Genomic DNA, 44,071 nt, shown 5'->3' on the forward strand with positions numbered 1-44,071 from the left:
TGGTATTCTTATTCTCTGCAGTAGATGGAGTAGAGCCTCAGTCTGAAACAAACTGGAGACTTGCTGACAACTACAAAGTGGCAAGAATGGGATTTGTAAACAAAATGGACCGTCAAGGTGCTGACTTCCTTAACGTGGTAAACCAGGTTAAGTCTATGTTAGGATCAAATGCAGTTCCAATCGTTTTACCAATCGGTGCTGAAGAAGATTTCAAAGGTGTTGTTGACTTAATTAAAAACAGAGCGATCATCTGGGATGAAGCTGGACAAGGTGCTACTTTCGAGGTAGTTCCAATTCCTGAAGACATGAAAGATGAAGTTCTTGAATACAGAGAGAAATTAGTAGAAGCTGTTGCTGACTACGATGAGACTTTGATGGAGAAATTCTTCGAAGATCCGGATTCTATCTCTGAAGACGAAATCAACGAAGCTCTAAGAAAAGCTACTATTGATCTTTCTATTATCCCAATGACTTGTGGTTCTTCATTCAAGAATAAAGGAGTACAGTTTATGTTGGATGCAGTATGTAAATACCTGCCTTCTCCATTGGATAAAGATGATATCAAAGGTACTGACCCAAGAACTGACGCTGAAATTACAAGAAAACCAGACGTAAACGAGCCTTTTGCGGCTTTAGCATTTAAGATTGCTACTGACCCATTCGTGGGAAGATTGGCATTCTTCAGAGCATACTCTGGAAGACTGGATGCAGGTTCTTATATCTTAAACACCCGTTCAGGTGATAAAGAAAGAATCTCTAGAATCTATCAGATGCACGCTAACAAGCAAAATCCTGTAGAATATATTGAAGCAGGAGATATTGGTGCAGCGGTAGGTTTCAAATCTATCAAAACAGGTGATACAATGTGTGACGAGAAAAACCCAATCGTTCTAGAATCGATGGTTTTCCCTGATCCGGTAATTGGTATCGCTGTTGAGCCTAAAACTAAAGCTGACCAGGATAAAATGGGTAACGCTTTAGCTAAATTAGCTGAAGAAGATCCTACTTTCACAGTAAGAACTGACGAAGCTTCTGGACAAACGATTATCTCTGGTATGGGTGAGCTTCACCTAGATATCATTGTTGACCGTATGAGAAGAGAATTCAAAGTTGAAGTAAACCAAGGTCAACCTCAGGTAGAATACAAAGAAAATCTTACAAGAGTTGCTCCACACAGAGAAGTTTACAAAAAACAATCTGGTGGTAAAGGTAAATTTGCTGATATCGTATTTGAATTAGGACCTGCAGACGAAGGTAAAGTTGGTTTAGAATTCATCAATGAGATCAAAGGTGGTAACGTTCCTAGAGAATTTGTTCCTGCTATTGAAAAAGGCTTTAAAGCTGCAATGAAAAACGGTCCTTTGGCTGGTTTCGAAGTTGAAGGTATTAAAGTTACTCTTAAAGACGGATCTTTCCACGCAGTGGATTCTGATGCACTTTCTTTTGAAATGGCAGCTAAATTAGGATTTAAAGAAGCGGGACGTGCTGCTAAGCCGGTAATTATGGAGCCTATTATGAAACTGGAGGTTGTAACTCCGGAAGAATATATGGGTAATATCATTGGTGACCTTAACAAGAGAAGAGGTACGATCAGTGGTCAGGAAGAGAAAAACGGAGCCGTAGTTATCAAAGGTTCAGTTCCACTTTCTGAAATGTTTGGATATGTAACAACTCTAAGAACACTTTCATCAGGAAGAGCTACTTCTTCTATGGAATTAGAGAAATACCAGGCGACTCCACAAAACGTTGCTGAAGAAATCATTGCTAAAGCAAAAGGTTAATTTTTTAAATCAAAGAAATGTCACAAAGAATCAGAATAAAACTAAAATCTTACGATTACAACTTGGTAGACAAGTCTGCTGAGAAAATCGTAAAAACGGTAAAGGCTACTGGTGCTGTTGTAAACGGACCCATTCCATTACCTACAAATAAGAGAATCTTCACCGTGTTGAGATCTCCGCACGTAAACAAGAAAGCTAGAGAGCAGTTCCAATTATCAGCTCATAAGAGATTGATGGATATCTACTCTTCTTCTTCTAAAACTGTGGATGCTCTAATGAAATTAGAGTTACCTTCAGGTGTTGACGTAGAAATTAAAGTGTGATAAATTAGCCTTTGGCTTATCATCTTATATAAAATCCCTTTTCGAAAGAAGAGGGATTTTTTTAATTGATAGCCAACTATACCCTCATCTTGCAGGCTACATTATTCGGTATGCTATTCTGAATGTATGAATAAACTCAATCCTTTGGGTTAACATTCCATCTTTTAGGTGACGAACCTCTCTTTTTCGGTTATTAAGTCCTTTTTTACGCCAGACACCTTATTTTTTACGTCCACGACCTTATCTTTAGCGTTTAGAGCCTTATTTTTTAGGTCTATAGACCCAATCTTTTAAGTTACAAACCTAATTTTTTACGTCAGGAACCCTATTTTTTAGGTTCAGAACCTAAACGTTGCACTTTACCAACCTAAACGGAGGGTGTAGCAGATTAATTTTTTTATTTTTAAAACGAATTTCTGCATTTTCGGATTGATAAAATATTAATTTCAGAAAGACACTTGAATTTCCTTACACATTTATCATTACATTTGCATAAAGCATAACAAATAATGATGAAAATACACACATACAGGAAAAAGATTTTCCTTCTCTCTTTTCTGATGTTTTCTTTTTGGTGTTCCGCCCAAGTCACAGAAAACCAATTATTAAAAAAATATGAACAAGCTGATGCTTTAAGTGAAACTGACACTGAAAAATCTACGCGCGAAACTATTAAACTTTATCAGCAATCTTTGAAGTATCAATACAAAACTCTAGAGTTGAAATGTCTTTTGACGTTGGGTTATAATTATGATTTTATCAATAAAATAGAAAAATCATTAGAATATGCAAAACTTCTTGAAAGAAGAGCAGAAGAAGAAAATAATACCAAATTACAAGTTGACGCTTATCGACTTCAAGGAAGAGAATTTAATAAGCTGGAAATGAGAAAAGAAGCTTTAGCTTCGTTGGAAAAAGCTCTTATTATTGCTAATGAAAGAAAAGATTTAGAAGCTATAGGAAATATTTATACAGAATATGCAACGATTTATAGTAGAGATGATGATGGGTCCAAATATTTTGAGTCTATCAGAAATGCTATTGAAAATCATCAGAAAATAAAGGATGCTAAGCTTAAAAATTATCGTCTGTCTTTTGATTATAATATAATAGGAACTTATTATGATAATAAAAATATTTACGATAAAGCAATAGAAAACTATAAAAAAAGTCTTTCTTTTTCTACAGAAAATCCGATTGCTCAAGGTATCCTGAATTACAACATCGGCAATATGTATACCAAGCAAGAGCAATGGCAAAAAGCATTGGAGTGCTTCTTGGTAGCTGAGAAATTTGCAAAAGACAAACCAGATCTTTTAGCCTATATTTATGATGGATTATCTAATTCCTACCTGAAATTGAATGAAAATGATAAATCTATGTCATATAGAATCAAATACAAAGAACTACAAGGAAAACAAGATTCTGAAAAATACACTACTGCTCAGTCTGTTCACAAACAGATTATTGATGAAAAAGATAAAGGATTTTCTATACAAAAGAAGCTATTATCAGGTATTATATTTTTAATCCTTTTCGTTTTTACGGCACTATTTATCATCAATAGAAATAAATCAAAAAAAGAATACGCCAATTACCAAAAAATCATCGAAAAATTACAAAACCAAGAATCGCTGATTTCTGCACCTGTCGTTTCTAATTCTGTCACTGAAAAAACAACATTTTCTGTTCCATCAGATAAAGAAGTCGAGATTTTGAAAAAGCTTGATAAATTTGAAAAATCGGAAGGTTTCAAAAATAAAAACCTCTCTCTTTCTTCTATGTCAGAATCGCTCAGTACCAATACTGCCTACCTTTCTACGGTCATCAATGCCAACAAAAATAAAAACTTCAACCAGTACATCAATGAGCTAAGGATTGATTATATCATTTACAAACTCAGAAACGACCCACAGTACCGGAAATATAAAATCAGTCATCTGGCAGAAGAATGCGGTTTTTCCTCCCACAACACTTTCACGGCTGCTTTCGCTAATTTTGCAGGAGTTTCGCCTTCCAACTTTGTAAAATTTCTCTCTCAGGAAAAGCTGACTTCTCCGAATTGATCTTTAATTAAAACAATAGAAGCAACATCCTTTTTTTTAAACTGTTTAAGAAGCATCTTTGTCATTGGCTACGTTTGCAAGCTGTGTTGAGATTCCTTCGGAATGACAAACTTTGGATATTGTGATTAATTAATTTAAGGTATTCTTAAAACAATAAAAGCAACATCCTTTTTTTAAATCAGTTTAAGAAGCATCTTTGACATTGGCTACGTTTACAAGCTGTGTTGAGATTCCTCCGGAATGACAAACGTTGGATATTGTGATTAACTAATTTAAGGTATTCTTAAAACAATAAAAGCAACATCCTTTTTTTAAATCTGTTTAAGAAGCATGTTTGTCATTGACTACGTTTACAAGCTATGTTGAGATTCCTCCGGAATGACAACGTTGGATATTGTGATTAACTAATTTAAGGTATTCTTAGAACAATAAAAAGCAACATCCTTTTTATTAAAATCCGTTTTTAGAAGCATCTTTGTCATTCCGGAGGAATCTAAACAATTTTATAGACCGTTTTTGTTGAGATTCCTGCGGAATGACAAACGTTGGATATTGTGATTAATTAAATTTAAGACATTATTCCTTACTCAATACATTCTCCGTCAAAATTATCAACTTACAATTTAAGACATATGATTATCAGTAATATAAGTATGTTTGTGATTCGTCGGAATTATTAATTTCGGGAGTGTGTTCCTTTTTATCCTGCATTTCACAATCTATTTTTGTGCATTATAAACGCAACGATAATTTAAAAAATACAACTCAATGAAAAATGTAAACATTACGATGAAAAAAAGTTTTTTTGTGACGGCGATCATTGCCGGCAATTTTATTTTCGGGCAGGTCGGGATTAATAATGAATCTCCAAAAGCTACTTTAGATGTTTCTGTGCATCCAACAGACAACACAAAACCTGAAGGTATCATAGCCCCAAGATTGACCGGAAACCAAATACAGAATAAAGATACACAATATGATCTGCCCCAAAAAGGAACTATTGTCTATGCAACTGCGGCAACAGCAGCACCGGCGGGGAAAACCATCAACATTACCTCAGAAGGATATTATTATTTTGATGGCAGCATTTGGCAAAAATTCAATAGCGGAACTGCCGTTGCTGCCGGAACAGAACCTTGGTATGATGTAGCTACTAACACCGGAGCAACTGCCAATACTCAGGATATTTATCAAATGGGAAAAGTTGGAGTAGGTACCAATACTCCCGGCGCAACCTTAGATATTGTTTCGGCAGGAAGTGATAATACGACCAAAGCATTGAAAATCAACAACTCGGCGGCAACGCCACAAGAAATGGTAACGGTTCTGAATAACGGAAATGTAGGATTGGGACGCGTAAACCCTACCGACCATCTGCATCTCGGCTACGGAAATGCTAGGATAGAATATGACCCTGCTTTGGTAGACAACGGCATCAAACTGAGCGGAACCGGCGGGCTGTATCACCGCTTACCTTCACATCTTGGTATCACGGGTACCACCAATAGATACGTGAGTGTGAATAGCAATTCTCTTGGCGTTGCCTTGGAAACAGACAATTCTGACCCTACCAAAAACGGACTTTTGATCTTACGTACCGGTACAGGGAATGTCGGGATTAATGAGCCAAACCCTACAACCACGCTCCACGTGAAAGCCAAAGATGGCGTTGGAACAGGTTTCCGTTTGGTAGATGGTTCGGAAGGTGTTGGGAAAGTTTTGACATCGGATGCTGACGGAAATGCAAGCTGGGAACTGCCAGCATCTGTACCTCCTCTTACTATAAACTCTACTGGGGGAGTTCAAACGAGTCTTATGAGTGCCAATGATGTTATGACATATACGGGGGCTTCTGCTGTAGTAACTGTTCCTGGGCAATACCTGATTACCACACGGTATATAGCAGATAAATCACCTGTGAATTGCACTGATGTTTTAGCATTCAATCTAAATAAAAACAGTTCTACCGTTTTTAACGGTACTACCGCCGCTTTTGCTAATCAAGATGCACATATGCCTGCTGGCGCTGGTCATTATGACTTTATTTACACAACACAAACTGCGTACTTAACGGCAGCAACTTACTATATGTTTGTTCGGGCTAACACCCTTAACGGCGCTAATAATTGCACATCATATACTATCCGTCCAGGTTTTGCAGAAAATAGCTTTACCCTTACATTGCTAAAATAATATTCTCTCAGCTTTCCCGTACAGTTGATAAACGATCAAGGTTTTAGAAACCTTGATCGTTTGAAATGACTGATGGAACTTTGCTGATGAATCTTAAGCAGCTTATAATAATTAGTGTTAAATCAACTCTAAGCATCAATAGGAATGGGCTTTAGCCCGCCGTTTTCAAAAAGAATGATGAAGAGTCGGCTTTAGCCAAAACTTATTGTCGATTTTGGCTAAAGCCTTTTTGATTCTGCAAAACCTTTCATCGGGCTAAAGCCCGACGCAATTGATTTTTGAACCTACAAAATAATCAATAAATCCTCATTTTTGACGTTCCGAAGTGCAACAATGAGGTTGTACAACCCCAAACTTGGGGTTCAGGATGTCAAAAATGAGGTCTAAGACCTAAAAAATGAGGTTCGAGACCCCAAAAATGAGGTTAGGTAACCTCAAACTTGAGGTTCAGAACGTGAAAAATGAGGTCTAAGACCTAAAAAATGGACTTCGGAACGTAAAAGTAATGCCTTAATTTTTCATTGGGTTGTAAACCGTACAATCATAAAACAATAATCATAAGTTTAAAATCTCTACTTAATACAGATGAGAAAAAAAGACGCACAAAGCTATCACGTTATGGGTATGACCAAAAAAGAAGTGCAGGAAGAGTTGGGAGACGGCTTTAATTTCTATCCGGCAGATGTCTGGCATTATGAACTAAGCAAAACCTGGTGGGGCATCAGAACTGTTCTGTTTCTAGAATTTGAAAACGACAGGGTAAATGCAAAATATACCCAAAAAGTATTTGGAAAAATCAAAATAAAAGAACACACAAATAATGATGGAGCCTGATCATTTGTAAAAATTGGTGTGCAATGAAAATACAAAACAGATACAACAAAACTTATATTTTATAATGATCCGTCAAGTTTTGTCAAAACATAGAAATTGAACTGGCAAGATAATAAATGGTCAACCTTGCAGGATGAGACCAGGCTCTTTTAAATAACCCAAAAGCTCCACCAAATCGGCGGAGTTTTTGTTTATATTTAAGATTAAAATTAATCCTAATGTCAAAGTCAGATAAAAGTATTTTTGAAAAATTTTCAAACTGGGCAACGAAATTTACAGGAAGTTCTTATGCTTTTCTCATTGCCGTAGCCATTGTTGTCATTTGGGCAGTTTCAGGCCCTGTTTTCAATTATTCCGAAACGTGGCAGCTTGTGATCAATACAGGAACTACGATCATAACTTTCCTGATGGTTTTCCTTATCCAAAAATCTCAGAATAAAGATTCAAAAGCCATTCAGATTAAATTAAATGAACTGATTGCTGCCAATGAAAAAGCCAGCAACCGGATGGTTGATATAGAAGACCTTACCGAAAAGGAACTGGATCAAATTCATTGTTATTACGAAAAGCTGGCAGATTTTGCCGAAGAAGATGAAGATATTCATGCTTCACACTCCATCGATGCAGCAAAAAGAAACCAAAACAGAAAGCACGAAACCTTCCGGCAGAAACACGACCAATGGCTACAAGAGCAGAAACAAAAAAAGGAATCAATTTGATTCCTTTTTTTATTTCGTAATAATATGAAACCTATCTCTTCATAAAATAATCAAAATAACTACAGCTTCCCAAAAGCGTTCTCGCAGTTTCTGTATCTGAATATTGAGATTTCAGTTGGGCAAAGTAAGTTCGGTATTTCTGGTTTTTCAGGTCATTCATCTGCTTTTGATAAGCGTCATTTTTCTCAGACCATTTCGGATCAGAATAATCGATGTTTGCCTGGTTTTTGGCTTCATACTGATAATATTTTCCCTGTTCGGCACTTGCCATCTGGAAAAGCAATCTTGCTTTCTGTTCTTTGTTGCCAGAAATAGATAAAGCTTTTTTATAATAATTTAAAGCTAAATCAAAATTGTCTGGCTCGATATAGGTAGTCGAAGTGAAATTTTTGTAATAATACTGATAAGGTGTTTTCTTATCGGTACTCCAGAAATCATATTTTCCGCCGTTGCTGTTGTCGACATCCATGACAAATACTTCACGGTAATATCCTAAAACAGAAGTGTTGTACAATAAATTTCCGATCAGCTGATTGGCTTCGGCAGCTTTCTGATCTTTACCGTTTCCTGTTTTTTTAAGCTGAACCAACGCTTCGGACAATTCCAGTTTATTCATTGTTGGTTTAATGAACGGAAATGCAGAATAGTCTTCAGCTCTCATACTTTCGGCATCAGAACTTTGGAAGCTTTCCCAGACATTGTGACCAAATATAAGGTTCGGAATATTTTTAAAACCATCGTAATTGGTTCCGTCATAAACCAGTTTTTCATATTTATCGGTTTTCGGATTATATGTTTCATAGTCTCCTCTAGGAATTCCGGAGAAATTCTGTGCTTTCTGATAATAAGATTTAGCTTTATCAAAATCAGCCAGCCTCATCGCTCTGTCACCATAGATGACATTGAAAAACGCATCAATATTCCCAACATCATCCATGTTTTTGGCAATGATCTGCTGCTCAAACTGAGTTTTGTCTGTCTTTCTGTAAAAATCTTCCACACTTTTCACCAAGGTTGAATTGGGATTATATTGAAGGTCAGACAATTTATTGTTCATCAGGAAAGATTTCCCGTCTTCACCCTGCAGAAAATAGCGATTCGCCAAAACGTCTTTCAGAAAAGAATCAGTAGAAGGAACAGAGCCATAGTAATCATAGCCGACATCATTTGTGCTGTCTTTTTCAATTTTCTTTTCGGCGAAATACTCTGCATAATCTTTCATCAGATGATCTTCATATTCTGCCGTGATTTTTGGCTGCGAAACAATATCGTTCAAAACTTTCATTCTCTTGATTTCTTCAAGATATTCAGGATTGCTGGTTTTTATTTCGTCTAAAATTTCGGTGCTTGCTTGGTAATCTTTCTTTAAAAACTTAAGATAAGCATCAGCAATTTGCCAATATTCGTCATTTGATTTTTCTTTGGTTTTCGCAGTGAATGTTTCAAGCTGATCAAGGAAGTCTTTTTGATTTTCGTCGTAATAATAACTTTGATTCTTGGTGTAAAACGGAATTCTGTTTGGGTTTTCCAGCAAATCATCATCACTTTGATCGTTTTTACTTCCGTCTTTTGTCTTATCAGATTTTGAGCTGAAAAGATTTTTAAAAAATAACACGATTTTCTGCCAGAAGTTTAATTCTTTCGGTTTTGCTTCTTTAGTTTCAGCAACTTTTGCAGAAGTTTTCACATCTCCTGTTTTTGCGGAATTTTGAGATTCATAATAGTAAGTCGGAAGGTAACTTCTCTCAAGCTCGTTAATGCTTCTCGCCGCCATTACTTTCAGGATTTCCGAATTGGGATCAATGTCGTACATTTTTTCCATCATCGGAATCGGGTTGGTGAAATCTTCATAGCCTAAAAGAAAATAAGCCATGTTTTTTTCATCATTGGTTCCGGCTCTTTTCAGGATATTGTTAAATGATGCGGTATCTGAAAGTTTCATCGAAACAAAAGCACCTTCTTTTCTGCTTTTACTGTTTTTGAAAACCTGGAAAAAATTCCAGTTGGCGTCGCTTCCCATTTGCAAGCCCCGTTGTGCACCGGCAAGCTGATCGAGTGCCATATAATAAGCAGCACCTTTCAATGGAATCGGCTGAACGTAATTTTTGAAAGCCTGAAGTGCCGCATCATAATTTCTTGTATAGTGATTGAAACGCACGAGCTGAAAACCATATCGCTGCTTAATTTCCGGAATTTTCGCAGCATTATATAAAGAAGTCAACGCAGAAATTGTTTTTGCATAATCTAAACTGGTCGCATTTTTATCGCTTTCGTTTTCCCGGTAATAAAAAGAATCTGCAGTTTCTACATAGTTGATCTTCATGTAAGGCTCAAGATATTTTGCCTCGATCAGATAATCAATTCCTTCACGGTATTTCTGGTAAGAATTTGCCCCTAATTTTTTAAGTAAAGTATTGCTTGAATTTCCTTTTTTTAAATCATTCAGATCGTTCATTGGGAGTTTATTCACCAAAAAATCTGTCTCGGAATAGCTCAACTGATTGTTGAAAAATTTCCTCCACGATTCTATATTTTCGTCAGGAATCTGAGATCTTTTAAAGTCAGTATAAAATCTTGATGAGTAGTTGTGAAGAAATGGCAGATAAGATTTGTCTTTAATAATGCTTTGAGTAAACAGATTAAAGTAATCATAGTCTGGATCTGCCCATGCGCAGGCTTCAGATTTTGTGTAAAAAAGTGACACTACTGCTAATGAAAGAATATACTTTTTCATATTTATTTGGTGTTTTATTTTAAAATGATGTTTTCTGAAAATTTCGATCACCTACAAATTTACTATCTAATTGATAATATATGATGTTGTAGTCGCTTATTTTTTTATCTAAAAACTGTACCACTTCTTTGATCTGGTCATCAGATATTTCTTCAAATTTTATTTTAAAGCCTTTATTCAGGAAATTTCCAAAATAGAAACCGTCTTTCAGAATTTCAATTTCGTTGTCTGAAATTCTTTTAAAATTTTGATTTTCCAAATCTTTCTTAGACAAAGCATTCATCAGTTTGTGTTTTCCTAAGTGGTTAGTTACAATTCCCCAGGAATAGATAGGAAGTGCCACTTCGATATTTTTTAAAGGATAATCTTCCAATTTAGAAAGGTAGCTTTTGAAAATATTAATGTCCAAAATCGAATTTTTATCTGAATTTTCTAAAGGCGAAGAAGTAGAGTAGCACATCAGATAAACTTTATTTACAGGCGGAATTCCCATTAGGTTTTTATCTTTCACTTGATGAAGTCGCAGCGTGCAGGTAATTTCTTTTCCGGAGATTTTCTTTAATTCATGTAGAAATTTGAAATAATCATCTTTAGTTCCGGCAGTCCAGTCGCAATCGATCTGAATTTCCTTGCTTGAGGTGAGTTGATAATCTTTACCTTTCTTCTGAATTAAATCATAGATGTTTTGTGCAAGAAATTTTATTTCTTCATTTTTAATTCTAAAAAAAGTTCGATTTGTGATAAATACTGTCGGAATAATTTCCTTCTCTGTTTGGAAGCTTTCACTTTTTATAATTACAGCAACCGGTTCAAATTTTCCATTAACTTTATCAACGTCAAAAAATCTCGTGCATAAAAAATGGGTGGTAGATTCTGCCAATGCTTTTCTCTCGATCTGATCTAAGGCAAGATTCGTTTTCCAATAATAAAACGTGTAAGGATGATTTTGCTTTTGGCTACATGCAATAACCAGAAAGAAAGCAAAAAAGATTTGTGAAATTTTCATTATTTATAAAGAATGCTTTCGCAATTACAGTTCAGTTCTGCCATTTCAGAAATTGGGCAGCAGTCGTCAGATTTTTTAATGTTTCCTTCTTCATCAGTGAGATAGATTTTCTGCTGATCAAATTTCACATAAAAAGTTTCATTGTACGTTTTGAAATGTACTTTCATGACTTTTGGATTGTATTTTCCGGCGTTGATCTCTTCTTTGGTTTCTTTTTGGTCTGCCTGATTGATCTGTACGAAGCCAAAATGCACATTTCCATTTTTCTTAATATCCAAGTAATAAGCAGGCGTTCCCGATCCGCTGGCGCCCTGTTCGATATTAAAATCTCTTTTTCCGGTAAAAGGTATAGACTGTGCAAAGGAAATCATGCAGGTGAAAAGCATTACTATGCTGAGAATATTTTTCATATTACTTTTTTCTCAAAATTAAAGAATTATTTAAAAGAATTTCGTTTCAAAATTCATGCAAATCTCTAAATCATTAAAAATCAAAATATTTTGCAATATATATTTGTCAAATTAAATTTTATTCATACATTTGCACACTCATTTTAGGGGAGGAATATGCCCAATTCAAACTTGGTAATTATTTGAGAACCCGAAAAATGAAAGTGAATCCAAGGAAATTTTATAACATATTATATAAATAATGTCAGGTATTATTGGAAAAAAAATCGGGATGACTTCTCTGTTTGACGAAAACGGCAAAAATATGCCGTGTACCGTTATTCAGGCTGGTCCTTGCTCGGTTTTACAGGTCAGAACCATTGAAAAGGACGGGTATAAATCTGTTCAGTTAGGTTTCGATGACAAGAGTGAAAAGAACGTTGGTAAAGCGTTAGCTGGCCATTTTAAAAAGGCTGGTTCTGCTCCTAAAGCTAAGTTGGTAGAATTCTACAGAGAATTCGTTGATACTGTAAGCGTAGGAGATGAAGTAAAAGTAAACTTATTCGCTGAAGGTGAATATGTTGACGTAACAGGAACTTCAAAAGGTAAAGGTTTCCAGGGTGTTGTTAAAAGACACGGCTTTGGAGGTGTAATGCAAGCTACTCACGGTCAGCACAACAGATTAAGAGCTCCAGGTTCAATCGGTGCGGGATCAGATCCTTCGAGAGTATTCAAAGGAATGAGAATGGCAGGTAGAATGGGAGGTAAGCAGGTAACTGTACAAAACCTTCAAGTATTAAAAGTGGATCAAGAACAAAATCTTTTAGTAGTAAAAGGTGCTGTTCCGGGAGCTAAAAATTCTTATGTAATTATCAGAAAATGGAACTAGTAGTATTAAATACATCAGGAAAAGAAACCGGAAAAAAAGTAACTCTAGACGAAACAGTATTCGGAATTGAGCCAAATAAGCACGCGGTTTACTTAGAAGTAAAACAATATCTTGCTGCTCAGCGTCAAGGTACTCATAAATCAAAAGAAAGAAGCGAAATTACTGCTTCTACTAAAAAACTTAAGAAGCAAAAAGGATCTGGTTCTGCTAGATACGGTGATATTAAATCTCCAACATTTAGAGGTGGAGGTAGAGTATTCGGTCCTAAGCCAAGAGACTACAGATTCAAATTGAACAAAGCTCTTAAGAGATTAGCTAAAAAATCTGTTCTTTCTCAGAAAATGAAAGACAACAGTATTAGAATCGTGGAAGGTTTGAGCATTGCTGCTCCTAAAACTAAAGATTTCGTCACTATCTTGAATGCATTGGCATTGAATGATAAGAAGTCTTTATTCATTCTTCCTGATACTAACAAGAATGTGTATTTATCTTCAAGAAACTTACCTAAGACTAAAGTAATGAAATTCAACGAAATTTCTTCTTATGACTTAATCAATGCAGGTGAGATCGTTTTCTTAGAAGGTGCAGTTGAAAAATTCCAGGAAAATTTAAAGAAATAAATCATGTCACTAATTATTAAACCAGTTATTTCAGAAAAAGCAAACTATCTTACAGATTTAAGAGGTGCTTATTCTTTCTTAGTACAACCTAAGGCGAATAAAATCCAGATTAAAAATGCAATAGAGCAAGCTTATGGTGTAAAAGTAGCAGACGTTAGAACCATGATTTATGCTCCTAAAGTTTCTTCGAAATACACGAAAAAGGGTCTTCAAGTAGGGAAGACAAACAAATTGAAAAAGGCGATTATCACTCTTGCTGAAGGAGAAGTAATCGACATTTTTGCTGTAAATTAATTATTAATTATAAATAATAGTAATGTCTGTTAGAAAATTAAAACCTATCACCCCAGGACAGAGATTCAGAATTGTAAACAATTTTGAGGAAATTACTACCAACAAACCAGAGAAATCTCTAACCGTTGGTATTAGTAAGTCAGGTGGACGTAACCAAACTGGTAAAATGACCATGCGTTACACCGGAGGTGGACACAAAAAGAAATACAGAATTATCGACTTCAAAAGAAACAAGCATGATGTTGAAGCAACGGTAAAAACTGTAGAGTATGATCCAAACAGAACTGCTTTCATCGCTTTAGTTGAATATGCAGACGGAGAAAAGAGATATATCATCGCTCCAAACGGGATCAAAGTTGACCAAAAAATCATTTCTGGTGAAAGCGTAGAGCCTAATGTAGGTAATGCGATGAAATTGAAAAACATTCCTTTGGGAACTGTAATTTCTTGTATCGAAATGAAGCCTGGTCAAGGTGCAATCTTAGCAAGAAGTGCTGGTTCATCAGCTCAATTGACTTCAAGAGACGGGAAATATGCAATCATCAAATTGCCTTCAGGAGAATCTAGAATGATCCTTACTGAGTGTTATGCAATGATTGGATCTGTTTCCAACTCTGATCATCAGTTAACTGTATCAGGTAAGGCTGGTAGAAGCAGATGGTTAGGTAGAAGACCTAGAACTAGACCGGTAGTAATGAACCCTGTAGATCACCCAATGGGAGGTGGTGAAGGTCGTTCATCTGGAGGTCACCCAAGATCTAGAAACGGAATGCCGGCTAAAGGTTACAAAACCAGAAAGAAAAATAAAGCGTCTAACCGTCATATCATATCTAAACGTAAATAATTATGGCAAGATCACTTAAAAAAGGACCATTCATTCATCATACTTTAGATAAGAAGGTTCAGACAAACATCGAGTCTGGTAAGAAGACAGTTATTAAAACTTGGTCTAGAGCATCAATGATCTCTCCGGACTTCGTAGGACAAACTATTGCAGTACACAACGGGAAATCTTTTATCCCTGTTTATGTTACAGAAAACATGGTTGGTCACAAGCTAGGCGAATTTTCTCCAACAAGATCTTTCAGAGGTCATGGTGGTAACAAAAACAAAGGAAGTAGATAATCATGGGATCAAGAAAAAGAGAAAGTGCATTAGCACGTAAATTAACAAATCAAGATGTAGTAAAAGCATTACATAACGATTGCCCTTCATCTCCAAGAAAGATGAGATTAGTTGCTGATATCATCAGAGGGGTAGAAGTTGACAAAGCTTTAAGCATCCTAAAATATTCAAAGAAAGACGCTTCAAACAAATTAGAGAAAGTACTACTTTCTGCGATGGCCAACTGGCAATCAAAGAACGAAGGTGCTGATATCGAAGAAGCTAATCTTATCGTTAAAGAAATTTTTGTAGACAGTGCAAGACAATTGAAGAGACTGAGACCAGCTCCACAAGGTAGAGGGTACAGAATCAGAAAAAGATCAAACCACATTACACTAATCTTAGGTACAAAAGAAAATTAATTCAAGGTATGGGACAGAAGACAAATCCAATTGGTAACAGATTAGGTATCATCAGAGGATGGGATTCTAACTGGTTTGGCGGAAACGATTATGGAGACAGAATCGCGGAAGACTACAAAATCAGAAGATACCTTGAAGCAAGATTATCTAAAGGTGGAATTTCAAAAATTTATATTGAAAGAACCCTAAAATTAGTAACAGTAACAATCACTACTGCTAGACCGGGATTAATCATCGGTAAAGGAGGTCAGGAAGTTGACAAGTTAAAAGAAGAATTGAAGAAACTTACAAAAAAGGATATTCAAATCAATATTTTCGAAATCAAAAGACCTGAGCTTGATGCAGTATTAGTTGCAGACAGTATTGCTAAGCAGATCGAAAACAGAATCTCTTACAGAAGAGCTGTAAAGATGGCTATCGCTTCTACAATGAGAATGGGTGCTGAAGGGATCAAAGTTCAAATCTCTGGTAGATTGAACGGTGCTGAAATGGCAAGATCTGAGTCTTTCAAAGACGGAAGAATTCCATTGTCAACTTTCAGAGCAGATATCGATTATCATATCGGTGAGGCATTAACTCAGTACGGTAAGTTAGGAGTTAAAGTTTGGATCATGAAAGGTGAAGTTTACGGAAGAAGAGATCTTTCTCCATTAGTAGGACAACAGAAGAAAGGTGGTCCTTCAAATGGCGGAAACAGAGGAGGCGGAGACAGAGATAACAGAAGACCTTCTAGAGATAAAAAAAATAATTAATAAAATTTTAGAGGATAGTTTTTAAATGACCGTTACTTTTTTAAAATCTAAATTCTAAAATCTAAAATTTAAGAAATTATGTTACAACCAAAAAGAACCAAATTCCGTAGAGTTCATAAGATGAAAATGAAGGGGATTGCTCAAAGAGGTAATCAACTTGCTTACGGAACTTTCGGAATCAAAGCTACAGAAGGTGCTTGGATCACTGCTAGACAGATCGAAGCTGCTCGTATCGCTGCGACAAGATATATGAAAAGAGAAGGTCAACTATGGATCAAAATATTCCCGGATAAGCCTATTACCAAAAAACCAGCTGAAGTAAGGATGGGTAAAGGTAAGGGTGCTGTAGAATATTGGGTAGCTGTAGTAAAACCAGGTAAAATTATGTTCGAAGTTGGAGGTGTACCTTACGAAATCGCTAAGGAAGCTTTAAGACTTGCTGCACAAAAATTACCGGTAGTGACCAAATTTGTAGTTGCAAACGATTTTGTTAAACCTCTTTAATCTCTGAATACAATGAAACAAGCTGAAATTAAAAATCTAAGCACTGAAGATATTCAAGCAAAATTGGCTGAGGCTAAAGCTGAATTCACAAAAATGAAATTGGCTCACAAAATCAGTCCACTTGAAAATCCAATTCAAATCAGAGATTTGAGAAAGACAATCGCAAGACTAAATACTGAGTTAACTAACAAACAATAATCCTTTTTACAATGGATAGAAATTTAAGAAAAGAAAGAATCGGAGTGGTTTCCAGCAATAAAATGGAAAAAACTATTGTTGTTAGTGAAACTACAAGAGTAAAGCACCCGATGTACGGTAAATTCGTTTTGAAGACGAAAAAATATACCGCACACGACGAGAACAACGAATGCACAGAAGGAGATACAGTTCTTATTCAAGAAACTAGACCTATGAGCAAGAGTAAAAGATGGAGATTAGTAAGAATCATTGAAAAAGCTAAGTAATGTTACAAACAGAATCAAGATTAAAAGTTGCTGATAACACAGGTGCTAAAGAAGTACTAGTGATCAGAGTTCTGGGAGGTACCAGAAGAAGATATGCTTCAGTTGGTGATAAAATCGTAGTTACAATTAAAGATTCTACACCATCAGGAAACGCTAAGAAAGGTCAAGTATCAAAAGCGGTAGTAGTAAGAACAAAAAAAGCAGTTAGAAGAAAAGATGGATCTTACATCAAATTCGAAGACAATGCTTGTGTTTTACTAAACGCTGGAGGAGAGATGAGAGGAACACGTGTTTTCGGACCCGTTGCTCGTGAGTTGAGAGACAAAGAATATATGAAAATCATTTCATTAGCTCCTGAAGTACTTTAATATTTAAAATTTTAAAAAAATGTCAAAGTTAAAAATAAAAAGAGGAGATAACGTAATCATTACCACTGGTAAAAAAGATATCAAAGGTAAAACTGGTGAAGTTATTGAAGTGATCAAAAAAGAAGGAAAAGACCCTAGAGTAATCGTTGCAGGACTTAACATCGTTAAAAAACACGTTAAGCCTTCAGCTTCAAATCCTCAAGGAGGAATTACAGAAAAGGAAGCTTCTATTCATATCTCAAACGTAGCTTTAGTTAATAAAGACGGAAAAGCTATCAAAATCGGTTACAAAATCGACGGAGATAAGAAAGTAAGAATCGACAAAAAAACGGGTGAAACTTTATAATTTTAAATAACAAATGGAATATATAGCAAGACCCAAAAAAGCATATCATGAAACAATTGTTCCTGCAATGATGGAAGAATTCGGATATAAATCAGTGATGCAGGTACCAAGACTTGAGAAAATTATTTTATCTCAAGGTTTAGGTGACGCTACTGCTGATAAAAAAATCATTGATTATGCTGTTGAAGAACTTACAAATATTACCGGGCAAAAAGCCGTAGGTACTATTTCAAAAAAGGATGAAGCTGCATTTAAATTAAGAAAAGGTATGCCTGTGGGTGCTAAGGTAACTCTTAGAGCTAGCAAAATGTACGAATTCTTAGACAGATTGACTTCTTCTGCTTTACCACGTATTAGAGATTTTTCTGGTATCAAAGCTGATGGTTTCGATGGTAGAGGTAACTATAACTTAGGTATTACTGAGCAAATTATCTTCCCTGAAATCGTAATCGACAAAGTAAAGAAAATCCAGGGGATGGATATTACTTTCGTTACAACTGCGAAAACAGATAAAGAAGCTAAAGCATTATTAACTCACTTCGGTTTACCTTTCAAAAAGAACTAAGAAATGGCTAAAGAATCAATGAAAGCGCGTGAGCGCAAAAGAGAAGCTACTGTAGCTAAATACGCTGAAAAAAGAAAAGCTCTTAAAGAAGCTGGTGATTACGAAGGACTTCAAAAATTACCAAAAAACGCTTCACCTGTAAGATTACACAACAGATGTAAATTGACAGGCAGACCAAGAGGTTACATGAGAACCTTCGGTCTTTCAAGAGTAACTTTCAGAGAAATGGCCAACAATGGTCTTATCCCTGGAGTGAAAAAAGCTAGTTGGTAATAATTACTAATTAATCGAGGCAATTAAGTTGTTGAGATACTAAAGAAATAAATATCAGACCGAAGTTTTCTGAAGTCTGATATTTTAATCTTCAAGTCTTTTCAATACTGGTTGTCTTTAACCAATAATTTAAAATAGAAAAATGGTAACAGATCCAATTTCAGATTTCCTAACAAGAGTAAGGAACGCACAAAGCGCAGGCCACAAAGTGGTGGAAATTCCTGCATCGAAAATCAAAAAGGAGCTTACGAAAATCTTATTTGATCAAGGGTATATCTTAAACTATAAGTTTGAAGATAGCGCTGTTCAAGGGACGATCAAAATCGCTCTTAAGTACGACAAGCAAACAAACAAGCCTGCAATCAAATCTATCCAGAGAGCTTCAAGACCAGGTCTAAGACAGTACAAAGGTTCTGCGGAACTTCCAAGAGTACTGAACGGTTTGGGTGTAGCAATTATCTCAACTTCTAGAGGAGTAATGACAGATAAGAAAGCTAGAGAAGAAAAAGTAGGCGGTGAAGTAATCTGCTATGTTTATTAATTTTTAATCAAAGGAAAATGTCAAGAATTGGTAAAGCAATTATAACAATTCCAGCTGGAGTTACTGTCACTGAAAAAGATGGCGTTGTAACTGTAAAAGGTCCTAAAGGAGAACTTACTCAGGAGCTTACAGAAGGAATTACTTTAGAACAAGAAGATGGAGTGCTTACATTCAGCAGACCATCTGATTCTAAACAACACAGAGCGCTTCACGGTTTGTACCGAGCGTTGATCAACAACATGATTATTGGAACCGCTGAAGGTTTCACTAAGAAGTTGGAATTAGTGGGAGTAGGATACAGAGCTTCTCACTCAGGTCAAAAACTTGAGTTAGCTTTAGGATTCTCTCACGGTATCGTATTAGAACTTCCAAAAGAAGTAGTAATCGATACATTGACTGAGAAAGGTAAAAACCCAATTATTACTTTAACGTCTTTTGACAAGCAACTTCTTGGAATGGTAGCGGCAAAAATCCGTTCATTCAGAAAGCCTGAGCCATACAAAGGAAAAGGTGTAAGATTCGTAGGAGAAAATGTTAGACGTAAAGCTGGTAAATCTGCTTAATAAATTTTAAGAAAATGGCACTAAGTAAATTAGAAAAAAGAATAAGAATAAAAAGAAGAGTAAGAGGGAAAATCTCTGGATCTTCTGAATTGCCAAGATTATCTGTATACAAGAGTAATAAGGAAATTTACGCTCAGTTAATAGACGATAAAGATGGTAAAACTTTGGCTTCAGCTTCTTCGAGAGAAAAAGGTGTAGATGCTAAAGGTACTAAAAGTGAAATTTCTGCTGCTGTAGGTAAAGCTATTGCTGCTAAAGCTATTGCTGCTGGAATTGAAGCTATTGTATTTGATAGAAACGGTTTCGTATATCACGGTAGAGTTAAGGCTCTGGCTGATGGTGCGAGAGAAGGAGGACTTAAATTCTAATCATTAAATTTCGGAAAATATGTTAGGACTAGATAATATAGAAAGAGTAAAACCGGGAGGATTAGAATTAAAAGATCGTCTCGTATCCGTAAACAGGGTAACAAAAGTAACTAAAGGGGGTAGAGCTTTCGGATTTTCTGCAATTGTTGTTGTAGGAGACGAGAATGGTACTATCGGTTTTGGCTTAGGAAAATCTAAAGAGGTAGCTTCTGCTATTGCTAAAGCAGTAGAAGATGCTAAGAAAAATCTTGTAAAAGTTCCTGTAATGAACCATACAATTCCTCACCAGACTACTGCAAGATACGGTGGTGCAGATATCTTCTTGAGACCTGCTTCTCACGGTACAGGTCTTATCGCCGGTGGTGCGGTAAGAGCGGTATTAGAGTCTGCTGGTATTCATGACATCCTTTCAAAATCTAAAGGATCTTCAAACCCTCACAATGTGGTAAAGGCAACTTTCAAAGCATTGTTAGACATCAGAAGACCAGAAGAAATTGCAAGAATGAGAGGAGTTTCTCTAAGTAAAGTGTTTAACGGTTAATAAATATACAATGGCAACAATTAAAGTAAAACAAGTAAGAAGCGCTATTGGTAGAACAAAAACCCAAAAGAGAACGCTTGAAGCATTAGGATTTAAGAAACTTCACCAAGTTGTAGAGCACGAAGCTACTCCTTCTATTTTAGGAATGATAGCTGCAGTTAGTCACTTACTTGAAGTTCAAAAATAATTTTTAAAATAATTTTAAAATGAATTTAAACAACATAAGACCTGCTGCAGGATCTACTTTTAGTTCAAAAAGAATTGGTAGAGGACAAGGTAGTGGAAGAGGTGGTACATCTACCAAAGGTCACAAAGGTCAGAAAGCAAGAGCTGGTTATTCTCAGAAAATAGGTTTCGAAGGTGGACAGATGCCTTTACAAAGAAGATTACCTAAATTCGGTTTCAAAAACGTAAACAGAAAAGAGTATAGAGCAATCAACCTGGATGATATTCAAAACTTAATTGATACTAAATCTTTAACAGGAGATATTACAAAAGAAGTTTTGGTACAAAACGGTTTGGCTACTAAGAACGAAATAGTGAAAATTATGGGTAGAGGAGAATTGAAATCTGCGGTTTCAATTTCTGCTGACAAGTTCACTAAATCTGCTGAAGAGCTTATCTCTAAAGTAGGTGGAAAAGCAATTACCTTATAATATTACTAATGAAAGAATTTATACAAACCCTTAAGAATATTTGGAGCCTTAAAGAATTAAGAGATAAAATTCTCTTCACTTTAGGTATTATCCTTGTGTATAGATTCGCATCTTTCATCTCTTTACCTGCGATTAATCTTGCAGAAGTAGGAGATCTCTTAGAGCATTATAAAAATCAAGGCGGTAACAAGCAAGGAGCAGGTCTCCTTGGCTTGCTTTCGTCGTTTACGGGTGGGGCTTTCAGCCACGCTTCCGTGATGGCGTTAGGTATCATGCCTTACATTTCTGCTTCTATTATTGTTCAGTTGATGGGGATGGCTATTCCTTATCTTCAGAAACTTCAAAAAGACGGAGAATCGGGTAGAAATACATTGAATCAGATTACTAGATGGTTAACGATTGGGGTTTGTCTTGTACAGGCACCTTCTTATTTAACTTCTATTACTCAGTTATTCTTACCGTATGCTCAGTTCCAGTCTGCATATTTTGTAGATCCGAACTCTATCATGTTCTGGTTGCCAAGTATTGTAATCTTGGTTGCAGGTTCTGTATTTGCAATGTGGTTAGGTGAAAAAATTACCGATAAAGGTATTGGAAATGGTATTTCTATCCTTATTATGGTAGGTATTTTATCTAGATTACCGGAAGCATTTGTACAGGAAATCGCAGTACAGAACGGAAAAGGAGGATTAGGATCAATCATGATATTGATTGAAGTAATATTCTGGATGCTGGTTGTTCTTTTAGCAGTAGTATTATCTGTTGCGGTAAGAAAAATCCCTATTCAGTATGTAAGCAGAGCTCAGGCAAGAGGAGGTGTAAACAAAAATCTTATGCAGGGAGCAAGACAGTGGATTCCATTAAAAGTAAATGCGGCTGGGGTTATGCCGATCATTTTTGCTCAGGCATTAATGTTCGTACCTGGTTTATTGACAAAATTTGATGAGTCTAATACTTTTCTTGCAGGTTTCAAGAATGTTTTTAGCTGGCAGTACAATGTATTGTTCGCACTATTAATTATTATCTTTTCATTTTTCTATACCGCAATTACAATTCCGGTGAACCAAATGGCTGATGATTTAAAGAGAAACGGAGGTTTGGTACCGAAGGTAAGACCAGGTAAAGAGACAGCTGATTATTTAGATGACATTTTATCAAAAATTACCTTGCCGGGTGCAATATTTTTATCTATCTTTGCAGTCCTTCCGGCAATAGTGCATGGAAGTCTTGTTCAGACAGATGCGTTTGCCTTATTTTTTGGGGGAACTTCGTTGCTAATTATGGTTGGGGTGGTATTAGATACTGTTCAACAGATTAACACTTATCTGCTGAATCATCATTATGATGGCTTAATGCAGTCTAAACTATCAAGATCGACTGGATATTAATTTATGGCAAAACAAAAACATATTGAACAGGATGGCGTTATTACGGAAGCACTTTCGAACGCCCAGTTCCGTGTAGAGCTAGAAAATGGGCATATACTTATCGCTCATATTTCTGGTAAAATGAGAATGCATTATATTAAACTTTTACCTGGTGATAAGGTAAAACTAGAAATGTCTCCTTACGATTTAACAAAAGGGAGAATTACATTTAGATATTAAACAACCGCCAAATGGAATCTTCTGATCTCCATTTGGCTATTGTTAAAAAATAAATATATTTTAAATGTAATCGGAAGATTATGTTTGATTATAGAAAAAAAATAAATATTTCAAATGAAAGTTAGAGCATCAATTAAAAAAAGAAGTGCTGATTGCAAAATCGTTCGCAGAAAAGGCGTTCTGTTTGTAATCAACAAGAAGAACCCAAAATTTAAACAAAGACAAGGCTAAATTATGGCGAGAATTTCAGGTATTGATTTACCAAAAAACAAAAGAGGTGTTATCGGTTTAACTTACATCTACGGAATTGGAAGAAGCACATCTTCAGAAATCCTTAAGAACGCCGGTATCAGCGAAGACAAGAAAGTCAACGAATGGAATGACGATGAATTGGCTGCAATCAGAAATTACATCACTGAAAACATTAAAGTAGAAGGTGAGCTTAGATCTGAAGTGCAATTGAACATTAAGCGATTAATGGACATAGGATGCCAACGAGGAATACGTCACAGACTAGGACTACCTTTAAGAGGCCAGAGAACGAAAAACAACTCGAGAACCCGTAAAGGAAAGAGAAAAACAGTTGCTAACAAGAAAAAAGCAAGTAAATAATCGTTAGGAATTATGGCAAAACAAAGTAAAGTAGTTAAAAAAAGAAAAGTAAAAGTTGAAGCTATTGGTGAAGCGCATATTCAGGCTTCTTTCAATAATATCATCATTTCTTTAACAAATAAAAACGGAGAAGTTATCTCTTGGGCATCTGCCGGTAAAATGGGGTTCAGAGGTTCTAAAAAGAACACTCCTTTTGCTGCTCAAATGGCAGCTGAGAATTGCTCTAACGTAGCTCACGAAGCTGGTTTAAGAAGAGTAAAGGTGTATGTGAAAGGTCCGGGTGCAGGTAGAGAATCTGCTATCAGAACTATTCACAATTCAGGTATCGAGGTGAGCGAAATTATTGACGTTACTCCTATGCCGCACAATGGATGTAGACCACCAAAAAGAAGAAGAGTTTAATTTTTAGAATTTACCCATTATGGCAAGATATATTGGACCTAAAACTAAGATTGCTAGAAAGTTTGGCGCTGCAATCTACGGAGATGATAAAAACTTCGAGAAAAGAAAAAACCAACCGCCAGGACAACACGGTCCTAACAAAAGAAGAGGTGCTAAAAAATCAGAATACGCAGTTCAGCTAGCTGAAAAACAAAAAGCTAAATATACTTACGGTATTTTAGAAAGACAGTTTGCTAACTTATTTGAAAAAGCACACAGAAGTAAAGGTGTAACAGGTGAAGTTTTATTACAGCTTTGCGAATCAAGATTGGATAACGTTGTATACAGATTAGGTTTTGCTAAAACCAGAGCTGGTGCAAGACAGTTGACTTCTCACAGACACATCACAGTGAATGGTGAGATCCTTAACATCCCTTCTTATTTGGTAAAAGCAGGTGATGTAATCGCTGTAAGAGAGAAATCAAAATCTCTTGAAGTAATTACTGATTCTTTAGCTTCTAAAGCAAACTACGAGTGGTTACAATTCAACGATGAGAAAAAGCAAGGTACTTTCGTATCTGCTCCTGAGAGAATCCAAATCCCGGAAGACATCAAGGAACAGCTTATCGTCGAACTTTACTCTAAATAATTTTTTAATCAAATTTTTGCTCAACCCAATAATATGGCAATTTTACAATTCATAAAACCCGATAAAGTAATTCTACTTAACTCTGATGAATTTAAAGGTCAATTCGAATTCAGACCTCTAGAACCAGGTTTCGGGCTTACAATCGGTAATGCTTTGAGAAGAGTGTTGCTTTCTTCTCTGGAAGGATACGCTATTTCATCTATCAAAATAGAAGGTGTAGAGCACGAATTTTCAACGATTCCAGGAGTAATAGAAGACGTTACCGAAATTATTCTTAACCTTAAGCAGGTAAGATTAAAAGCTACAGCAGAAAACCAGACTAACGAACAGGTTGTTGCTAAAGTTTCCGGTCAAACTGTAATTACTGCTGGTGATTTAGGTAAATCAATCAACGGTTTTGAGATTCTTAATCCAGAATTGTTGATCTGTAACTTAAACTCAGATGTAACTTTCGAAATCACGTTTAATATAGAAAAAGGAAGAGGGTATGTACCTTCTGATCTTAACAAGTCAAACAATGCACCTGTAGGTACTATTGCTATCGACTCTATTTTTACGCCAATCAAGAAAGTGCAGTACAGCATTGAAAATTATCGTGTAGAGCAAAAAACAGACTACGAAAAATTAGTATTAGATATTGAAACTGACGGTTCTATAAGCCCTCAGAATGCTTTAACAGAAGCTTCTAAGATATTGATTTATCACTTCATGTTGTTCTCTGATGAGAGAATCACTCTAGAAACTGAAGCTGTAAAGGCATCTATCCAATACGATGAGGAAACTCTTCACACAAGACAACTTCTTAAGTCTAAATTAGCAGATATGGATCTTTCTGTAAGAGCCCTGAACTGTCTGAAAGCGGCTGAAGTTGAAACATTGGGAGAATTGGTTTCTTACAGTAAGTCTGATTTGATGAAATTCAGAAATTTTGGTAAAAAATCTTTGACAGAACTAGAAGAATTAGTGCATTCAAAAGGTCTTAACTTCGGTTTCGACGTTGCAAAATATAAATTAGACGCTGATAATTAAATAATAATGAGACACGGTAAAAAATTCAATCACTTAGGAAGAACAGCTTCTCACAGAAGCGCGTTACTTTCTAATATGGCTTGTTCTCTGATTGAGCATAAAAGAATCAACACTACTGTAGCTAAAGCTAAAGCTTTAAGAGTATATGTTGAGCCTCTATTAACAAAAGCAAAAGAAGATACTACACACAACAGAAGAATTGTTTTTTCATATCTTCAAAGTAAAGAAGCGGTTACTGAATTATTCAGAACTGTAGCTCCTAAAATCGCTGAAAGAAACGGTGGTTACACGAGAATCATCAAGACTGGTTTCAGACCTGGTGATGCTGCAGATACTGCTCTTATTGAGTTAGTTGACTTCAATGAGCTTTATAATCCTAATGCTGAGGAGAAAAAGACGACAAGAAGAAGTAGAAGATCTGCTTCTACTGCAAAAGTAGCTGTTGAAGCTCCTGCAGTAGTAGAAGAAAAAGTTGAAGAGCCTAAGGCAGAAGCAACTGATTCTACTGAAGAAAAAGCTGGTGAATAATATTCATTCAGATATATAAAAAAACCGCTCAGATTTCTGAGCGGTTTTTTTGTGTTTTATATTTTGGTTTTTACCAATTCTATAATGTTGTCACCTTGATGAAGAATCAGGCTGTCTCCTTTTACTGTTGCTTTCATCTCTGCTTTTTCATAAGTAGTTTCAGTTCCGGTTGATTTTACTTTATCCAGAATAAATGTTTTTTTATTACTGGTAATAGAAACATTACTCTCTTTCGGATCGTAATTGTAAACAACTTTTACTAATGCTCCGTCAGTAGCTTTATAAACATAATCTGTTTTGATGGTCTTTTTACCGTTTACATCTACATTGTATCCGATCGTAGAATCTACTTTTCCGTTGTCGGCAAGAATGATCTGCTCCGAAGAATCACCTTTTAGAATGCCTTTATTTCCGCTCTCATTTTTGCAGCTTATTAAAGATAAAGCGACAAAAGACGCAGCGATGAGAATTTCTTTTTTCATTAAGTTTATTTTTGAAATTATTAATTTGAAATTAATCTTCTATATATAGAATTTTCATTAAATTTAAGAAAAACAAAAAACAAACCAATAACTGTTAAACTCAAAATTTAAAATTACACAAAAGTGTAATTGTTTCTGCTTTGTTTTCTGTTGAAATTTGTCTTAAAGAAATCAATAAACATGAGCATTTCCATAGCCATAGTAGAAGACGAAAAAAACTACAACAATGCGTTGAAGAAAGTGATCGATTACCAAACAGATATGAAGGTGATCGCTCAGTTTTTTGACGGAAATGCTGCTCTCAAAAATTTATCTGATCTTTCTCCCGATGTAGTCATGATGGATATCCAACTTCAGGATATGCTAGGAATTGACATTATCGGAAAGTTGAAAAAAGATATGCCCACAACTCAATTCATCATGTGTACAAGCTTTGAGAATGACGAAATGATTTTCAATTCTCTAAAAGCCGGAGCAATGGGTTATCTCATCAAAGGAGAAAGCATGGATAAGATTCTTTCTTCAATAAGAGATGTATACAACGGTGGTGCCCCGATGAGTTTTTCAATTGCCAGAAGAGTTTTAACTCATTTTGAAAGGAAATCAATTGAAGTGAAAGACTTTGAAGAGCTTACAAAACGCGAAACTGAAATCGTAGAACTTTTGTCTCAGGGACTTTTATACAAAGAGATTGCAGATAAAATATTTGTAAGCATTGATACCGTAAAAAAACATGTCGGAAATATATACAGAAAGCTTCACGTAAACAATAAAGTGGAGGCTATTAATAAATTTAACCATTTTAAAAACTAGAAATCATGGACAAAAATCAAGATGTATTAAACCCAATCGTTGATATAAACGAATGGAATGAGAATAACCGAATCACCAATAAAAATGATATTGATTGGGGGAAAATGAAAGTTTATGAACAGTTAAAAGACAGAGGAGTGGATTTTGATATATACGAGATCAGAGGGGGGGAAAAAGGAAATTGGGATGATCCGGTAACGAGCAGAATGCCTCCTGAAAATGCTTTTCAAATGATTCAGGAATTTTATTCAACAGTTTCGGATAAATATGAGAAACATATATCAATAACAAAAACGATAGCCGATGAGCTTTTCGTAGATAATGAAGATGTAAAAATATTCTTTGGTGAGAATAATGAGGGCTTACTTTTTATGGCTCAGAATACCATCGGTGAGAATTACTATATTATCAGTAACTGTGAGTCAAAAATAGAAATTACAGAAGAAGATTTTTTGAACTATAAATCTGTTTATGATGAAGGATTAAAGTCAGTATTGGATGAATATATTAAGGAAAAGCGAAATGATGAGTCAGCAAGTAATACAAAACGTTTTGTTTTAGGAAATATCGTTTATAATGAATTATTAAAACAACAGGCACAAAAGCCATCAGCTAATATTGTTATTTCCTTTTATCCTGCTATACATATGAGAGATATTTTAGATCAAACTTTATCATATAAAAATAGATTCACATGTATCATGATATTAGAAGAACGAAATGGTAGAGATTTTACGCCAATTAGTGAAACTGGAGTTTTTGACAGAAATGGTCTTTGCCCACCACCAGATAATTCAACTTGTTAGATGAGTTTTTTAGATATTTTATATTACATAATAATATTTATAAATTTAATTGTTTCCATAGCCTATAAAGTGTTGTGGAAACAATTTTTTTGGTTGTATTTCGGTATAACAGTTATAATTGAGATGCTAGTTAGTTTTAAAGTTAGTTTTATCACTTCAAGAATCTACAATTACCTAGATCTGTTTTGCATTGGTTATTTCGGATATATTTATTTTAAAGAGATTTATAACAACAGTGCTATTAGAATAACTTCTATTATTTCAATTATAGTTGGAGGATTGTTTATGTTTTTTTCTAAAACGCACTATTCAATTGCTACAGGGTTTTTATACAGCGCTTTTTTAATTTTTATTTCATTGTTTTGGTTTTATAAAAAAATTTCTGAAGAAAGTAGAGAGGATAATATTTTATATTTATGTTTTTTCTGGATAAGCAGTGCATTACTACTTTGGTCAGTTTTCTATATTTTTAGAATGCTTCCAATGTATTTTTTTGTTAAGACTGATTTAGAATTTTCATATATGTTAAAAATAACTTTTCAGATTATTACGATAATTTCTTATGTAGTTTTTTTTAAAGGTTTATTGTGTAAGAGATGAGAGAACTTCCATTTCAAATAAAAATTGTATATATCATAGCAATAATTGTTATGATGCTGTTTGTAGCATTCATTATTTTTGTGGTGATTACCTATAACCGCAAACAGCTGCTGTACCTAAAAGAAAAGCAACTCAAAGAATCCGAATACCAAAACCAACTCCTTCAAAAAGAACTCGAAAAACAAAAATCAATAGAAAAAGAGCGCGAACGAATTTCCCATGATATGCATGACGATCTCGGAGCGGGAATTTCTGCATTAAAACTTCAGGCTGAATTTTTAAAACAAAAAGCAGAAGATGGTGAACTGAAAAATGATATTGATGACCTACTGAAAACTTCCGAGGAGATGAATTTTTCTATGAGGGAAATGATTTGGAGCCTGAATTCAGGAAATGATACTTTGGGAAGTTTTATAGATTACTCCAAAATATACGCTCAGAATTTTCTGAAAAAGACATCAATTCAGCTTACTATTGAAGTCGGAAATTTTAATGCTGGAACATCAATTTCTACAGACCAAAGACGAAATCTTTTTTTATGTTTAAAAGAATCACTGAATAATGCTTATAAACATAGTCAATCCAATCAACTAAAACTTTCGTTTATTCAGGAAAATAAAAATTTTATAATGAAAATCTCTGATAACGGAATAGGTATTATTCAGGGGAAAAAGGAAGGGAATGGGCTTCGAAATATGAAACATAGAATGCAGGAACAAAATGGGAGATGTGAGATATTAGTAGAAAATGGAACCCATTTATTCTTTAGAATAGATTTATAATTAATCTCAAATTTTTTTAAATAAAGCAGCATCATTTTTAATGGTGCTGCTTTGTTATTAGAATCACCCGTTTGTGTAATTGACTGGAAGCTTTTTTAGAGTGAACTTTGAACTACAAAACTGATAACTATGAAAACTACAATTGACAATACGTTTGATGATTTCAAAACGGCATTAAATAACAACCCGACACTTCAACAGGAATTTAAAGAAGATCCTGTACGCGCAGCTGAAAATTTTGTAATTACAAATCCTAAAGAAACAGATCCATGGATTTACAGAATTATTGTACTGGCACTTGGTTTGGCAATCCTTTCGATTATAATCGGACTGGTGATTATAACAATGAGTAAGGTTACCTTCGATCAGCAACTCATTACTATTTTCACTGCCATTTCATCCGGAGCAATTGGTGCTTTAGCAGGACTTTTAGCTCCATCACCAAATAATGTAAATAAATAAACAATATAAATATAATAATCATGAAAAAAGAAATTAACATCAATCCAGTAAATGGAAATGTGAGTGTAAATGTAAAAACTACAGGTTTAGTAGGAGCGGGATATCATTTGGATGTTTTCGAGAAAAACAGCAATAATGTAATTTTCAGATATTCGGGAACAAACGTCTACGATCATGACGATTGGCGTGTTCTTCCCAATTCCGCAGACATGAATGTTAACAGAGTTATCATGTTGAATACCACAGTGGTTCCTGCTGAAAATGATCCTGTTGAAGAAAAGAAATTTACAATTCGTTTACAGATATTTCAGAACGGGAATATGATAGACGAAGCAGTGATTGCTGATAAAATTACAAAACAGCATAAAAAATTTATGACATTGGTAAAACTGATTTAAAATGAAAACAATTATCATCGTATTATTAATGTTTCCTTTGCTAACATTTGCGCAGAATCCTTCCGATAGTCTTGTCAAAAATTACAAACTGAATTTTGCACTTCCGGATAATCCTGCCTTTAAAGCTTTAGGGACAGAACCAAGCAATATTTTAAGACCATCATTAACTCAAGACTTCTCTTTCGTTGCATCCGAATTTTTTGATGGCAAAAATTTAATTATTCCAACATCTTTCGGTGTTGAAGTCAGCCCGATATTGCTTATGAACACTGAAACCATGACTTTAAGCCAATTCAGGAAACATAACGCATGGAAAACATCACGCTTTTCATTAGGAACTCTTAAAGATTCATTGAAAACAAGAAATATATCATTAGGATATAGAATTACGGTAATCAACAAAGGGGATTTGCGTACAGATACTGAAGGTCTTGAAGAGTTTCTGCAAAAAGTTGCAGTTGCAAAATCAAAACAGCGAGCCGATCTCGTAATAGAATTCTTAAACGTAAATAATCTTCAGATCTTTAGTATGACTCATGAAGATAGTTTGAGGATGGAAAAATATGTTCAGGATAATTTCAACGAAACAGATGATGAGTTTGAAGAAAGAATTAAAAAGTTAAGAGAAGAATACAAAAATAATCATTGGAATGCAGAAAAGCTTGATTTTGCTGCTGCTTTCGTAGGTCAATCCTCGGATTCTTTAGTATCAAATGTTTCGTTCCGTAATTTCTCCGTTTGGAGTACATATGCTTTACGGATCAAGAAATTTGCTCAGGTTTTAGTGGGTGTCAATTATCAACTTAATAACTTGCTAGATAAAGATTATCATTCAGTAAGTATTTCAAACAGGAATTATTTTGGCAGCAACAGAATTAAATTCTTTTTTGAAGAGCAGTTGAAATACGATCAGTTTCTAGGAGATAAAACAAATCTTCTTCTAAATCTTGGAGCTGAAGCAAATCTTAACAAAGGATTTTGGATTGATCTCAATGCAGGTTTCATAAAAGATTATAATAATAATTCGTCTGATTTTGTCTCACAGCTCAGGTTCAGATATACATTACCGGAATAAAAATTACCGCCTCTTATGATAGAGGCGGTTTTTAGTTGTGAATAGATAAGTTACATATAATCTATTTTAAATAAAGACTATATTTTGAATTTATTAAAATTAACTAAAATTTAACTCAAAAAACATCAATTACCATATTTCGAATAACGAAAAAACTTATTTTTTAATTAAATTTGTCTAAACTATAAATAAACAAAAAATGAGTTACATTTCTTACATAGAAGCAAGACAAATTTTGGATTCAAGAGGGAATCCTACAGTGGAAGTTGATGTATTTACAGAAAGTGGCGCGATGGGTCGTGCTGCAGTACCTTCTGGAGCATCTACCGGGGAACATGAAGCAGTAGAATTGCGTGATGGTGGTTCTGAATGGATGGGGAAAGGTGTTTCTAAAGCTGTAGAAAATGTAAGAGAAGTGATTGCTCCTGAATTAGTGGGTCTTCCGGTTTATGATCAGAATCTTTTAGATCAGATCATGATCGATTTAGACGGAACTAAAAATAAAGGGAATATTGGTGCTAATGCGATTCTTGGAGTTTCTTTAGCTGCTGCAAAAGCTGCTGCTGCTGAACTAAAAATGCCGTTATACAAATATATCGGTGGTGTAAATGCTAATACACTTCCTGTTCCGATGATGAATGTAATCAATGGTGGATCTCACTCAGATGCCCCGATTGCTTTCCAGGAATTTATGGTAATGCCGGTAAAAGCAGATTCTTTCTCTCATGCATTGAGAAAAGGAACTGAGATTTTCCATAACCTTAAAGCGATTCTTCATTCAAGAGGTTTGTCTACTGCGGTAGGTGACGAAGGTGGTTTTGCACCAACTTTCAAAGGAACTGAAGATGCTTTGGATACTTTACTTCAAGCTATCGAAAAAGCAGGTTACAAACCTGGTGACGATGTAATGATTGCATTAGATTGCGCAGCTTCAGAATTCTACAAAGAAGGAGTTTATGATTACAGAAAATTCCAGACCCCGGATGCAGCTCAGTTTACAAGCAGTGAGCAGGTGTCTTATTTGGCTGAATTGGCAAACAAATACCCAATCATCTCTATCGAAGACGGTATGCAGGAAAATGACTGGGAAGGTTGGAAAATGCTTACCGACAAAATCGGTGACAGAGTACAATTGGTTGGGGATGATTTATTTGTAACCAATGTTGAGAGATTAAAAAGAGGAGTTGACGAAGGAATTGCAAATTCAATTCTTGTTAAAGTAAACCAGATCGGTTCTCTTTCTGAAACAATGGCAGCAGTACAAATGGCTCAGCACAACAAGTTTACTTCAGTAATGTCTCACAGATCAGGTGAAACTGAAGATTCTACAATCGCTGATTTAGCAGTTGCGATGAATTGCGGTCAGATCAAAACAGGTTCAGCTTCAAGATCAGACAGAATGGCGAAGTACAACCAATTGTTGAGAATCGAAGAAGCTTTGGGTGATACGGCTTATTTCCCTGGGTTAGATGCTTTTAAAATCAAAAGATAATTCATTGAATTTATAAATGACGGCAAACGAAATTTTTTGTTTGCCGTATTTTATAATAAATAGTATATTTAAAAAAAATAAATTATAATAATGTCAGACAACAAAGTTATATTGAATTACGATGGTAATTCGTATGAATATCCTATCGTAGATAGTACAATCGGGGACAGAGGAATAGATATTTCAAAATTAAGAGATCAAACGGGTCTTATTACCTTAGATTTAGGGTACAAAAATACGGGTGCTACATTAAGTGAAATCACTTATCTTGATGGTGACAAAGGAGAATTGTTCTACAGAGGTTATCCTATCGAGCAAATTGCTGAGAAGTCAAACTTTACAGAAGTAATGTATCTTTTGTTACACGGTGATTTACCTACAACAGATCAATTTAATACCTTCAACAGTAATATCAAAAAATATAATTTCGTGGCAGAGGAGATGAAAAAAATCATCGATGCATTCCCTCGTTCTGCTCACCCAATGGGAGTCTTATCTTCTCTTACTTCTGCTTTGACTGCTTTTAATCCTAAAGCTGTTAATGTAAATTCAAAAGAAGAGATGGACCTTGCTGCAGAATTGTTGATTGCTAAATTTGCTCACCTTGCGGCATGGACTTACAGAAAAACTTTAGGTTTACCGCTTAACCACGGAGATAATAACCTGAATTATGTAGAGAATTTCTACAAAATGTCTTTCAGACAGCCAAATGCAGATTTCGAAATCAATCCTGTAGTTGTTGATGCTTTAGATAAACTATTAATTCTTCACGCTGATCACGAGCAAAACTGTTCTACATCAACTGTAAGAATGGTAGGCTCTGCTCATACAGGTCTTTTTGCTTCAGTTTCTGCGGGTATTTCTGCGCTTTGGGGTCCACTTCACGGTGGTGCAAACCAGGCAGTTATCGAAATGCTTGAATTGATCGAAAAAGACGGTGGTGATGTTAATAAATGGGTAGCAAAAGCAAAAGATAAAAACGACAGCTTCCGTTTGATGGGATTCGGACATAGAGTTTACAAAAACTTTGATCCAAGAGCAAAAATCATTAAGAAAGCTGCTGACGATTTATTACTTGCATTAGGAATTGAAGACAAAGCGCTTGAAATTGCAATGCAATTAGAAAAAGTAGCTCTTGAAGATGAATACTTCATCGAAAGAAAATTATATCCAAACGTAGATTTCTATTCAGGAATCATCTACAGAGCATTAGGAATTCCTACAGAAATGTTTACCGTAATGTTCGCATTGGGAAGACTTCCGGGGTGGATTGCTCAGTGGAAAGAAATGAGATTAAAAGGAGATCCGATCGGAAGACCAAGACAGGTTTACCAAGGAGCTCAAAAAAGAGATTATATCGATATTGCAAACAGATAATACTGTTTTCTTATAATTTAAATCCCAAAGTTTTGCTTTGGGATTTTTTTGTGAATTAATTATTCTGTAATTATTATTAATTAAAATTTACTATTGATTATAGTGCTCTGTAGGAGCGTCATGTCTGTAGAAAAAATATCACTATCAGTCGAGCTCCGTAGGAGCGGAATATTTGTAAGAAAATGTTTTTGTCAATTACAGCAATCTGTACATAAATTTAACCAAAAAATTGTCTGAATAATTCAAATGATAAGCTCTCTATACGTTTTTGGGGTATTCAAAAATGGTGAATAATGGAAATATTTTGCATACTATAATTAATTATGGAACAAACGACGTATTAATATTTTCAGTTTAAAGATTATATGATTTAATTTCGTTCCTCATCCATTATTTATATCTGAAAAATATGGATTCGATAGATAAAATTTGATGATATTCAGGATTTTTAAAACTAAAATCTAACTAGCGAATTCCACAAATTTTATTCAATATTAAATTTTTGACTTCGATGTTCTTTAATTATATTTGTGGCTCATGCTATGTAATCCATGCTTTAATTAAAGCAAAGACATTAGACGTATTTTTTTATGAAACTAAATATCAAAAACGAAACCGGAAGACTAAAGTCAGTGGTTTTGGGACAGCCCAATTCAATGGGACCAAATCCCACTTTAGAAGAAAGTTATGATGCCAAATCATATCATTCCATTCAGCACAATATTTATCCTAAAGAGAAAGATATCATCGAAGAAATGGAAGCTTTTGAAAAAGTCTTGAAAAAATATGATGTTGAAGTTCTTCGTCCGAGTATCATTAAAGATTACAATCAGGTTTTCGCAAGAGATGTGTCGTTTGTCATCGAAGATAAAATGATTATTTCCAATGTCATTGCAGACCGGGCGGACGAGCAGGAGGCTTACCGCTCGATTTTTGAAAAAGTGAAATGGCGTGATATTATCAATCTTCCCGACACTGCCCATATCGAAGGCGGAGATGTCATCGTATGGAATGACTTTATTTTCATAGGAACGTGTTTTTCACAAGATTACAGGAATTATAAAACAGCAAGAACTAACGAATACGCTATAGAAATCCTGAAAGAATATTTTCCAAAGAAAAGAATTCTCGATTTTGAACTGAAGAAAAACGACAGAGAACCTTATCAGGGAATTTTACATTTAGACTGTACATTCAACCCGATCGGAAATGATAAATGCATCATTTATAAAAACGGTTTTGTAGATGAAAGTGACTACAACTTAATCATCGATATTTTCGGGGAGGAAAACTGTTTCCATGTTACAGACGAAGAAATGTTTGAAATGTTCCCGAATATTTTTTCGATTTCTCCGGAAGTTGTTGTTTCAGATAAATCATTTACAAGAATGAACGAACATCTTAGAAATGAATGGGGAATGACTGTTGAAGAAATTCCGTACAGAGAGATTTCTAAAATGGGAGGACTTTTACGTTGCTCTACAATGCCTTTAGTAAGAGAGTAATAAATATTAAGGTTTGGAAGTTTTTTAATCTTTCAATTTCTTATTTTAAATCAGAGAAAAATGCAAACAACAGATACAGTCTTAATGATAGAGCCGATAGCATTCGGTTACAATGCAGAAACAGCGGAAAACAATTACTTTCAGGTGGAACAGAAAGGAACAGATATTCAGTCAAAAGCTTTGGCGGAATTCAATATTTTTGTTGAAAAACTGAGAAGCAAAGGAATCAATGTCATCACGATAAAAGATACTATAGATCCTCACACTCCGGATTCTATTTTCCCAAATAACTGGGTAAGTTTCCATAATGACGGAAAAGTAGTTTTATACCCTATGTTTGCTTCAAACAGAAGAGTAGAACGACGAGAAGATATTATCGAAAGCATAAAAAATCAGGGGTTTGAAGTAGCCGAAATCGATGATTGGTCTTTACCGGAAATTCAGGGACATTTTTTGGAAGGAACGGGGAGTATGATTTTCGATCACGACAATAAAATCGCTTACGGTTCAGTTTCTTTAAGATTGGATGAAAATTTATTCAGAGAATTTTGTGGAAAATATGGTTTTGAGCCAGTTGTTTTCCATTCTTTTCAGACGGTAGGCTCAGAAAGACTTCCGATTTATCATACCAATGTGATGATGTGTGTTGCAGACAAATTTGTTGTGATTTGTTTAGATTGTATTGATGATGAGTTGGAAAGAAACAAAGTCATTGAAACCATCAAAAATTCAGGAAAAGAAATTATAGAAATTTCTGAAGAGCAAATGCAGCAATTTGCCGGAAATATGCTTCAGGTTCAGAATAAAGAGGGTGAAAAGTTTTTGGTAATGAGCCAGACTGCATATCAGTCTTTAAATCCTGAGCAAGTTTCAAATATTGAAAAATACTGTGAAATCATTTATTCAGATTTAAATACAATTGAAGTCAACGGTGGCGGAAGTGCACGTTGTATGCTTGCTGAAGTTTTCCTGCCGAAAAAATAATATATTTGTAAAAAATATTTAATTGAAACCATTATCAAATAAAGGTTTGCATATTCTTCTAACTTTGGAAACAGAGTTAGAAGATTTGTTATTAGACAGTGTGCACTTCTTGCAATACATTCATAATATATTGGAAGAAAAAGATGTTGAAGTTGTAGGTGTAACCAATCATGTTTTTGAAAACCAAAGCTTTACTTCTGCAGTCTGTCTTAAAGAATCTCATCTTACGATTCACACCTGGCCGGAATATAAGCAACTGACTTTCGATGTTTTTCTCTGCAATTATACACAGGATAATACTGCAAAAGTAGAGCAGATCGCAGATGAGGTTGTGCAGTATTTTAATGCCACAATTATTCAGAAACACAATATTTACAGATAAAAAATGCATTACACTTGTCCCGTTTGTAATACAGAAAATAACATTGACCTTACCTTTCGTGTTGAAGAGTACGTTTGCAGATCGTGCTCAAATCATATTGACATCGACCAGAATATTTCTAAAAGAATTGTCAAAAAACCGATAGAAAATGTCGTTCTCGAAGTTGGTCAGAAAGGAATATTACAAGCTGTAGAATTTACAGTAATATCAATCGTTATCCGCAAGTACGGAACTCACATTTTTTGGAGAGAGTATGCTTTGAAAGATAAATCAGGGAATGATCTCTTTCTGAGTGAAAGCGATGGTCACTGGGTTTTACTGGAAACGATTCCCAAAGAAAAATTTATTTTAGGAAGTAGTAAAACTTTGGGTGAATATAATGGTAAAACCTATCGTTGGTATGAAACTACAGATTGCAACATTCATTCTGCCGCCGGTTTTTTCGAAGATACTTTAAAGTTTTCATTGGCCACTTACAAAGAATATGTAAACGGAACAGACATGATTTCCCGTGAACAGTCGGGAAGCAAAATAGAATATTTTAAAGGTGAGCATATTTCAAAAAACGAAATTAAAAAAGCTTTTAATATACCCAATTTGCCTCCGTATTCAGGAATCGGAATCGTTCAACCTTTTTACATCAATATCAAACAGGTAATCAATATTTTATGTATTGCCGCTCTTCTGATTTGTCTGATGCAGACTTACGTTTATACTTCAAGAGCGAATGATACTGTTTTTCAGGAAAATATTTATTTTAAAAATATTGAAAACAAAGAGCTTGTCAGCAAAAGTTTTACACTTTTGGGAGGTTCTGCACCGTTAGAAGTGAGAGCGCATACTGCAGTCGACAATTCTTGGGCAAACATACAGCTAAGTCTTGTCAACGAAAAAACGAACGAAACTACTTACGTATCAAAAGACATTGAAAAATATTCAGGAGTTGAAGGCGGAGAAAGTTGGACAGAAGGAAGTGAGACGGAGGAATTTAATATCTGCGGCGTTGCTCCCGGAACCTATCACTTCGTAATCTCTGCAGAGAAACAGAAAATAATAGAAACTACAATACCCGGTTCTGCAACAGATGGAGTAACCTTGTCTAAAGATCCTTCAGGAATAATTAATGTTCTGAACAACGCAACTCAGGAAACTACATCTTTCGGTGATGTAAAAACATTGGAATCAGATTCCAGCGAGATTGGAAACTTGGTCAAACAAGCTTTTCCTAATAAAAATTTAGATTCATTGCTCAATGTTTCTCCGGTGGCTCAGACCCCAAATTTAAGTAGAGTATCTGATGAAAGTTCTATAGACATCAAAGCAACATGGCTTCCCGTTTCATTCTGGAATTTTGGAATAATCATAGCTTTAATGGTAATCTTTTTCGTTATTTGTTATGTAGGAAAGTACTATTTCAATGTTTCAAAATGGAAAAACAGTTCAAACTCACCTTATCCTCAATCATAAAGTATGAAGATTTTTAAATATTTAAAAGAAAATTGGTTTCTTCTTACGATAGGAGGCGTGTTTTTGGGATGGTTTGTCTATCTTACTTATGATGGAAACCAGCTATGCGATTGCGAAAAAACAGAAACCTACAGAGACGGAACAACAGGAAGACATCAGTCTTCAGGTGTCGGATTTTACAGATATTATCACAAATAAAAATATAAACTTATGGAAAATATAAATTTTTTACCGTTCATCAATTCGATCATTTATTCCGTTTTGGGAGTTGCCATTTTATTGGTTTTTTACCTGATTATCGAAAAATTGACACCAGAAAAAACATGGCACGAGATTGCACACAACAAAAATGTGGCTTTGGCAATTATCTTCGGTTCTTTTATCATAGGAATCTCTATCATCATCGGTTCGGCAGTTCATGGATAAAAAACGACTGTCTTTAGAGCTACTTTTACTGTCTTCTGTATTTGTCATTGCGACTTGCGGACTGATCTACGAATTGGTTGCAGGAGCTTTGGCAAGTTATCTTTTGGGAGATTCCGTGAAGCAATTTTCTTTCATCATCGGGGTTTACCTTTTTTCGATGGGAGTAGGTTCTTATCTGGCGAAATTCATCAAAGGAAGCTTGATCGATAAATTTATCGAAATTGAAATTCTTGTCGGAATCGTTGGCGGAATCAGTTCGGTAGTTCTGTTTTTATTATTCAATACGGTTGGTCATTTTGAGTGGGCTTTGTATCTGTTTGTGTTTTCCACAGGATGTTTAGTCGGACTTGAAATTCCGCTTTTGATGAATATCCTGAAAGATAAAGTTCAGTTTAAAGATTTGGTTTCCAATGTTTTTGCGTTCGATTACGTGGGAGCTTTACTCGCATCCATTCTTTTTCCTCTAGTCTTAATTCCTAATCTCGGAATTATTAAAACACCATTATTTTTTGGTTTAATTAATATTTCCATTGCTATTTTTCTGTGTTTTTACTTGAAAAATGATTTGCTTAAACCTTTTTCATTAAAAATAAAATCCATCGGAGCATTTATTTTGCTGCTTGTCCTTTTTATTTTTTCAGATCGAATTTTATCTTTTTCGGAAGAAAAATTGTACGGAGAAAATGTTGTCTATTCCCACAACTCGCCTTATCAACGGATTGTTTTAACGAGAAACAGTAAAGAATTCAGATTATATTTAAATAACAATCTTCAGTTTTCATCCACTGACGAATACCGTTATCATGAAGCTTTGGTTCATCCTGTGATGTCAATGGCAAAAAACATTGATCATGTTTTAATTCTTGGCGGCGGAGACGGTTTTGCAGTGCGTGAAGTTTTAAAATATAAAGACGTTAAGAACATTACTTTAGTCGATTTAGACGGAGAAATGACAGGTTTCTTTAAAAATAATGAAACAATGCGGCAGCTTAATCAAAGTTCGTTGTCCAATAAAAAAGTGACGGTCATCAACAAAGATGCTTACATTTGGGTAAAAGAAAACAAGCGGAAATTTGGAGTTGTAATCATCGATTTTCCGGATCCTTCCAATTACAGCTTAGGGAAATTATATTCTCTGCAGTTTTATCATGAACTGGAAAAAATTACCACAACAGATACCAAAATTGTGGTTCAGACCACTTCACCTTATTTTGCTCCAAAATCATTCTGGTGTATTGAGAAAACGATGAATGAGGTATTTCCATTTACCAATGCTTATCATACGTATGTTCCGTCTTTCGGAGAGTGGGGTTTTTCGATGACTTCTTTTGAACCGATCAATAATAAGATTTACAGAAAGATTCCCAATCTTAAATTTTACGATTACAATTTTTCTCAGATGTCCTATTTTAATAAAGATATGAAAGCCAATTCGGTTGAAGTCAACCGATTGGATAATCAAATATTAGTACGTTATTTTGATGAAGAGTGGGGGAAAGTACAGTAGAAAAGATTTCCTTAAAACAATCTTTTTAGGAAGTTTAGTGCTTCCCTTTCTGCAGTATTGCGGAAAGAAAGGAAAGTCGTTGCTACTGAAGATCACAGGAACCAATCACGTCCTCGGACACAAACTCTGGGCTAAAGATTTTCCTACTTTTTCAGAAGAAATTCACACAAAATATCTGATTGTCGGTGGTGGAATTTCAGGACTTTCGGCGTGCCGGTTTTTAAACCAGAACCATCAGAGAGATTATCTTCTTCTCGAAATGGAAAATCATCTCGGAGGGAACTCATCAAACGGCGAAAATAAATTCTCAAAATTTCCTTTGGGAGCTCATTATTTACCTTTACCTAACAAAGAAAATACAGAAATTATTGATTTTCTGAAAGAGTGTAATATTTGTTTGGGTGAAGATGAAAACGGCGAACCTGTTTTAGATGAATATCAAATGACGTTTCCGCAGCAGGAAAGGTTGTTTTATAAAAATTCATGGCAAAATGATGTTGTTCCGCAAAAAGGAATTTCTTCGGAAGTTCAGCAAGAAATGCAACGTTTTTTTACCATTATTGATCAGTTTCGTCTGAAAAAAGATTCTCATGAAAAATATTGGTTTGCAATTCCGGTACATGATTCAAGCAGGGAAGATGAGGTTTTGAATCTGGAAAAAATACTTTTCAAAGATTGGCTTCATGAGCAAAATTTTAAATCTGAAGAATTGCTTTGGTTACTTGATTATTCATGTCGCGACGATTACGGGTTGGGAATAGACTATGTTTCTGCATGGGCAGGAATTCATTATTTTGCAGGAAGAAAAAACAATTGGAGTAAAAAATATAAAGATCAGGTTTTCACTTGGCCGGAAGGAAACGCAAGATTGACAAAACATCTTTCAAAATATACAGAAGGCAAAAACCTGACTCAACATTTGGTGTTTGATATTAAAATTAATGAGAATAAAGTTGAGGTTTTGAGTTTCGATAATATTCAGAAAAGGACAAAAAAGATTGTTGCTGAAAAAGTTCTTTTTGCAGCACCTCAATTTGTCAATGAAAGAATTTTTAAAAACAGAAATACAAAATCTTTCAATTATGTTCCGTGGCTTCTGACCACGATTACTCTCAAAAATGAATTTGGCGGTGATGAAGAATTGGCTTGGGATAATGTCATTTATGGTTCGGAAGGTTTGGGATATATTTACGATCAGCATCAGAATGTCAATCAGATTTTGGGTGAAAAAGTAATTACGTACTACAAAAGTTTTTCAACCCGTGATTGCAGAAAAGCAAGAAAGAAATTGTATTCGATGAAAGAAGATCAACTCAAAAGTTTAGTTTTGGATGATTTAAAAAAAGCACATGCTTTAATTGAAGAATTTATTATTGAAATACAGTTTCATAAAATTGGTCATGCAATGATTGCTCCCGTTCCCAATCAGATTTTTGGAGAAGAAACTCAAAAAGCACAAGAATCAATTGAAGGAAAAATATTTTTTGCGCACACTGATTTATCGGGAATTTCGATTTTTGAAGAAGCTTTTTATCAGGGAATCAAAGCTGCCAAACAGATGATATGAAACAATCATGGATACATAATGCAAAAACTGACGGTTGGTTGATCCTTTCACCGCCTTTTTTGATCCTGCTGATTATTTTTGTTTTTCAACAACAGATTCAGAGTCTTGAACGTGGATATTCTTTCTACACATGGCTTTTTCTCATTGTTTTTGTAGATGTTGCGCATGTGTATTCTACTTTATTTAAAACATATTTTATAAAAACTGAAATCCGGAAAAGACCACTTTTGTATTATGGAATCCCCGCATTGAGCTGGATTTTAGGCTTAGTTCTGTACCAGTTTGGAAGTCTCAGCTTTTGGTCGGTTTTGGCATTGATTGCAGTCTTTCATTTTGTCAGACAACAATATGGTTTTATGAGAATCTATGCACGTTTTGAACCTAATGGCTTGAGTAAAAGAATAGATGAAATTGCTATTTACGCTGCAACCATTTATCCAATGTTGTATTGGTTTAAGACTCCAAGAGCATTCACATGGTTTGTTGAAAATGAATTTAATTGGTTTAAAAATATACCGGATTATACACAGGTTATCACTATTATTTATTTCATCATACTATCAGCCTGGATTTTTAAAACTGCTTTCGAAATCTTCAGAACCAAGCAAATCAATATTCCTAAAATTGCTATCATTACCGGAACTTTTCTTTCATGGTATTTCGGAATTGTGTATTTCAATAACGACTTTGTTTTCACTTTCCTGAATGTTATTTCGCACGGAATTCCGTATGTCGCTTTGATTTACATTAGAGAAATTAAGCAGAAAGAGAATCAACAGCTCAACAGATTATCGGTTTTCAAATCTACTTTTGGAATATTTCTTTTTATAGCAGTTATCTTAGGGTTTGCTTTTTTCGAAGAGTTCCTTTGGGAAGTTTTGATCTGGAGAGAGCATTTTTCATTTGATTTTAAACTTTCAGAAACATGGTTTCAGTTTTTGGTTCCTTTGCTTGTGGTTCCTCAATTAACGCATTATTTATTGGATGGATTTATCTGGAGAAATTCAAAAAACTAAACCGATTAAAATCGAGTTTTGATGAGGCTTAATTTTAATAGGCATTTGAAACCTGATTTTGAAAATAGGTGAAATATTCCAAATACATACTTGATTTTCGTACTACAGATTAGACATTCAATATTTGTTTATTGATCACTTCGACCTCTTATCAATAAGGAATAAAGATTATCTGCATCGGAATACCATCTGTATTATAAAGAAAAGAAACTGTTTATCCAGGAATGCGTTCGTTCGCCTTAGGAATATCAGCTTCCCGGTACTGAATATCATCTTAATAAGTCGGAAAAACATCTGCATGTTTCGGAATGCCATCTGTCTACATCGGAATATCATCTATCCGGGTCGGAAAACCATCTGTATCCTTCGGAAAGACATCTGGACGAATCATCATGAAATATGAAACAAAAAATGCCCAATCATCAAATCGAGCATTTCATATATCTATTTGTTTCTCGAATTTTCTACAGTCTAAATTATAAATAATGCGTCAAGTTCTGTCGCATTACAGCTATATCTTTGTGAAAATTAATATTCTAAATCATATTAAATCTCATTAATTTAATTTAGAAGTACTAAAAAATAATTAAATTAGCAAAAATTAACAATCATTAAAAACTCAAATGATGAAAAAACTCTACATGAGTGCATTATTCTTATGCACGGTTTTGAGCGTTTCAGCTCAGGAGGTGGTTTGGCAGAAAGACATCAAATCCTCCACTCAGGATTTTCTTTCACAAGTCACTACGACAATCGATCAGCAATATTTGATTACAGGAAGCTCGATTCAATCGAAAAAAATCACTTCA

Annotated in this window: 55 protein-coding genes and 1 pseudogene (1 of these 56 running past the window's edge); 52 read left to right on the top strand and 4 right to left on the bottom strand. The window is 34.9% G+C overall.

The annotated features are described in order from the left end of the window. The 6 genes from fusA to K0R77_RS06965 all read left to right on the top strand — a co-directional run. A protein-coding gene (gene fusA / locus K0R77_RS06940; protein WP_300350302.1) for an elongation factor G crosses the window boundary here: on the top strand, positions 1–1,781 show its 3' portion. 337 nt of this gene lie to the left of the window's left edge; 1,781 of the gene's 2,118 nt are visible here — the last part of the coding sequence; its start codon lies beyond the left edge, outside the window; the stop codon is at positions 1,779–1,781. A gap of 17 nt (positions 1,782–1,798) precedes the next feature. Then, the gene (rpsJ, locus tag K0R77_RS06945; RefSeq protein WP_002661363.1) at positions 1,799–2,104 is read left to right on the top strand and encodes a 30S ribosomal protein S10; all 306 of its coding nucleotides are present in this window, start codon (positions 1,799–1,801) and stop codon (positions 2,102–2,104) included. 509 nt (positions 2,105–2,613) lie between these two features. Further along, complete coding sequence (locus K0R77_RS06950; RefSeq protein WP_300350304.1) at positions 2,614–4,170, top strand: AraC family transcriptional regulator; 1,557 nt, start codon at positions 2,614–2,616, stop codon at positions 4,168–4,170. Between the two features lie 768 nt (positions 4,171–4,938). Beyond that, entirely contained in the window at positions 4,939–6,363 is a 1,425-nt protein-coding gene (locus K0R77_RS06955) for a hypothetical protein (protein WP_300350307.1), read from the top strand. 585 nt (positions 6,364–6,948) lie between these two features. Further along, on the top strand, positions 6,949–7,197 hold the full coding sequence (locus K0R77_RS06960; RefSeq protein WP_300350310.1) for a hypothetical protein: 249 nt from the start codon (positions 6,949–6,951) through the stop codon (positions 7,195–7,197). A gap of 218 nt (positions 7,198–7,415) precedes the next feature. Then, positions 7,416–7,916 carry a low affinity iron permease family protein gene (locus K0R77_RS06965; protein ID WP_300350313.1) on the top strand — a complete coding sequence of 167 codons (501 nt, stop codon included), beginning with the start codon at positions 7,416–7,418 and terminating at the stop codon, positions 7,914–7,916. 31 nt (positions 7,917–7,947) lie between these two features. Here K0R77_RS06965 and K0R77_RS06970 read toward each other — a convergent pair whose 3' ends face one another. Genes K0R77_RS06970 through K0R77_RS06980 form a run of 3 tightly spaced genes read right to left on the bottom strand, consistent with a single transcriptional unit; the run spans position 7,948 to position 12,066 of the window. Then, positions 7,948–10,650: a hypothetical protein gene (locus K0R77_RS06970; protein ID WP_300350316.1), complete on the bottom strand. Its 2,703-nt coding sequence runs from the start codon at positions 10,648–10,650 to the stop codon at positions 7,948–7,950. Between the two features lie 19 nt (positions 10,651–10,669). Beyond that, positions 10,670–11,656 carry a hypothetical protein gene (locus K0R77_RS06975; protein WP_300350318.1) on the bottom strand — a complete coding sequence of 329 codons (987 nt, stop codon included), beginning with the start codon at positions 11,654–11,656 and terminating at the stop codon, positions 10,670–10,672. Beyond that, positions 11,656–12,066: a hypothetical protein gene (locus K0R77_RS06980; protein ID WP_300350321.1), complete on the bottom strand. Its 411-nt coding sequence runs from the start codon at positions 12,064–12,066 to the stop codon at positions 11,656–11,658. Before K0R77_RS06980 ends, K0R77_RS06975 begins: the two co-directional genes overlap by 1 nt. A 241-nt stretch (positions 12,067–12,307) precedes the next feature. Here K0R77_RS06980 and rplC point away from each other — a divergent pair, with 241 nt between their 5' ends. The 28 genes from rplC to rplQ all read left to right on the top strand — a co-directional run bounded on the left by rplC (position 12,308) and on the right by rplQ (position 26,121). Further along, positions 12,308–12,934: a 50S ribosomal protein L3 gene (gene rplC, locus K0R77_RS06985; protein WP_300350324.1), complete on the top strand. Its 627-nt coding sequence runs from the start codon at positions 12,308–12,310 to the stop codon at positions 12,932–12,934. Further along, complete coding sequence (rplD, locus tag K0R77_RS06990) at positions 12,925–13,554, top strand: 50S ribosomal protein L4 (protein WP_076557461.1); 630 nt, start codon at positions 12,925–12,927, stop codon at positions 13,552–13,554. The genes rplC and rplD overlap by 10 nt, the downstream gene beginning before the upstream one ends. Before the next feature lie 3 nt (positions 13,555–13,557). Continuing rightward, a complete protein-coding gene (gene rplW / locus K0R77_RS06995; protein WP_129535110.1) occupies positions 13,558–13,848 on the top strand; it encodes a 50S ribosomal protein L23 in 291 nt (96 codons plus the stop codon). Positions 13,849–13,870: 22 nt separating this feature from the next. Further along, complete coding sequence (rplB, locus tag K0R77_RS07000; RefSeq protein WP_050378484.1) at positions 13,871–14,692, top strand: 50S ribosomal protein L2; 822 nt, start codon at positions 13,871–13,873, stop codon at positions 14,690–14,692. A 2-nt stretch (positions 14,693–14,694) separates the two neighbouring features. Then, on the top strand, positions 14,695–14,973 hold the full coding sequence (rpsS, locus tag K0R77_RS07005) for a 30S ribosomal protein S19 (protein ID WP_034702850.1): 279 nt from the start codon (positions 14,695–14,697) through the stop codon (positions 14,971–14,973). 2 nt (positions 14,974–14,975) lie between these two features. Continuing rightward, positions 14,976–15,374: a 50S ribosomal protein L22 gene (gene rplV / locus K0R77_RS07010; protein WP_050378486.1), complete on the top strand. Its 399-nt coding sequence runs from the start codon at positions 14,976–14,978 to the stop codon at positions 15,372–15,374. An 8-nt stretch (positions 15,375–15,382) separates the two neighbouring features. Further along, positions 15,383–16,126: a 30S ribosomal protein S3 gene (gene rpsC, locus K0R77_RS07015; RefSeq protein ID WP_300350338.1), complete on the top strand. Its 744-nt coding sequence runs from the start codon at positions 15,383–15,385 to the stop codon at positions 16,124–16,126. A 78-nt stretch (positions 16,127–16,204) separates the two neighbouring features. After that, positions 16,205–16,630 (top strand): 50S ribosomal protein L16, encoded by a 426-nt coding sequence (rplP, locus tag K0R77_RS07020; RefSeq protein WP_172284535.1) that lies wholly within the window; start codon positions 16,205–16,207, stop codon positions 16,628–16,630. Between the two features lie 12 nt (positions 16,631–16,642). Further along, positions 16,643–16,828: a 50S ribosomal protein L29 gene (rpmC, locus tag K0R77_RS07025; RefSeq protein ID WP_300350344.1), complete on the top strand. Its 186-nt coding sequence runs from the start codon at positions 16,643–16,645 to the stop codon at positions 16,826–16,828. An 11-nt stretch (positions 16,829–16,839) separates the two neighbouring features. Next, positions 16,840–17,094, top strand: a complete 255-nt coding sequence (rpsQ, locus tag K0R77_RS07030) for a 30S ribosomal protein S17 (protein ID WP_027387210.1) — start codon at positions 16,840–16,842, stop codon at positions 17,092–17,094. Further along, positions 17,094–17,462 (top strand): 50S ribosomal protein L14, encoded by a 369-nt coding sequence (gene rplN, locus K0R77_RS07035; protein WP_034684837.1) that lies wholly within the window; start codon positions 17,094–17,096, stop codon positions 17,460–17,462. The genes rpsQ and rplN overlap by 1 nt, the downstream gene beginning before the upstream one ends. 19 nt (positions 17,463–17,481) lie before the next feature. Continuing rightward, on the top strand, positions 17,482–17,808 hold the full coding sequence (rplX, locus tag K0R77_RS07040; RefSeq protein WP_300350351.1) for a 50S ribosomal protein L24: 327 nt from the start codon (positions 17,482–17,484) through the stop codon (positions 17,806–17,808). A 13-nt stretch (positions 17,809–17,821) separates the two neighbouring features. Then, positions 17,822–18,373, top strand: a complete 552-nt coding sequence (rplE, locus tag K0R77_RS07045; protein WP_300350354.1) for a 50S ribosomal protein L5 — start codon at positions 17,822–17,824, stop codon at positions 18,371–18,373. Between the two features lie 3 nt (positions 18,374–18,376). Beyond that, on the top strand, positions 18,377–18,646 hold the full coding sequence (gene rpsN, locus K0R77_RS07050; RefSeq protein ID WP_034712998.1) for a 30S ribosomal protein S14: 270 nt from the start codon (positions 18,377–18,379) through the stop codon (positions 18,644–18,646). A gap of 142 nt (positions 18,647–18,788) precedes the next feature. Then, positions 18,789–19,187: a 30S ribosomal protein S8 gene (gene rpsH / locus K0R77_RS07055; RefSeq protein ID WP_050378492.1), complete on the top strand. Its 399-nt coding sequence runs from the start codon at positions 18,789–18,791 to the stop codon at positions 19,185–19,187. 17 nt (positions 19,188–19,204) lie between these two features. Further along, positions 19,205–19,750: a 50S ribosomal protein L6 gene (rplF, locus tag K0R77_RS07060; RefSeq protein ID WP_300350362.1), complete on the top strand. Its 546-nt coding sequence runs from the start codon at positions 19,205–19,207 to the stop codon at positions 19,748–19,750. Between the two features lie 14 nt (positions 19,751–19,764). Further along, positions 19,765–20,118 carry a 50S ribosomal protein L18 gene (gene rplR, locus K0R77_RS07065; RefSeq protein ID WP_047442251.1) on the top strand — a complete coding sequence of 118 codons (354 nt, stop codon included), beginning with the start codon at positions 19,765–19,767 and terminating at the stop codon, positions 20,116–20,118. 19 nt (positions 20,119–20,137) lie between these two features. Further along, on the top strand, positions 20,138–20,659 hold the full coding sequence (gene rpsE / locus K0R77_RS07070; protein ID WP_050378495.1) for a 30S ribosomal protein S5: 522 nt from the start codon (positions 20,138–20,140) through the stop codon (positions 20,657–20,659). Between the two features lie 10 nt (positions 20,660–20,669). After that, positions 20,670–20,846, top strand: a complete 177-nt coding sequence (gene rpmD / locus K0R77_RS07075; RefSeq protein WP_007839493.1) for a 50S ribosomal protein L30 — start codon at positions 20,670–20,672, stop codon at positions 20,844–20,846. Positions 20,847–20,865: 19 nt separating this feature from the next. Continuing rightward, entirely contained in the window at positions 20,866–21,315 is a 450-nt protein-coding gene (rplO, locus tag K0R77_RS07080; protein ID WP_267596199.1) for a 50S ribosomal protein L15, read from the top strand. A gap of 8 nt (positions 21,316–21,323) precedes the next feature. Then, positions 21,324–22,703 carry a preprotein translocase subunit SecY gene (secY, locus tag K0R77_RS07085; RefSeq protein WP_047442247.1) on the top strand — a complete coding sequence of 460 codons (1,380 nt, stop codon included), beginning with the start codon at positions 21,324–21,326 and terminating at the stop codon, positions 22,701–22,703. 3 nt (positions 22,704–22,706) lie between these two features. Further along, the gene (gene infA, locus K0R77_RS07090; RefSeq protein WP_034684855.1) at positions 22,707–22,922 is read left to right on the top strand and encodes a translation initiation factor IF-1; all 216 of its coding nucleotides are present in this window, start codon (positions 22,707–22,709) and stop codon (positions 22,920–22,922) included. Positions 22,923–23,036: 114 nt separating this feature from the next. Beyond that, positions 23,037–23,153, top strand: coding sequence for a 50S ribosomal protein L36 (gene rpmJ / locus K0R77_RS07095; RefSeq protein ID WP_007839480.1), 117 nt, complete (start codon positions 23,037–23,039; stop codon positions 23,151–23,153). A 3-nt stretch (positions 23,154–23,156) separates the two neighbouring features. After that, positions 23,157–23,534: a 30S ribosomal protein S13 gene (gene rpsM / locus K0R77_RS07100; protein WP_050378498.1), complete on the top strand. Its 378-nt coding sequence runs from the start codon at positions 23,157–23,159 to the stop codon at positions 23,532–23,534. A gap of 12 nt (positions 23,535–23,546) precedes the next feature. Continuing rightward, positions 23,547–23,936 carry a 30S ribosomal protein S11 gene (gene rpsK, locus K0R77_RS07105; protein WP_129535100.1) on the top strand — a complete coding sequence of 130 codons (390 nt, stop codon included), beginning with the start codon at positions 23,547–23,549 and terminating at the stop codon, positions 23,934–23,936. Positions 23,937–23,955: 19 nt separating this feature from the next. Continuing rightward, on the top strand, positions 23,956–24,564 hold the full coding sequence (rpsD, locus tag K0R77_RS07110; protein ID WP_050378500.1) for a 30S ribosomal protein S4: 609 nt from the start codon (positions 23,956–23,958) through the stop codon (positions 24,562–24,564). 33 nt (positions 24,565–24,597) lie between these two features. Continuing rightward, entirely contained in the window at positions 24,598–25,593 is a 996-nt protein-coding gene (locus K0R77_RS07115) for a DNA-directed RNA polymerase subunit alpha (protein ID WP_300350373.1), read from the top strand. Positions 25,594–25,599: 6 nt separating this feature from the next. Further along, complete coding sequence (gene rplQ, locus K0R77_RS07120) at positions 25,600–26,121, top strand: 50S ribosomal protein L17 (RefSeq protein WP_300350375.1); 522 nt, start codon at positions 25,600–25,602, stop codon at positions 26,119–26,121. A 56-nt stretch (positions 26,122–26,177) separates the two neighbouring features. Here the strand turns inward: rplQ and K0R77_RS07125 are convergent, their stop codons facing one another. Continuing rightward, the gene (locus tag K0R77_RS07125; RefSeq protein WP_300350377.1) at positions 26,178–26,603 is read right to left on the bottom strand and encodes a hypothetical protein; all 426 of its coding nucleotides are present in this window, start codon (positions 26,601–26,603) and stop codon (positions 26,178–26,180) included. Between the two features lie 180 nt (positions 26,604–26,783). Here K0R77_RS07125 and K0R77_RS07130 point away from each other — a divergent pair, with 180 nt between their 5' ends. From K0R77_RS07130 to K0R77_RS07215, 18 genes and pseudogenes are all read left to right on the top strand, one after another. Beyond that, complete coding sequence (locus K0R77_RS07130) at positions 26,784–27,416, top strand: response regulator transcription factor (RefSeq protein WP_300350380.1); 633 nt, start codon at positions 26,784–26,786, stop codon at positions 27,414–27,416. 5 nt (positions 27,417–27,421) lie between these two features. After that, positions 27,422–28,222 carry a hypothetical protein gene (locus tag K0R77_RS07135; RefSeq protein WP_300350383.1) on the top strand — a complete coding sequence of 267 codons (801 nt, stop codon included), beginning with the start codon at positions 27,422–27,424 and terminating at the stop codon, positions 28,220–28,222. 650 nt (positions 28,223–28,872) lie between these two features. Beyond that, a complete protein-coding gene (locus K0R77_RS07140) occupies positions 28,873–29,604 on the top strand; it encodes a histidine kinase (protein WP_300350385.1) in 732 nt (243 codons plus the stop codon). 129 nt (positions 29,605–29,733) lie between these two features. Continuing rightward, on the top strand, positions 29,734–30,066 hold the full coding sequence (locus K0R77_RS07145; protein WP_300350388.1) for a hypothetical protein: 333 nt from the start codon (positions 29,734–29,736) through the stop codon (positions 30,064–30,066). Between the two features lie 20 nt (positions 30,067–30,086). Further along, positions 30,087–30,464, top strand: coding sequence for a hypothetical protein (locus K0R77_RS07150; RefSeq protein WP_300350391.1), 378 nt, complete (start codon positions 30,087–30,089; stop codon positions 30,462–30,464). Between the two features lies 1 nt (position 30,465). Further along, positions 30,466–31,539 (top strand): hypothetical protein, encoded by a 1,074-nt coding sequence (locus K0R77_RS07155; RefSeq protein WP_300350394.1) that lies wholly within the window; start codon positions 30,466–30,468, stop codon positions 31,537–31,539. A 199-nt stretch (positions 31,540–31,738) separates the two neighbouring features. After that, positions 31,739–33,031 carry a phosphopyruvate hydratase gene (eno, locus tag K0R77_RS07160; protein WP_300350396.1) on the top strand — a complete coding sequence of 431 codons (1,293 nt, stop codon included), beginning with the start codon at positions 31,739–31,741 and terminating at the stop codon, positions 33,029–33,031. A gap of 90 nt (positions 33,032–33,121) precedes the next feature. Next, complete coding sequence (locus K0R77_RS07165; protein ID WP_300350398.1) at positions 33,122–34,408, top strand: citrate synthase; 1,287 nt, start codon at positions 33,122–33,124, stop codon at positions 34,406–34,408. Between the two features lie 590 nt (positions 34,409–34,998). After that, on the top strand, positions 34,999–35,913 hold the full coding sequence (locus tag K0R77_RS07170) for a dimethylarginine dimethylaminohydrolase family protein (RefSeq protein WP_300350402.1): 915 nt from the start codon (positions 34,999–35,001) through the stop codon (positions 35,911–35,913). A gap of 60 nt (positions 35,914–35,973) precedes the next feature. Then, entirely contained in the window at positions 35,974–36,897 is a 924-nt protein-coding gene (gene ctlX / locus K0R77_RS07175; RefSeq protein ID WP_300350405.1) for a citrulline utilization hydrolase CtlX, read from the top strand. A 22-nt stretch (positions 36,898–36,919) separates the two neighbouring features. After that, positions 36,920–37,279 (top strand): S-adenosylmethionine decarboxylase family protein, encoded by a 360-nt coding sequence (locus tag K0R77_RS07180; RefSeq protein ID WP_300350408.1) that lies wholly within the window; start codon positions 36,920–36,922, stop codon positions 37,277–37,279. 3 nt (positions 37,280–37,282) lie between these two features. Then, positions 37,283–38,746, top strand: coding sequence for a DUF4178 domain-containing protein (locus K0R77_RS07185; RefSeq protein WP_300350410.1), 1,464 nt, complete (start codon positions 37,283–37,285; stop codon positions 38,744–38,746). 3 nt (positions 38,747–38,749) lie between these two features. After that, the gene (locus K0R77_RS07190; protein WP_300350412.1) at positions 38,750–38,944 is read left to right on the top strand and encodes a hypothetical protein; all 195 of its coding nucleotides are present in this window, start codon (positions 38,750–38,752) and stop codon (positions 38,942–38,944) included. Between the two features lie 12 nt (positions 38,945–38,956). Next, the gene (locus tag K0R77_RS07195; RefSeq protein WP_300350415.1) at positions 38,957–39,172 is read left to right on the top strand and encodes a DUF350 domain-containing protein; all 216 of its coding nucleotides are present in this window, start codon (positions 38,957–38,959) and stop codon (positions 39,170–39,172) included. Continuing rightward, positions 39,165–40,679: a polyamine aminopropyltransferase gene (locus tag K0R77_RS07200; RefSeq protein WP_300350418.1), complete on the top strand. Its 1,515-nt coding sequence runs from the start codon at positions 39,165–39,167 to the stop codon at positions 40,677–40,679. The genes K0R77_RS07195 and K0R77_RS07200 overlap by 8 nt, the downstream gene beginning before the upstream one ends. Then, positions 40,654–42,246: an FAD/NAD(P)-binding protein gene (locus K0R77_RS07205; RefSeq protein ID WP_300350453.1), complete on the top strand. Its 1,593-nt coding sequence runs from the start codon at positions 40,654–40,656 to the stop codon at positions 42,244–42,246. The genes K0R77_RS07200 and K0R77_RS07205 overlap by 26 nt, the downstream gene beginning before the upstream one ends. Further along, the gene (locus K0R77_RS07210; protein ID WP_300350421.1) at positions 42,243–43,262 is read left to right on the top strand and encodes a hypothetical protein; all 1,020 of its coding nucleotides are present in this window, start codon (positions 42,243–42,245) and stop codon (positions 43,260–43,262) included. The genes K0R77_RS07205 and K0R77_RS07210 overlap by 4 nt, the downstream gene beginning before the upstream one ends. A 626-nt stretch (positions 43,263–43,888) precedes the next feature. Further along, positions 43,889–44,071 (top strand): annotated as a pseudogene (locus K0R77_RS07215) (T9SS C-terminal target domain-containing protein); the annotation flags it as partial.

The sequence above is a fragment of the Chryseobacterium sp. genome (assembly GCF_029240215.1).
Classification (GTDB): Bacteria; Bacteroidota; Bacteroidia; order Flavobacteriales; family Weeksellaceae; genus Chryseobacterium.

Excerpts from the sequence above, each read along its gene's own strand:
- rpsJ (WP_002661363.1), top strand. The coding sequence starts at position 1,799 with ATGTCACAAAGAATCAGAATAAAACTAAAATCTTACGATTACAACTTG.
- K0R77_RS06950 (WP_300350304.1), top strand. The coding sequence starts at position 2,614 with ATGATGAAAATACACACATACAGGAAAAAGATTTTCCTTCTCTCTTTT.
- K0R77_RS06955 (WP_300350307.1), top strand. The coding sequence starts at position 4,939 with ATGAAAAATGTAAACATTACGATGAAAAAAAGTTTTTTTGTGACGGCG.
- K0R77_RS06960 (WP_300350310.1), top strand. The coding sequence starts at position 6,949 with ATGAGAAAAAAAGACGCACAAAGCTATCACGTTATGGGTATGACCAAA.
- K0R77_RS06965 (WP_300350313.1), top strand. The coding sequence starts at position 7,416 with ATGTCAAAGTCAGATAAAAGTATTTTTGAAAAATTTTCAAACTGGGCA.
- K0R77_RS06970 (WP_300350316.1), bottom strand. The coding sequence starts at position 10,650 with ATGAAAAAGTATATTCTTTCATTAGCAGTAGTGTCACTTTTTTACACA.
- K0R77_RS06975 (WP_300350318.1), bottom strand. The coding sequence starts at position 11,656 with ATGAAAATTTCACAAATCTTTTTTGCTTTCTTTCTGGTTATTGCATGT.
- K0R77_RS06980 (WP_300350321.1), bottom strand. The coding sequence starts at position 12,066 with ATGAAAAATATTCTCAGCATAGTAATGCTTTTCACCTGCATGATTTCC.
- rplC (WP_300350324.1), top strand. The coding sequence starts at position 12,308 with ATGTCAGGTATTATTGGAAAAAAAATCGGGATGACTTCTCTGTTTGAC.
- rplD (WP_076557461.1), top strand. The coding sequence starts at position 12,925 with ATGGAACTAGTAGTATTAAATACATCAGGAAAAGAAACCGGAAAAAAA.
- rplW (WP_129535110.1), top strand. The coding sequence starts at position 13,558 with ATGTCACTAATTATTAAACCAGTTATTTCAGAAAAAGCAAACTATCTT.
- rplB (WP_050378484.1), top strand. The coding sequence starts at position 13,871 with ATGTCTGTTAGAAAATTAAAACCTATCACCCCAGGACAGAGATTCAGA.
- rpsS (WP_034702850.1), top strand. The coding sequence starts at position 14,695 with ATGGCAAGATCACTTAAAAAAGGACCATTCATTCATCATACTTTAGAT.
- rplV (WP_050378486.1), top strand. The coding sequence starts at position 14,976 with ATGGGATCAAGAAAAAGAGAAAGTGCATTAGCACGTAAATTAACAAAT.
- rpsC (WP_300350338.1), top strand. The coding sequence starts at position 15,383 with ATGGGACAGAAGACAAATCCAATTGGTAACAGATTAGGTATCATCAGA.
- rplP (WP_172284535.1), top strand. The coding sequence starts at position 16,205 with ATGTTACAACCAAAAAGAACCAAATTCCGTAGAGTTCATAAGATGAAA.
- rpmC (WP_300350344.1), top strand. The coding sequence starts at position 16,643 with ATGAAACAAGCTGAAATTAAAAATCTAAGCACTGAAGATATTCAAGCA.
- rpsQ (WP_027387210.1), top strand. The coding sequence starts at position 16,840 with ATGGATAGAAATTTAAGAAAAGAAAGAATCGGAGTGGTTTCCAGCAAT.
- rplN (WP_034684837.1), top strand. The coding sequence starts at position 17,094 with ATGTTACAAACAGAATCAAGATTAAAAGTTGCTGATAACACAGGTGCT.
- rplX (WP_300350351.1), top strand. The coding sequence starts at position 17,482 with ATGTCAAAGTTAAAAATAAAAAGAGGAGATAACGTAATCATTACCACT.
- rplE (WP_300350354.1), top strand. The coding sequence starts at position 17,822 with ATGGAATATATAGCAAGACCCAAAAAAGCATATCATGAAACAATTGTT.
- rpsN (WP_034712998.1), top strand. The coding sequence starts at position 18,377 with ATGGCTAAAGAATCAATGAAAGCGCGTGAGCGCAAAAGAGAAGCTACT.
- rpsH (WP_050378492.1), top strand. The coding sequence starts at position 18,789 with ATGGTAACAGATCCAATTTCAGATTTCCTAACAAGAGTAAGGAACGCA.
- rplF (WP_300350362.1), top strand. The coding sequence starts at position 19,205 with ATGTCAAGAATTGGTAAAGCAATTATAACAATTCCAGCTGGAGTTACT.
- rplR (WP_047442251.1), top strand. The coding sequence starts at position 19,765 with ATGGCACTAAGTAAATTAGAAAAAAGAATAAGAATAAAAAGAAGAGTA.
- rpsE (WP_050378495.1), top strand. The coding sequence starts at position 20,138 with ATGTTAGGACTAGATAATATAGAAAGAGTAAAACCGGGAGGATTAGAA.
- rpmD (WP_007839493.1), top strand. The coding sequence starts at position 20,670 with ATGGCAACAATTAAAGTAAAACAAGTAAGAAGCGCTATTGGTAGAACA.
- rplO (WP_267596199.1), top strand. The coding sequence starts at position 20,866 with ATGAATTTAAACAACATAAGACCTGCTGCAGGATCTACTTTTAGTTCA.
- secY (WP_047442247.1), top strand. The coding sequence starts at position 21,324 with ATGAAAGAATTTATACAAACCCTTAAGAATATTTGGAGCCTTAAAGAA.
- infA (WP_034684855.1), top strand. The coding sequence starts at position 22,707 with ATGGCAAAACAAAAACATATTGAACAGGATGGCGTTATTACGGAAGCA.
- rpmJ (WP_007839480.1), top strand. The coding sequence starts at position 23,037 with ATGAAAGTTAGAGCATCAATTAAAAAAAGAAGTGCTGATTGCAAAATC.
- rpsM (WP_050378498.1), top strand. The coding sequence starts at position 23,157 with ATGGCGAGAATTTCAGGTATTGATTTACCAAAAAACAAAAGAGGTGTT.
- rpsK (WP_129535100.1), top strand. The coding sequence starts at position 23,547 with ATGGCAAAACAAAGTAAAGTAGTTAAAAAAAGAAAAGTAAAAGTTGAA.
- rpsD (WP_050378500.1), top strand. The coding sequence starts at position 23,956 with ATGGCAAGATATATTGGACCTAAAACTAAGATTGCTAGAAAGTTTGGC.
- K0R77_RS07115 (WP_300350373.1), top strand. The coding sequence starts at position 24,598 with ATGGCAATTTTACAATTCATAAAACCCGATAAAGTAATTCTACTTAAC.
- rplQ (WP_300350375.1), top strand. The coding sequence starts at position 25,600 with ATGAGACACGGTAAAAAATTCAATCACTTAGGAAGAACAGCTTCTCAC.
- K0R77_RS07125 (WP_300350377.1), bottom strand. The coding sequence starts at position 26,603 with ATGAAAAAAGAAATTCTCATCGCTGCGTCTTTTGTCGCTTTATCTTTA.
- K0R77_RS07130 (WP_300350380.1), top strand. The coding sequence starts at position 26,784 with ATGAGCATTTCCATAGCCATAGTAGAAGACGAAAAAAACTACAACAAT.
- K0R77_RS07135 (WP_300350383.1), top strand. The coding sequence starts at position 27,422 with ATGGACAAAAATCAAGATGTATTAAACCCAATCGTTGATATAAACGAA.
- K0R77_RS07140 (WP_300350385.1), top strand. The coding sequence starts at position 28,873 with ATGATGCTGTTTGTAGCATTCATTATTTTTGTGGTGATTACCTATAAC.
- K0R77_RS07145 (WP_300350388.1), top strand. The coding sequence starts at position 29,734 with ATGAAAACTACAATTGACAATACGTTTGATGATTTCAAAACGGCATTA.
- K0R77_RS07150 (WP_300350391.1), top strand. The coding sequence starts at position 30,087 with ATGAAAAAAGAAATTAACATCAATCCAGTAAATGGAAATGTGAGTGTA.
- K0R77_RS07155 (WP_300350394.1), top strand. The coding sequence starts at position 30,466 with ATGAAAACAATTATCATCGTATTATTAATGTTTCCTTTGCTAACATTT.
- eno (WP_300350396.1), top strand. The coding sequence starts at position 31,739 with ATGAGTTACATTTCTTACATAGAAGCAAGACAAATTTTGGATTCAAGA.
- K0R77_RS07165 (WP_300350398.1), top strand. The coding sequence starts at position 33,122 with ATGTCAGACAACAAAGTTATATTGAATTACGATGGTAATTCGTATGAA.
- K0R77_RS07170 (WP_300350402.1), top strand. The coding sequence starts at position 34,999 with ATGAAACTAAATATCAAAAACGAAACCGGAAGACTAAAGTCAGTGGTT.
- ctlX (WP_300350405.1), top strand. The coding sequence starts at position 35,974 with ATGCAAACAACAGATACAGTCTTAATGATAGAGCCGATAGCATTCGGT.
- K0R77_RS07185 (WP_300350410.1), top strand. The coding sequence starts at position 37,283 with ATGCATTACACTTGTCCCGTTTGTAATACAGAAAATAACATTGACCTT.
- K0R77_RS07190 (WP_300350412.1), top strand. The coding sequence starts at position 38,750 with ATGAAGATTTTTAAATATTTAAAAGAAAATTGGTTTCTTCTTACGATA.
- K0R77_RS07195 (WP_300350415.1), top strand. The coding sequence starts at position 38,957 with ATGGAAAATATAAATTTTTTACCGTTCATCAATTCGATCATTTATTCC.
- K0R77_RS07200 (WP_300350418.1), top strand. The coding sequence starts at position 39,165 with ATGGATAAAAAACGACTGTCTTTAGAGCTACTTTTACTGTCTTCTGTA.
- K0R77_RS07205 (WP_300350453.1), top strand. The coding sequence starts at position 40,654 with ATGAAGAGTGGGGGAAAGTACAGTAGAAAAGATTTCCTTAAAACAATC.
- K0R77_RS07210 (WP_300350421.1), top strand. The coding sequence starts at position 42,243 with ATGAAACAATCATGGATACATAATGCAAAAACTGACGGTTGGTTGATC.